Below are 53,843 nucleotides of genomic sequence, written 5' to 3'. Positions count from 1 at the left end.
CTTGGCCCAGATCGCGCCGGGCCTACCGGCGCGGGCATGGTCGATCTCGGCGTCGATCAGCCCGACCAGCTGGTTGCGCAGGTTGCGCGGGCTGATGCTGAGCACCTCGAGCGACTGGGGTTCGACATAGCCGGTGACGTAGTTGAAGATCTGCGCGGCATCGCGCCCCACCCGCGGATCGGCAGTGAAGAAGCTCAGATCGGTGTAGATGCGCGCGGTGATCGGGTGGTAGTTGCCCGTGCCGAAGTGGCAATAGGTGCGATAGGCGTTGCCCTCGCGCCGCACGACCATCGAGACCTTGGCATGGGTCTTCCAGTCGATGAAGCCATAGACCACCTGCACGCCGGCGCGCTCGAGCGCAGTCGCCCAATACAGGTTCTGCTCCTCGTCGAACCGCGCCTTCAGCTCGACCACCGCGGTGACCGATTTGCCCGCTTCGGCGGCAGCGATCAGCGCGTTGATCACCTGGGGCTGCTTGCCGGCGCGGTAGAGCGTCTGCTTGATCGCGACGACGTCGGGATCGCTCGCCGCCTGACCGAGGAAGGAGAGCACGACGTCGAACGTCTCGTACGGGTGATGGACGACGATGTCCTTGGCGCGGATCGCCGCGAAGCAATCGCCGCCATATTCGCGGATACGCTCGGGGAAGCGCGGCGAATAGGGCGTGAATTTGAGGTCGGGCCGGTCCTCGTCGACCAGCATCGACAGGTCGCCGATGCCGATGAAGCCGCCGGTCTCGGTGAGCAGCGCCTCGGAGCCGCCCAGTTCCTCCTTGAGTACCGCTTCGAGATCAGAGGCGATGCCTTCTTCCATTTCGAGACGGATCACGCGGCCGCGTCGGCGCCGCTTGATCGCCGAGCGGAAGGTCATCACGAGATCTTCGGCCTCTTCCTCGATCTCGATGTCGCTGTCGCGCAGCACCCGGAACGCCGCCGATCCGAGCACATCGTAGCCGGCGAAGAGCAGATGCGAGAAGCGCTTGAGCAGCACCTCGACCGCGACATAGCGCGCCGGCTCGCCGGGCAGCCGCACGAAGCGCGGCATCGTCGTCGGCAGCAGCACCAGCTCGCGGATCGGCTCGCTGTCCGATCGCCGGACGAGGTCGAAGATCACGCTCGAGCCCTGATTGGGGATGAACGGGAAAGGATGCGCGGGATCGAGCGCCTGCGGCGTCAGGATCGGGAAGATCTGCTCGCGGAAATGATTCTCCAGCCATTGCTCGGTCTCGTCCTCGATCTCGCCGGGTTCGAGAACATGGATGCCGACTTCGGCGAGCTGGGTGCGGATGTCGTGCCACACGCTCTGCTGGCTGTCGGCAAGGATCTCCGCCTCGGCCGAGATCGCCGCGAGCTGCTGCCCCGGCGTGCGCCCGTCGGCCGAGCGCGCCTCGACGCGCTGGAGCTGCTGCCCCATCAGCCCGGCGACGCGGACCATGAAGAACTCGTCGAAATTCGATCCCGAGATCGACAGGAAGCGCAGCCGCTCGAGCAAGGGATGCGCGGGGTTGCACGCCTCCTCCATCACGCGACGATTGAAGGCGAGCCAGCTCAGCTCGCGATTGAAGTAACGCTTGTCCGGTCCAGCCGGTTGATCGGTCATCGAAACGCCCTCTGCGGCCCGCTTTCTTGCTGCCTTGGTCATCGCCCTAGGGTTCGTCCGTTTCGGTTATGAGACCATTGGCCGCGAGCACCGCGCGCATGCCCGGGATCGACAGCCGCGTGTCCGCTGCCTCCATCTCCAGCACATCGGCAACGCGCAGGATAGCGACATGGCTGCGCTCGATCCGCTTCGCCAGCCATGCGATCACCTCGGGCCGCGCGTGGAGCAGATGCTTCTCGAACGCATGCTCGATCAGCTGCGGCATCAATTGATCGTCGGGCGCGCCGATCTCGAGCAGCGGCGAGGCGGCGAGGCGCGAGCGCAGATCGGGCAACTTCACGTCCCACACAGGCGGCGCGGCCTCGGCGACGATCAGCAGCGGCCGGCGCTCCTGCTGCGCGCGGTTCCAGGCGTGGAAAATGTCGGTCTCCTTCGCCCGATCGGCATCGTCGAGGATCCGTCCGCCGCTCTTCGCCGCGAAGATGCGCGCGAGCAGGCTGCGCCCCGATTTGCGCGGACCGACGAGCAGCGCCGACATCACCGGCCATGTCGCCCAATGCTCGAGCTGATGGACCGCGCGCGCATTGGATTCGCCGACAAGGAACTCCGTCTCGCGCGCCTCGGGCAGGCCGAGCGGCAGGCGCAGCTGGCTCATTTGGCCGCCGGAGTGCTCGTCGCCTGAGGCGTCGGCGTGGCCGCGGGCGGCTTCGCTCCGCCACCTCCGCCGCGGCGGATGAGCAGCACGCCCGGGCCTTCCTGCACTTGCCAGCCGCGCCCCTCGAGCGCGGCGCGCAGGCTTCCCTGCGGCCCGTCATAGGCGACTCGCATCACCGAAATGCCGCCGAGCGCGAGGCTGGTGGTCGCCGCCGAGCGCACCCCCGGCACGCCGCGCAGCGCCGCTTCGGAAGCGGTGACCGAGCCCGCATTGGGCGTGTCGACCTGCACGGTGAGCAGGGTCGTCGCGGCGCTGGTCGCATCGGGAGTCGGCGTCGGGGTCGCGGCGGCGAGCGCGGCGGCTTCGGCGGCGAGCTCCTCGGCGGTTTTGACCCGCGGCGGCCGCGTCGCGAGCAGCGCGTCGGTGCGCAGCAGCCCCGAGGCGAGCGCTTTCTGACAGGCCTGGTCGAGCCGCTGGATACCGGCATCGAGCAGCGCGTCGATCGAATCGCCATTGTCGACGCGCAGCGCGAAGCTGGTGATCGGGCGTCGATCGGGCCCGTGATTCGCGGCGAACACCCCGATCACCGGCCCGCCCGGATATTCGCGGCGCAGCTGGACCTCGGCGACGATCACATCGGCCGCGCCATATTGCTCGAGGATCGTGCGCCACCAGTTGCGTCCGCGACGGAGCGTCTGGCCGGCATTGATCAGCATCGCGTCCGGCCCGGTGCCGCGCAGCCGGACATAGTCGATCGTGCTGCCGCCGGCGCGGAAGCGCGTCCATGCGCGCGACCATGCGGTCTCGCGCTCGAACACGCGGCCGACCCCGCCCGAATATTCGAGCGGCACCAGCAGCATCGGCTGCGAGCGGCTCACCGCGGTCGATACGCCGAGTATGGCGCCCGCCCGGCCGCGATCGAACAGCACGCCGAGCCGCGCGATGTAGCGCGTCGGCCCGATCTGCTCGCGCTCGACGACGATGCCGGTGACCAGCGCGTCGAGCGCCGAATCGCCGAGCGTAGATTTCTTGCCGGTCAGCCGTTCCGAGAGCATTTCCCAGCCCCTGCGCTGGGCGAGCCGCCAGCCGCCCTGGCGCGCGGCGTCGGCGTCCTTGGCCTTGACGTCGACCTGCACCCCCGCGACCTCGAAGCTGCCCGAGGCGTCGACCGGCACCGCCCTCGCGCCGCCGGCCTCGCCCTGCGCCACCACCACGCTCGCGCCTGCCCCCGCAAGGGCGAGCGCGCCGACCAGACCGATGGTGAGCGAAATGCGGGACAGCTGCATGCGGGGGCCCTTTTGGCGAAGCGGGCGCGGAAATCCAAGCGGAAGTACACCCGCCGGATACTTTCATGCGGTGACGAAAGGGAAAGTCGGCGCTAAGCGGCTCCGCATGAGCGACCCCGAAGCCTATACCTACGCCCAGGCGGGCGTCTCGATCGCGGCCGGAAACGCGCTGGTGCGCGCGATCGGCCCGCTGGCCAAATCCACCCGGCGCCCGGGCGCCGACGCCGCATTGGGCGGGTTCGGCGGCGTGTTCGATCTCAAGGCGGCGGGGTTCAGCGATCCGCTGCTCGTCGCGGCGAACGACGGCGTCGGGACCAAGCTCAAGCTCGCGATCGATCACAATGCGCATGACGGGGTCGGGGTCGATCTCGTCGCGATGTGCGCCAACGATCTGATCGTCCAGGGCGCCGAGCCGCTCTTCTTCCTCGATTACTATGCCAGCGGAAAGCTGGTCCCCGAGACCGCCGAGCGCGTCATCGCCTCGATCGCCGAGGGCTGCCGCCAGGCCGGCTGCGCGCTGATCGGCGGCGAGACCGCCGAAATGCCCGGCATGTATGCCGAGGGCGATTACGACCTTGCCGGCTTCTGCGTCGGCGCAGTCGAGCGTGACCAGTTGCTCGACGGCAGCGCGATCCGCCCGAGCGACGTGCTGCTCGGCCTCGCCTCCACGGGCGTCCACTCGAACGGCTTCTCACTGGTCCGTCGACTCGCCGCCGACAAGGGCTGGAAGCTCGATCGCCCCGCGGTGTTCGACCAGGACGTCCTGATGATCGACGCACTGATGGCGCCGACGCGCATCTATGTGAAGAGCCTGCTGCCCCAGCTACGCAAGGGCACGATCCACGGCCTCGCCCACATCACCGGCGGCGGGCTGCTCGAAAATGTCCCGCGCGTGCTGCCCGAGAACTGCCACGCCCGCATCGATGCGAGCGCCTGGCCGCTGCCGCGGCTGATGGCGTTCCTCCAGGCGCAGGGCAATATCGAGCCCAAGGAGATGGCGCGTACCTTCAATTGCGGCATCGGCATGGTTGCCGCGGTTGCTGCGGAAGATGCGGATGCGGTCGCGGCCGAGCTGACCGAGGCCGGCGAGACCGTGTTCCGCATCGGTGAAGTCGTCGAAGGCTCGCGCGGCTGCACCGTGTTAGGTCCGGCAGAGACGTGGAGCGCGCGCGCCGACTGGACCGCGACGCACAATGACTGAGCGCTACCGTGCTCCTGCGAAAGCAGGAGCCCAGGAGTCGCAAGGGACGCCGCTCGCAATCCCGGGCTCCTGCTTTCGCAGGAGCATCGGGGAGTGACGCGCAAGAAGCTGGGCATTTTGATTTCCGGCCGCGGCTCGAACATGGCTGCGCTCGCCGAGGCCGCGCAGGCGCCCGACTGCTCGTACCAGGTCGCGCTCGTCGCCAGCGATAAGCCCGAGGCGGCGGGCCTTGTCTGGGCGCGCGAACGCGGCATCGCCACCTTCGCGCAGAGCCCCAAGGGCATGCCCAAGCCCGATTATGAGGCGAAGATCGATGCGGCGTTGCGCGCGGCCGGCGTCGAGGCGATCGCCCTCGCCGGCTATATGCGCCTGCTCTCGGACGATTTCGTGCACGCCTGGCGCGGACGGATCGTCAACATCCATCCCTCGCTGCTGCCCAAATACAAGGGCCTCGACACGCATCGCCGCGCGCTGGTCGCCGGGGATATGGTCGCCGGCTGCTCGGTCCATATCGTCACCGAGGAGCTCGACGCCGGCGAAGTGCTTGGCCAGGCCGAAGTGCGGATCGCCGCGCGCGATACCCCGGAGACGCTCGCCGAGCGCGTGCTGGCCGAGGAACATCGCCTCTATCCCCGGGTTGTCGCAGCGTGGCTGGCGCGCTGAATCCCGATCCCGATACCGCTCTCGCGCAGGTCCGTGCGATCGCGCTGGAGCTGCCGGAGGTCGAGGAGCGGCCGAGCCACGGCCAGCCGACCTTCTTCGTCGCCGGCAAGCAGTTCGCCCAGTTCCGCCACGATCATCATGGCGATGGCCGCACCATCGTCGCGGTAAAAACCGCCGATGACGAAGAAGGCCCCAATCTGATCGACATCGCCCCCGAAACCTATTCCAAAGTCGCCTATTTCGGCGTCGGCTGGGTGGGCATCGCGCTGGGCGCCGCCGAGACCGACTGGGATTTCGTCGGCGATCGAATCGCGCGCAGCTGGGAGCTCGCCGCGCCGCGCCGGCTGATCGAGGCGGGCGGACGCTGACCTCGGCGGATATTTCGCGTCGTTCCAGAGTTTTGGCTCCCAACGCAGGGATTTGAAGCAGCGCGAGGGAGATGCGACATGAGTAGCGAAGCTACGCCGCAAGAGGCCGAAAGCGCGCCGGGTGTCGCCACCGCCGAATCGGGGGTCGTGCTGCTCGACGGCCCCGACGGGGTGGCCGTGGCGATGACGCCGGAGGCCGCCGATGCCACCGGCCGCAGTCTGATCGCCGCTGCGGAGGAGGCCTCCGCCCAGCGCGGCGCGCCCTATCCGGTCTAGCCTCTTGCCCATCCCCCGCCCGCCCCGCGATAAGGGGCGCAGATGATCAAGGTCGCCAGCTATAATATGCGCAAGTCGATCGGCACTGATCGGCGGCGCAGACCCGAACGCACGCTGCAGGTGCTCTGCGAGATCGATGCCGATGTGATCGCGCTGCAGGAGGCCGATCGCCGCTTCGGTCCGCGCGAGGCGGTGCTCTCCAGCCATCTCCTCGCCGAGCATGGCGACTGGAAGGCGATCCCGTTCGGCATGCGCGCGCGCTCGATGGGGTGGCACGGCAACGCCCTGCTCGTGCGCAAGGATGCGCAGATCCTCGATTGCGAGGCGATCCACTTGCCCGCGCTCGAGCCGCGCGGCGCGGTGATGGCCGATGTCCGGGTGCGCGGACAGGTGCTGCGGATCGTCGGCATGCATCTCGACCTGTCCGGCCTGTGGCGCCGCCGCCAGGCGCATGCGATCATCGCGCACATCGAATCCTGCGCGCAGCGCCATCCGACGGTGCTGATGGGCGATCTCAACGAATGGACGCCGCAGAGCGGCTGCCTGCGCGATTTCGCCCAGCATTTCGACTTCGCGCCCACCGGCAAGAGCTTCCACGCCCGGCGCCCGATGGCGCGGCTCGACCGGATCATGGCCAGCCGCGATCTCGAGATCCACCAGGCAGGCGTGCACGAGAGCCTGAGCGCGCGCACCGCTTCGGACCATCTGCCGATCTGGGCCACGATCCGGCCCGCCGCATGAGCGAGGCCCGCGACAAGGAGCTGCGGCTCGCGCTCGTCTGCTATGGCGGCATCAGCCTCGCCGTCTACATGCACGGCATCACCAAGGAAGTATGGCGGCTCGCCCGCGCCAGCTGCGCCGCGCGCGAGGGTGAGGACGGCAATGGCGTCTATCGCCAGCTGCTCGACGAGATCCGCCAGGCCTCGAACATCAATTTGCGGGTGCTCGTCGATATCCTTTCGGGCGCCAGCGCCGGCGGGATCAACGCGGTGTTCCTCGCCCAGGCGATCGCCACCGGCCAGTCGCTCGATCCGCTGACCGATCTGTGGATCGAGCAGGCCGATGTCGAGGCGCTGCTCGAGCCCCGCCAGGCCCCGGCGCACCGCTTCGCCAAGATCTGGGCGACGCCGATCGCGTGGATCGTCGCCAATCGCAGCAAGACGATCGACGAGACCGTCGATCCCGTCGCGCGCGAGGAGGTCCGCCTCAAGCTCGAGCATTTCGTGCGCTCGCGCTGGTTCGAGCCTCCCTTTGGCGGCAAGCGGCTGCTCGGCATGCTGCTCGATGCCTTCGATGCGATGGCGAAGGGCCCGCGCTATCGCCGGCTGCTGCCCGAGGGCCAGCCGCTCGATCTGTTCGTCACCGTCACCGATTTCCGCGGGCACCCCGAAGAGCTGCGGCTCAATTCGCCGCAGCACGTGATCGAGACCGAGCATCGCCTCGTCTTCCACTTCAACGACCACGGCGGCGAAGGCGCGGCCTTCGCGCATCCTGCCGGGCTCGCCTTCGCCGCGCGCGCGACCTCGAGCTTTCCAGGCGCATTTCCGCCGGCCACGGTCGAGGAGCTCGACAGCTTCCTCGCCGAGCGCGGCACTGCCTGGCCGGGGCGCGACGAGTTCCTCGAATCGGTGCTGCCGCAGCAATGGTCGGACAACCGCGCCGAGAACGCGGTGCTGATCGACGGTTCGGTGCTCGCCAACGCGCCGTTCCGGCCCGCGATCGACGCGCTGCGCGAACGCCCCGCCCGCCGCCAGGTCGATCGCCGCTTCGTCTTCGTCGATCCCGCGCCGGGGATGCGCTTCGAGTTTTACGGCACCCCGCAGGAAAAGCCGGGCTTCTTCCAGACGATCATCGGCGCGCTCTCCGAGCTGCCGCGCGAACAGCCGATCCGCGACAATCTAGAGGCGATCTCGGCGCGCTCGGACCGGATCGAGCGGATGCTCGGGATCGTCGCCGAGATCCGCGCCGAGGTCGAGACGCAGGTCGAGGCGCTGTTCGGCTACACCCTCTGGCTCGACTATCCGACGCCCAAAAGGCTCTCGAGCTGGCGCCGCCGCGCGCAGGTCGCCGCGGCCGCCAAGGCGGGTTACGGCCACACTGCCTATGGCCTGCTCAAGGTCGACGGCGCGATCGATCGGATCGCCCGCCTGCTCTATACGATCGGCGACCGCCACGCCCCCGAGCGGCTGCGCGAGATCCGCGAGGCGGTGGCGCACGCGGTCCAGTCGCGTGGCGGCGACCGGTTCGGCGCGACGCTGTCGAACGGCGCGAGCCCGCAGACGCTCGACTTCCTGCGCACGCACGATCTCGGCTTTCGCATCCGCCGGCTGCGGCTGCTCGCGCGGCGTCTGACCGAGATCGACCTGCCGAGCTCGCATGCCGAGCTGCTGCCGATGCGCGAGGCGATCTACGAATCGCTCGCCGCCTATCTCGAGCTCAAGCGCACCGACACCTTCGCCGATCTGCGCGGCGCGGTGCGCGACATGACCGACGATGCCGGTCCGATCCTCGATCTGCTCGCCGAGCGGATGCAGCTCCGCGCGCTCGATCAGGCGACCGACGCGCGGCTCTCCGACGGGTTCAGCGCGCTGTCGAAGGAACTGCGCCGGCCGATGCTGCTAGCGCATCTCGGCTTCCCCTTCTTCGACATCGCCACCCTGCCTTTGCTCCAGGGCGAGGGGATGGACGAGTTCGATCCGATCCGCGTCGACCGGATCTCGCCCGACGACGCCACCGCGATCCGCAAGGGCGGCGCCGAGGCGACGCTCAAGGGGATCCAGTTCAACAGCTTCGGCGCCTTTTTCAGCCGCGCCTATCGCGAGAACGACTATCTCTGGGGCCGCCTCCACGGCGCCGACCGGCTGATCGATATCGTCCTCTCGGCCTTGCCTTTCGACGATCGCCTCCCTGAAGATCGCGTCGCCGCGATCAAGCGCCATGCCTTCCATGCGATCCTCGACGAGGAGGAGAACCGTCTCCACGCGATCCCGGGCCTGTTCGCCGATCTGCGCGAGGAGATCGGCTGATCTCCGCCCCCTTGCGGGAGAAGGAAGCGGCCCGCTCGATGAAATCAAGTGGGAAGGATGAGCGGGGCGTCTGATGAGACACGCTCCCCCTCTCCCTTCCGCCCACTGCGTCGGCTCCCTCCCGGGAGAGGGAGAGTTGGCAACCTCGCCCTCTCGCCCTAGAGTTCCCCCGGGTCGCCATAAGGAAAGGGAAGGCATGCGGTTTCTGAAGGTGCTGTTCTGGCTGTTGCTGGGCGGCCTCGTCGCTGCCTTTGTGATCTATAATGGCGGCGAGCGCGTCGAGATCCGCCTGTGGAGCGGGCTCGTCGCCGATTTCAGCCTGCCGCTGCTGCTGATCCTCGTCTTCCTGCTCGGGCTGCTGCCCTCGCTCGTCGCGTTCCAGGCGCTGCGCTGGCGTTCGCGCCAACGCCTCGCCGGGCTCGAGCGCGCGCTCGCCGATCTGCGCGCGGTGACTCCCGCGCCGGAGGTCCCGCCGGCGGCGATCGCCATCTCGCCCGCCCCGCCGCTGATCGCGGACCCGAGCGCATGAGCTCGCCAATCTATGTCGCGCTCGACACTCCCGATCTCGATCGCGCCCGCGCCATCGCGCAGCGCGTCCACAACCATGTCGGCGGGATCAAGCTCGGGCTCGAATTCTTCATGGCCAATGGCCGTCACGGCGTGCGCGAGATGGCCGAGATCGGGCTGCCGATCTTCCTCGACCTCAAATTCCACGACATTCCCAACACCGTCGCCAAGGCGATCCAGGCGTTGCGCCCGCTCGAGCCGTCGATCCTGACCGTCCACGCCGCCGGCGGCCGCGCGATGCTCGAGGACGCCAAGGCCGCCGCGCCGACCGGCACCAAGGTCGTCGCGGTGACGATGCTCACCAGTCTCGACGCCAGCGATCTCACTTCGATCGGCCTTTCCCCCGATCCGCACGAGCAGGTCGTCCGTCTCGCCGAACTGGCGAAGAGCGCCGGCGTCGACGGCATCGTCTGCTCGGGCGCGGAAGTCGCCGCGGCGAAGGCGGCATGGCATGACGGTTTCTTCGTCGTCCCCGGGGTGCGCCCGGCCAACGGCACCACCGGCGATCAGAAGCGCGTCGTCACCCCGCGCGCCGCGCTCGACGCCGGCGCCTCGATCCTCGTTATCGGCCGCCCGATCACCCAGGCAACCGACCCCGATCAGGCCGCGCGCGAGATCGAGGCGACGATCTAGCCGTGCCGCTCGCCGCGCTGCTCGCCCCGCTGCTGCTGATCGCGCAGGCTCAGGCAGCGGAGCCGCAGACCAGCGGTGTCGTCATCTTCGACGCCGCGAAGACCAAGATGATGCTCGAGCAATGCGCGCGGAGCACCCCGGTTGCCGGAGAGGCGGGCTGGAAACCGCAGGCCGGAGACATCGCGCGCCTCGAAGCAGCGCTGCCCGCCGCGCTGGCCAGGATCCGTGCGGCGCACCCCGGCGCGCTCGACGGCGCACCTGCGCGATGGATCCGGCAATATGTCGGCATCGTCCGCGGTGGCCGACGCTACGTCTATGGCAATTTCGCTCCGGGCGGCGAGATGTTCGGCAAGGATCGCTGGCGCGACGAGCCTCTTATCGTCTGTGATGGCGGCGTCGGCTTTTTCGGTGCCGAGTTCGACGTCGAGATCGGCAACTTCACCCATCTGGACTTCAACGGCTCCGCCTGAACGGCACCGCGGGGATGCGCCCTCTTGCCAAAGCCGCGCGCGAGTCCGACAGGGCGCGCATGTCCGACGGCCTCACGATCCGCGTCGCCACACTCGACGACCTGCCCGCGATCCACCCGGTGATCGAACGCGCCTATCGCGGCGAGACCGCCCGCGCCGGCTGGACGCACGAGGCCGATCTCATCCAGGGCAACCGCACCGACATCGCCACGCTCGCGGCGATCGTCGACGATCCGACGCAACGGCTGCTGGTGGCGTTCCTCGCCGACGCCACGATCGGCTGCGTGCAGGTCAGCGACAAGGGCGACGGCCTCGCCTATCTCGGGTTGCTCTGCATCGATCCGACGCTGCAGGCGGGCGGCTATGGCAAACAGCTCGTCGACGCCGCCGAGACTTGCGCGCGCGAGGGCTTCGGCGCCCGCCGCATGGAAATGACCGTGATCGACGTCCGCCGCAAGCTGATCGCCTTCTACGAGCGCCGCGGCTACACGGTCTCGGGCGAGAAGCGCGATTTCCCGATCCCGCTCGATCCGCCTTTTTTCATGGACGTGCTGGTCAAGGACCTGTGATGCCGGTCACCGCCAAGATCTGCGGCCTGTCGACGCCGGAGACACTCGACGCGGCGATCGCGGGCGGGGCGAGCCATGTCGGCTTCGTGTTCTTCCCGCCTAGCCCGCGCAATGTCGGCTTCGATCAGGCGCGAGCGCTGATCGACCGGGTCCCGCCGCATGTCGGCACCGTCGGGGTGTTCGTCGATCCCGACGAGGCGCTGCTCGGCGCCGCGCTCGCCACCGGTATTCAGGCAGCCCAGCTCCACAAGACCGCGCCCGATCGCGCCGCCGCGATTCGCGCGCGTGTGCCGGTCTGGGCGGCGGTGGCGGTGAAGACCCGCGCCGATCTCGATCAGGCGGCGGGCTATCGCGGCGCCGCCGATCGCATCCTCTACGACGCGAAGACGCCCGACAGCGCCGCGCTGCCCGGCGGCATGGGGCTGCGCTTCGACTGGAAGCTGCTCGAGAGCCTCCCCCAGCCGCTGCCTTGGGCGCTGTCGGGCGGGCTCGATGCCGGCAATGTCCGCGAAGCCGTCGGTACGACCCAGGCGAAGCTGGTCGACATCTCCTCGGGAGTCGAGCGCGCGCCCGGCGTCAAGGATGTTGCCAAGATCGCCGCGTTCCTCCAAGCGGTGGCGCAATGTTGAGGCTGTCCGCCCCCGTTCGCATCGGTTCTCGATGGCGTTGATCGCTCGCCCAAAGCCAGCGACCGCCTTCGAACCTGCGAGAGACCTATGACCGACACCGTCACCCTGCCCAATTCCCTGCGCAATCAGCCCGACGAGCGCGGGCATTTCGGCCAGTTCGGCGGCCGCTTCGTCGCCGAGACGCTGATGCCGCTGATCCTGGACCTCGAGCGCGAATATCGCGCCGCCAAGGCCGATCCCGCCTTCCAGGCCGAGTTCGACGACCTGATGGAGCATTATGTCGGCCGCCCGAGCCCGCTTTATTATGCCGAGCGGCTCACCGAGGCGCTGCGCGAGTCCGCACCCGAGGGGCACGGCGCGAAGATCTATTTCAAGCGCGAGGAGCTCAACCACACCGGCGCGCACAAGATCAACAATTGCATCGGCCAGATCCTGCTCGCGATCCGCATGGGCAAGACGCGGATCATCGCCGAGACCGGCGCGGGCCAGCACGGCGTCGCCACCGCCACCGTCGCGGCGCGCTTCGGCCTGCCCTGCACGATCTTCATGGGCGCCAAGGACGTCGAGCGGCAAAAGCCCAATGTCTTCCGGATGAAGCTGCTCGGCGCCGAGGTCCATCCGGTGACCAGCGGCGCGCAGACGCTCAAGGACGCGATGAACGAGGCGCTGCGCGACTGGGTCGCCAACGTCCACGACACTTTCTACATCATCGGCACCGCCGCCGGCCCGCACCCCTATCCCGAGCTGGTTCGCGACTTCCAGTCGGTGATCGGAACCGAGACCAAAGCGCAGATCCTCAGGGCCGAGGGGCGCCTTCCCGATCTGCTGATCGCCGCGGTCGGCGGCGGATCGAACGCGATCGGGCTGTTCCACCCGTTTCTCGACGACAGGCAAGTCGCGATGATCGGCGTCGAGGCGGCGGGCAAGGGCATCGAGACCGGCGAGCATGCCGCGAGCCTCACCGGCGGCGCGCCCGGCATCCTCCACGGCAACCGCACCTATCTGCTCCAGGACGAGGACGGCCAGATCACCGAGGCGCATTCGATCTCGGCGGGGCTCGACTATCCCGGCATCGGCCCCGAGCATAGCTGGCTGCACGAGAGCGGTCGGGTCGATTACGTCCCGATCACCGACGCCGAGGCGCTCGACGCGTTCCAGCTCTGCTGCAAGCTCGAAGGCATCATCCCCGCGCTCGAAAGCTCGCACGCACTCGCAGCAGTACCCGCCAAGGCGCGGGAAATGCGGCAAGATCAGATCATCGTCGTCAATGTCTCGGGCCGCGGCGACAAGGACATCTTCACGGTGGCCGACGCGCTGGGATTCGAACTGTGAGCAACCGCCGCAATCGCACCGGCGATCGCCCCCGCAAGGGGCCGGGCAAGGCGCCGGACGATCGCCTGCGGTGGGCGCGGCCGTTGGGTTTCCTCCTCCTGGCCTTCGTGATTTTCTTCTGCGTTCGCTTGGCCTTCATCGCGCAATTTCCGACGGTGATGGATTGGATCTGGAGCGCAGGCATGGCGATCGCAGCCACGATGGCCGAAGAATGGGGCGCCCGTCGCCGCCGGAGGACCGCATGACCCGCCTCTCCGCCGCCTTCGCCGCCGCGCGGGGCCAGGGCCGCGCCGCGCTGGTGACCTTCGTCACTGCCGGCGATCCGTCGCGCGAAGCCACCGTCGAGATCCTCACCGCGCTGGTCGAGGGCGGCGCCGATGTGATCGAGCTCGGCATGCCGTTCACCGATCCGATGGCCGACGGCCCCGCGATCCAGGCCGCCAATCTGCGCAGCCTCGGCGCGGGCACGCGTACCGCCGATGTGCTGGCGATCGCCTGCGAGTTTCGCAATCGCCATCCCGAAGTGCCGCTGGTCCTGATGGGCTATGCCAACACGATGACGCGGCCCGACCCCGCTACCTTCGCGGCATTGGCCGAAAATGCCGGGGTCGACGGAGTCATCTGCGTCGATATCCCGCCCGAGGAGGCGGATACGCTCGCCCCCTTCGGCGATTATGGCCTCGACGTGATCCGCCTCGCCACTCCGACCACCGATGCCGCGCGGCTGCCCGCGGTGCTCTCCGGCGCGTCGGGCTTCGTCTATTATGTCTCGGTCGCCGGGATCACCGGGCTCCAGCAGGCCGCGCAGGCCTCGATCGAGGACGCGGTGGGCAAGCTCAAGGCCGCCACTGCCCTGCCGATCGCGGTCGGCTTCGGCGTCCGCACCCCCGAACAGGCCGCGGCGATCGGCCGCGTCGCCGATGGCGTGGTGGTCGGCTCGGCGATCGTCGATCTGGTCGGCCAGCACGGCATGGATGCGCCCGCGCCCGTCCGCGCCTATATCCAATCCCTCTCCGCAGCGCTCGCCGCTGCCCGCAAGGAAGTCGCATGAGCTGGATCAGTCGCGTCCGCAACGCCCTCGCCTATGTCACGACCAAGACGAGCGAGACTCCCGACAATCTCTGGCACAAGTGCAAGGGCTGCGGGACGATGGTGTTCACCAAGGAGCTCGAGGACAATCTCCACGTCTGCCCGCATTGCGAGCATCACGAGCGGATCGGGCCGGCGCTGCGCTTCCAATATCTGTTCGATCCGGGCAGCTACACCGTGCTGGCGAGCCCGAAGGTCGCCGAGGACCCGCTCAAGTTCCGCGACCAGAAGCCCTATCCCGCCCGCCTCAAGGCCGCGCGCGCGGCGACCGGCGAGCCCGATGCCTTCCTCAACGCCTCGGGCACGATCCTCGGCCGCAAGGCGGTGATCGGCGTGCAGGACTTCGCCTTCATGGGCGGATCGATGGGCCAGGCAGTGGGCGAGGCGTTCATCGCCGGGGTAGAGGCGGCGATCGCCGCGAACGCGCCGTACATCGTCTTCACCGCCTCGGGCGGCGCGCGCATGCAGGAAGGCATTCTCAGCCTGATGCAGATGCCGCGCACCACCGTGGCGATCGAGATGCTCCACGATGCCGGCCTGCCCTATATCGTCGTGCTGACCGACCCGACCTCGGGCGGCGTGATGGCGGCCTATGCGATGCTCGGCGACGTCCAGATCGCCGAGCCGCGCGCTACGCTCGCCTTCACCGGCCGCCGCGTGATCGAGAACACGATCCGCGAGAAGCTGCCCGACGATTTCCAGACCTCGGAATATTATCGCGAGCACGGCCTCGTCGACAGGGTCGAGCATCGCAAGGATCTGCGCGAGGTGCTCGGCCGGCTGATCGGCCTGCTTTGCCCGGTGAAGGAAGCGGCGTGATCTAGATAGGCCCCTCCCTTTCGAGGGAGGGGTTGGGGGTGGGTGCGCGCGTCTGCGCGCGCAGGAGACTCACTTCCCGCCAGGCAAGCAGCATCGGACGGGGCATCGAGCCCCGCCCGATGCAACCCACCCATTGCCCCTCCCTTGAAAGGGAGGGGTTGGATCGTTTGATGCCCGATTTCGCCACCTCGACCGACCCGCACGTCCAGCGCCAGCTCGACCGGCTGACCGCGCTCTCGCCCGGCGCCGACATTCTCGGGCTCGAGCGGATCACCCGGCTGCTCGCCCGGGTCGGCAACCCGCATCTCCGCCTTCCCCCGGTGCTCCATGTCGCCGGGACCAACGGCAAGGGCTCGACCTGCGCCTTTCTCCGCGCCGCGCTCGAGGCGGCGGGGCTGCGCGCACACGTCTATGCGAGCCCGCATCTCGTCCGCTTCAACGAGCGTATCCGCCTCGCCGGCACGCTGATCACCGACGCACAGCTCGCCCCGCTGCTCGAGGAAGTGCTCGACGTCGGCGGTGACATTGGCGCGAGCTTCTTCGAAGTCACCACCGCCGCGGCATTTCTCGCCTTCGCGCGCACTCCCGCCGATGCCTGCATTCTCGAGGTCGGGCTGGGCGGACGGCTCGACGCGACCAATGTCGTGCCCGATCCTGCCGCCACCGCGATCGCCCAGCTCGGCATCGATCATCAGGCGTTCCTCGGCGACACGCTGGCCGAGATCGCCGCCGAGAAGGCCGGGATCGCCAAACCCGGCGTGCCGCTGGTGACGATGGCCTATCCGCCCGACATCGCCGAAGTGGTCGATCGCTATGCGGAGATCGTCGCGGCGCCGGTTCTCGCCGAGGGGCAGGCCTGGTCGTTCGCCGTGGAGGGCGAGGTGCTGCGCTATCGCGACGCCGCAGGCGAGGTGCGCACGCCCCTCCCCGCGCTCTCCGGCCCACACCAGCCCGCCAATCTCGCGCTGGCGATCGCGGTGCTGCGCCATCAGCAGGTGCTCGCCATCCCCGACGACGCGCTCGCGACCGCCGCGCGCACCGCATATTGGCCGGCGCGGATGCAGCGCCTCTCGCCAGGACCGCTGACAAGTCTTCTTCCCGACGGCGCCGAGCTCTGGCTCGATGGCGGCCACAATGCCAATGCCGCCGCGGCGGTGAGCATCGCAGCCGCGCGGGTCGCGGCCGGGAGACCGATCGACCTCGTGCTCGGCATGCTCGCCAACAAGGACGCCGCAGCGATGATCGAGCGCTTCGCTCCGATCGCGCGCTCGCTCACCGCCGTGCCGGTGCCGGGTCACCCGCATCACCCGCCGGCCGAGCTCGCCGCGTTGGCACGTCACGCCGGCCTGGATAGCGCCACCGCGCCCGATCTTGCCGCCGCGCTCGCCGCCGTCCCGCGCGAGGGCGCGCCGGTCGTGCTGATCCTCGGCTCGCTCTATCTCGCCGGCACGGCGCTCGAGGCAAACGACGAACTGCCCGACTGATGCGCTTTATTGCGATTGACTTGCAATAGCGGACTGGCAACAATCCTGCATCGTCCACGCGGGAGTCGTTCATGTCCGCTACCAAGACCCTTGCCGCCGCCCTGCCCGTGCTTCAGCCCGAGGATGCCGGCGCCCGGCTGCTGCTCTTCGGCATCCGGCAGATGGGCGCGCACGGGCTCCACGACGCCTGCACCGCGCACGCCTTCGTCACGGCGTTCGGCCGGGGCTTCCAGCGCCCGTTGGTGTTGCTGCGTGCGCTGATGGCGGAGATGTCGGCGGCGTCGGCCGGGCCAATCCAGATCGCCCCCTGGTGCTGCCCGCGCATGACGGGCCCCGAGGCGACGCTGCTCGAAGTCATCGGCCGGATCCGCAGCCATCCCGAGCGCGCGCGGATGCTGCTCGCCGACCTGCTGGGGGTGCGCGATGCGGCAAGCGTCGCCTGCACCGCGCATGCCCTGGCCAATGCCTTCGCCGATCTGGCGCTGCCGCTCGACGAAGGCCTGGCCGGTTGAAGGTTTAGCGGAGCCCGCCGAGGAACGGCTGACCGGCGTCGCTCTTGCCCGGGGTCAATCCGATCCAGAGCAGGAAAGCGATCGCGACGAGCATCGAGATCGTCCCGACCAGCACCGTCAGGCCGCCGACCATCAGCGCGAGCCCGATGAGCATCGGGTTGAACATGCTGACCATGGTCACGATGCCGAGCACCGCCGAAATGGCGGCGAGGCCGACCGGGATCAGCGCGAGACCGACGGGGCGCTCCATGTCGCGCAGCCGCTGCATCGCGAGGCAGGTCCACGGATAGAGCAGCGCCAGCGAGGCGATCGTGCCCAGATAGGGGATCAGCCCCAGCACGATGCTGGCCACGATCAGAACCGCCGCGCCGATCCAGAAGGTGCGACGCGAGATCGCGCCATGAAACGAAGTGAGGATCGGGACGAGGTCTTCCATAGCGGCTATCCTGGTTTTCGGGGTGTCACGGGCCACGTCGCAAAGAGGCCGCGCGGTGTCCGACAGGGAGTGACCAACCGCGCGGCGCGGCTCAATCGGCGCGCGCCCAAGGCGGGAAATCCTGCGACGAAGGCGGACTTTCGCTCTACCGGCGGGGCCGCGGAGATAGTGCCGCCTTGCTCCTCGCCGCGCATTCCGATCAGCTATTTGGCGCAGGGCAGATAGGTGCCGAGAACCCCCGCGTCCGCGGTTCCGGGTGCGCGCGCCTGCGTCTCCGTCTGCGCGATCTCGTCGACGATTACGATGCTGTTGCCATAGTCGCGGTCGATAAACACATGGAGCAGACGGACGTCGTTGGAAGCCGGGCGCTTGATCCACAGGTGAAACTTCGTCGTCGATATCCGTTCGACGCTGATCAACGATTGCAGGACGCCGTCACCCCAATCGATGCCCTTGTCGCTGATCTGCAGATAACGCCAGCCCGGCCGGTCGCATTTGGGCTTGTGGGCGCCGCCGGTGACCTGCTCAGCGATGGAATCGCTGTATTTGCCGACGAGCTCGGCGGGGATTGTCTGGGCCGGCGCAAAGCCAATCGTAGCCAGCAAAAAGGTGATCAGAGCCTGTCCCCCTGTCAGAGCCTCCCCGGCAGGCGCACTGCGGTCACCCGCCAGGTCAGCCCCTGCAGTTCGAAGACCAGTTCGGGCCCGGTCCCGTTCGCCGAGGCGAGCGTGAAGCGATCGAGCGCGTCGCGCCGCACCCGCATCTCCTCGGGGTTCACCCCGCCGAGGCTCGGCCGCGCCGCGCGCGCCACCGCGGCGCTGGCAAACAGCGCGCGCATCCCTTCGGGAGTCACGGCCGCGTCGAGCGCGGGATCGGCGAGCTGCTCGGCGATCGCCGCGCCCAGCTGCTCGAGCGCCGAGCCCTCGCGCCGGTCGAGCCGCGCGCGCAGCTGCGTCTTGAGATCGGCGCGCACCGCCGGAAAGTCGATCCGCTCGGAGATCGCGGTCAGGTCGCGCGCGTCGGCGGCACGCTTCAGGTGCAGCAGCGTCAGATAGGGCGAGCCCCATAGCCAGCCGCCACCCGCCATCGCGAGCAGGACGACCAGCGCGATCAACCACCGTCTCATTGTGCCGCTCCCTTGCTGCGCAGTCCGGCAAGCGTATCGGTCGCCCAGCGATACATGCCCGCATCGGCGGCGCGCTGGTGCCGGTTCAGCCGCTTCATCCGTCCCTCGACTTCCTCGAGCACGCCGAACGCCTTGCGCTCCCAGCCCTGCTCGAGCAGCAGCGCGGCGTAGCGGCAGCGCGCTTCCTCGCCGGGCATGCGGGTGACGAGGTCGGCATAGAGGTCGAGCGCCTCTGCCTTGCGGCCGAGATGGTCGAGCGCCCGCGCGCGGAGCAGCGCCTGGCGGTCCTGCTCACTCTGCCCCAGCGGCGTGGGGATCGCGTCGAGCAGCGCCAGCGCCTCGGCCGCCTCGCCGGTCTCGAACAGCGATCGGGCGAGCTTGCCCTGTGTCCGCACATCGGGCTCGCCCGGCGTCATCTGGATGCTCTCGCGATAGAGCGGCACTGCCTCGCCGTGCCGCTCGAGCGCGGCCAGCGCATCGGCGATGCGCAGCCGGTTCGCGGCGGTGTCGGCGAGCCCCAGCGCATCGCGCGCGGCGCGCAGTTCGCGCTCGGGGTCGAGCGCGTCGATCGCCTTGGCGCGCGCGGTGCGGACATGCCGGTTGGTGCCCATGCCCGGCAGGATCTCGACGAACAGATAGGCGAGCGCGCTCACCACCGGCAGGAAGATCAGCGCGGTCAGCCACAGCGGATTGCGCCCGGTACGCATGAGATGGATGATGCAGATCACCTGCAGCCCGATGACGACGAGATAGGGCATCAGGCCTTGGCCTCCGCTCCCGCCGTGGGTTCGGCGCCCGCGCGCGCCTTGCGCACGCTTTCGACCACAAAGCCTTTTCGCCACAGGATCCAGAGCAGCAACATGCCCGGCAGCGCGACCACCGTGGTCATCACCCAGAAGCCGGCCCAGCCGAGCTGCTCGGCGAAGAAACCCGCCGGCGTCGACAGCCAGGTGCGCCCCACCCCCGCCAGCGACGAGAGCAACGCGAACTGAGTGGCGGTATAGGCGAGGCTCGACAGCCCGGAGAGATAGGTAACGAAGATCGTCAGTCCGAGCCCGCTGGTCACCTGCTCGGTCGCCACCGCGATGGTCAGCCACAGGGTAGAGTGACCCTGGCTGGCGAGGATCGCGAAGGTCAGGTTGCTGATCATCATCAGAACGCCGGAGACGAACAGCGCGCGGCCCATGCCGAGCCATGCGAGCAAGGGCGCCGAGAGCGCAGTGCCGACGATCAAGCCCCAGAAGCCGATCACCTTGTTGATCGCGATGAACTCGGTGTCGCTGAAGCCCAGCTCGACGATCATCGGATTGAGCATCGACTGGCCCATCGCGTCGCCGAGCTTGTAGACCAGCACGAACAGCAGGATCAGCACTGCGCCGCGCCGCATCAGGAATTCGCTGAACGGACCGATCAGCGTCGATTGGAGCCATTGCCCGATCGACTGGCGCCCCTCGGCGCTCAGCACGCGGTCGTGCAGTCCGGGGCCCGCCCACAGCGCGGCGAGCAGCCCGGGAAGGATGCACAGCCCGGTCAGCCCATAGGCCTTGGCCCAGCCCAGCCCCAGCCCCTCGGGTGAGGCCATCGCGATCGTGCCCACCCCCGCGGCAAAGGCGCCGAGCCGATAGCCGAACTGGTTGTTCGCGGTGCCGTGAGCGAGCTCGTCCTCGGGCAGGATCTCGATGCGATAGGCGTCGATAATGATGTCCTGCGTCGCGCCGAGGAACGCAGTGGCGATCGCCCAGAAGGCGAAGACCCCGAGATGCAGCTCGGGCTGGCTCGCGCCGAGCATCCACACCGAGGCGAACAGCAGCGCCTGGACGAAGAACAGCCACGCGCGACGCTGCCCGAACAGCCCGGTCAGCACCGGCAGCTTGAGTCGGTCGACCAGCGGCGCCCAGAGGAATTTGAGCGTGTAGGGCGTGGTCAACCCGATCGCGAAGCCGATCGTCTTCTTGTCGATGCCCACCTTGGCGAGCCAGAAGGTCATCGTGCCGAGCAGCAGCGCGAGCGGGAAACCGCTCGAAATTCCGAGCAGCAAGGCCGCGAGCGGACGCGGGCGAAAATAGGGAGCCATCGTCGCGACGAACCCGGCGCGCGTGCCCTCTTCCAGTGTCGCCCCGTCCGCCATCCCTTGCTCCCTCTCGCCTTCCGCGCGACACTAGCCGAAAAGTTGCGGAGAGGAAGGATGAACGCGCCGACCGAAGGCCAGCTCGCGCTCGCCGCCCAACTCGCTCGCGGCGGGCAGCGTGGCGAAGGCGCGATCACGCATGTCGAGGCTGCGGCTTATACCAGTGCCGCGCGCCATGCCGCCGAGCAGGCCGGCATCTTCGCGCGCCAGCCGCTGGTCATCGCCCCCTCGGCGCTGCTTCCCGAGGCCAACATGGCGGTACCGCATGACGGCTTCGGCAAGCCGCTGCTGCTCGCGCGCGACAAGACCGGGCAGGCGCATGTCTTCCTCAATGTCTGCCGCCATCGCGGCACGCGGCTGGTCGAGGGTTGCGACGCAGTGAAGGCCCCGCGCCTCGTCTGCCCCTATCACGCGTGGAGCTATGCGCTCGACGGCAGCCTTGTCGGCCTGCCCCGCGCCGACACTTTTCCCGGGCTCGACAAGGCCGCGCACGGCCTCAGGCGCCTGCCCACGCACGAGGCCGGCGGGCTGATCTGGTTCGCCTTTGACGCGGCCGCCGACTTCGCCGAAGCCGACACGCTGGCGCGAGACTTCGAAGCCTTCGCGCTCGCCGGCCAGCACCTCTTCCGCCGCCGCACGCATGATGTCCGCGCCAACTGGAAGCTGATCATGGACGCGTTCCTCGAGGGCTATCACATCCAGCGCCTCCACGCCGGCACCATCGCGCCCTTCTTCAAGGACGGCGTCTCGACCGCCGACAGCATCGGCCCGCACCAGCGCTCGGCGGTCGGCCGCGAGGCGGCGCTCGCCGCGCTGTCGTCGAGCGACTGGGCGACGCTGCGCGGCGCGATCACCTATACCTATCAGATGTTCCCCGGCGCGGTGCTCGTCGTCAGCCCCGATTACATCAACCTGATGGTGCTGATGCCGCAGGCCGCCGATCGCGTGCTGGTCGAAGATTTCATGCTGATCCCCGAGCCGCCCGCCACCGAAAAGGCGCGCGCGCACTGGGAGAAGAGCTGGGAATTGCTCGACGGCGGGGTGTTCGCCGCCGAGGATTTTCGCGCCTGCGAGCTCGGCCAGCAGGGGCTCGCCTCGGGCGCGCTCGATCGGCTCACGCTCGGCACGCTTGAGCGCGGCATCCGCCAGTTCCACGACGCCGTCGAGGCGCGGCTGGCCGCCGTCCCGCCTCCGCAAGACCCCTGAGGCGCGGCCGGAGGGCGCCGCGCGGTCCTATAATGGGTGCACAGCCTTGCAGGATTCGTGACGATGACCGCCCTCGCCGCCGGCCGCGCCTTCGCGCCGCACACCAGCCGCTCCCCTGCCGATCTCTCGGCGCGCGTCGCGGTGTCGCTGTCGATGCTGTCATGGCTCGGCGTCGTCATCGCGCTGTTCTGGCATTGAGCCGTCACCCCAAGCCAGGCGCTGGACCCATGCTGCACACACCGATCCCCGACCGCATCGACTCGACCGACGGCGAAAAGCGCCTGCCGCCGACGCTCGGCATCCTGCTCGCGATGGGCATATCGCTGGCGATGTGGGGCGCGATCTACGCCGCCTGCGTCGTCCGCTTCTGAGGCCCGGCCTCAGCTCTCGACGAACAGGCTGAAGCTTGCGGGCAGCCGCCGCGGCGGTTTCCTGCCTTCGATCACTGCCTCGATCGCTGCGATCGCCGCGAGCAGATCGCGCTGCGGATAGGGCTTGGACAGGCATCCCGCCGCGAGCTTGCGCGCCTCGCCCGGGCAATTGCCGGTCACGAAGACCACGCGCATGCCGCGCGCATGCGCCGCGCGCGCCACCTCGACGCCGCTGCCGTCGACCAGCTCGACATCGACGAGCACCAGATCGATCGCCGCATCGTCCTCGATCGCGGCGAGCGCTTCCGCCACCGAATCCAGCGTCGCGACGATCTCGAACCCTTCATGGGTGAGGAAATGTTCGGTGTCGAACGCGACCAGCGGCTCGTCCTCGACCAGCAGGACCCGCTCGATCAGCCGCTTCTTCTTCACGAACAACATCGTACCGCTTCCATAGGCGGCGAGGCCCCGTGCCCCCGCAAGCCGCGCATAACGCATCAAAACCTTCGGGCGCCGCAATAATTTTTGCCGTGCCCCGCATAATCGCTATATCGCCGCGGTGTCCCCGTCCAAGCCCCCCGAAACGCAGCGCATCGCGAAGCTGCTCGCCCGTGCAGGAATCGCGTCGCGCCGCGAGATCGAACGCATGATCGCCGAAGGGCGCATCGCGCTCGACGGCGCCGTGCTCGATACCCCCGCGACCTTGCTCACCTCGCTCCACGGCGTCACCGTCGACGGCAAGCCCGTCGCCGAGCCCGCGCCCGCGCGGTTGTTCCGCTATCACAAGGCCGCCGGCCTGCTCACTGCCGAGCGCGACTTCACCGGTCGCCCGACCATCTACGACCGCCTGCCCCAGGGCCTGCCCCGGGTAATGCCGGTCGGCCGGCTCGATCTCAACACCGAGGGGCTTCTGCTCCTCACCACCGATGGCGAGCTCAAGCGCGAGCTCGAGCTGCCGTCGACCGGCGTCGAGCGCAGCTATCGCGCGCGCGCCTATGGTCAGATCAGCCAGCCCCAGCTCGAGGAGCTGATGCTCGGCGTCGAGATCGAGGGCGTCCGCTATGGCCCGATCAACGCCAATATCGAGCGGCGCACCGGCGCCAATGTCTGGATCGAGATGACCCTCACCGAGGGCAAGAATCGCGAAGTGCGCCGCGTGCTCGAATATCTCGGCCTCGAGGTGAACCGGCTGATCCGCACGCGCTACGGTCCGTTCTGGCTCGGCGACCTGCCCGCCGGCGATGTCGACGAGATCCGCCCGAGCGACCTCGCCACCTTCCGCACCGTGCTGTCGAAGCCCGGCGGCGGCAAGGCGGCGTCGAACCTGCAATTCGCGGTGCGCGAGCGTGTCGAGGCGCCCGCGCCCAAGCCGCAGCCGGTGATCGAGCCCGATCGCCGCCTGCGCCGCGCCCCCGCCAAGGCCGCGCCGGCCGCTCCGCAGGGACCGCGCTTCACCCCGCGGGCGACTCCGCCGGCGCGCGGTGATCGTCCGGTGCGCGAGGAAGATCGCGCCGGCACAGGCCGTTCGGGCGCGCGCCAGGCCGCCCGGCCCGAACGTCCCGATCGGCGCGAGGCCCGGCCCGCCGGTGGCGAAACGCGGTTCAAGCCCGGTGCCAGGGCGCCCGTCCGTGGCGAACGCCTCCCGCATGGCGAAGCGCGTTCCAAACCCGTTGCCGGCGCGAGCGGACGTCCCGAACGCCCCGCGCGCGGCGAAGGTCGCGCCACCGGCGAAGCGCGCGCAAGGCCGGGTGCCAAGGCGCCTGCGCGCGGCGAACGCCCGGCGCGCGACGATGCCCGCGAACCCCGTTTCACGCCGCGCGGCACCCCGTCCGCGCGCACCGATCGTCCCGCGCGCGAAGAAGCCCGCCCCGTCGGCAAGCCGGCGCGCGCCGCACGCGCCAAGGCGCACCGCGATCAGCAGGAGCCGCGCGCCGGCGATTTCGTCGATCGTCCCCGCGGCCCGCGCCCGACCAAGGGTCCGGCAGGTGGCCGCGGCAAGCCGGCCAGGCCCGCCCGCCCGCCACGGACGCGCAAATAATGCGGATCATCGCCGGCGAATGGCGCGGTCGCCCGCTGGTTGCGCCCAAGGGCGACACCACCCGCCCCACCGCCGATCGCACCCGCGAGGCGCTGTTCTCGATGCTCGCCAGCCGAATCGGCAGCTTCGAGGGGCTGGCGGTCGCCGATCTGTTCGCCGGTTCGGGCGCGCTCGGGCTCGAGGCGCTGTCGCGCGGCGCCGCCTCGTGCCTGTTCGTCGAGCAGGACAAGGCCGCGCTCGATGCGCTCAAGGCTAACATCGCCAGGCTGGGGGCCAAGGGCGCCGAAGTCCGCGCCACCTCGGCGCTCGCGCTCGGGCCTGCGGTCAAGCCGGTCGATCTGATCCTGATGGATCCGCCCTATGATACCGGCGCCGGCGTCGTCGCGCTCGACAAGCTCGGCCGCCTCGGCTGGGCCGGCCCCGCGACTTGGATCAGCATCGAGACCGCCAAGGCCGAGGAAATCGTCCTCGCCGGCTTCGACATCGACGCCAGCCGCGTCCACGGCAAAGCCCGCCTCACGCTGCTGCGCAAGGCCTGATCGTACGCCGCCGCCAACGCGCCGGCCTACGCCGGAGCACGCTGCAATTCTTCAAGTTCACCGGTGCTCCAGCGAAGGCCGGAGCGTTGGGTGACGCAGGACTGCGCATGCGGTTCAGTCGCCGCTCCGGATGCCCCGCTTGCCCTTCGTCCGGCTGGTCAGATGAAATCGCCCGCACCGATCGCAGCGATAAGGCAGCAAGGCCAAGCCGAAGTCCCGCGCCGCCTGCGCCGCCGCCGCGTCCGAAGCGTAGCGCGCCTTGCGCCGGCAGACGCTCAGCCGGGTGCGCATCTCAGCCCGGCAGCGCGTTCTTCCGCGCGACCAGCGCCAGCCCGATCAGGCTCAGCACCGCCGCGGCGGCGAGGTAATAGCCGACCAGCACCAGCCCGCCGCGCTGCACCAGCGTCGCGGCGATCAGCGGCGTCAGCCCGCCGCCGATGATCCCGCCGATGTTGAAGGTCACCGACACGCCGGTATAGCGCACCCGCGCCGGGAACAGGCTCGGCAGCCAGCCGCCGAGCGGGCCGTAGACGAAGCCCATCACGAACAGCCCACCCGCCAGCCAGACGAACAGCATCGCCAGCGCGTCTGCCCTGACGAACCACCCGATCGTCAGCCCCGTCGCCACCGTCGCGATGCAGCCGATCGCGAGGATCCGCGTGGCATTGCTGCGATCGGCGAGGCTCGAGGCGATCCAGATCCCCGCCGCCATGAACAGGATGGCGACCAGCTCGGCGCCGAGAAACAGCTCGCGGTCATAGCCGAGCCCCTTGGTCGCATAGCCGATGATGAACACCGTCGAGATGTAGAACAGCGCGAAGCAGGCGACGGTGCCCACCGTTCCCGCCAGCGTCGGCAGCCAATGCTCGCGGAACAGCTCGCCCACCGGGATGCGCGGCGGCGGCGCGCTTTCCTGCGCGGCGACGAAGGCGGGGGTCTCGGTCAGCTTGACCCGCACCCATAGCCCGAGGCTCACCAGACAGGCGCTGGCGAGGAAGGGGATGCGCCAGCCCCAGTCGCGGAACTGGTCGTCGCTCAGAAACGCGCCGAGCAGCAGGAAGAAGCCGTTGGCGAAGATGAACCCGACCGGCGCGCCCAGCGGCGGGAAGGCGCCGTAGCGATTGGCCCAGCCCGGCGGCGCGTTCTCGACCGCGAGCAGGCTCGCCCCGCCCCATTCGCCGCCCAGCCCCAGCCCTTGCCCGAAGCGCAGCAGCGAGAGCAGCAACGGCGCGACCCATCCGATCATCGCATAGGTGGGCAGGAAGGCGATCAGCACGGTCGAGATGCCCATCAGCATCAGCGAGGCGACGAGCGTCGACTTGCGCCCCATCCGGTCGCCGAAATGGCCGAACACCAGCCCGCCCAGCGGCCGCGCGAAAAAGGCGATGCTGAAGCTGGCATAGGAGGCGAGCTGGGCGAGCGCCGGATCGCTGGCGGGAAAGAACAGCGCCGGGAACACCAAAGCCGCCGCGGTCGCGTAGATGTAGAAATCGTAGAACTCGACCGAGGTGCCGACGAGGCTCGCGAACAGGATCCGACGATGCGATACGAGCGGTGTGACGGCCATGTCCTCTCCTTCCCGCCCACCTAGATCGAAAACCCCACGCGCCGCAATTCGAAACCCCGCGTTCATCGGGCGGACAGTTTCGGCCCTGTATCGAACCCCCATCACCGCAGCACCGAAAGGGAGTCGGCCATGCGTGAATCGGCAGGACGCAGATTGATCTTCGCCATCCTGTTCGCGCTGGTCGCGGGGGTGCTGGTGCATTTCTACAATCCGGTGGATCATTTCCGCGCCGATCTGCGCGCGGACACCAATGGCGTGAAGCTCAGCCTTGAGATCGCCGCGCACGCGGTCGAGAAGGTCTGCGCGCGGATCTAGGGCACATCGACGGCTCCGCGGAGCGGGCCGATCAGCGCTCGCCCTCGCCTCGTCGAAAGCCCGGCGGTGCTGATCGTCAAGGCTGGCGCCGCGGCTCGAGCCGCGCGGTGAGCGAGCCGACGCCGGCCACGGCCTCGCCAAATGCGCCTCGCCCCGGCTTCCAGCGCGTCTCGCGGAGCGCCGCGCCACACAGCGCCCGGTCGAGTCCGTCGGCGCCCGTCAGCGGCGCGATCCGGCAGCTCGCCGCCTGACCCTCGGGGTTCACCGTCACCGTCAGTTTGTAGACCGTCGATGGGCCGGGCGCCAAACGCGCTTCCCGGCCTTTGACGGTTGCCGCGAGGGCCGCATTGAGGCCGGCACGCGATCGCTCGATCAAGCGTGGCGGATCCTCGACGGCTTCGCGCAGCGCAGGCGCTCGCTTCAACATCGCCTCGACGGCTGCGCGCCATTGCATCGCACGCGCGATCTGGATCGGCGCGGTCGGGTCCGAGACGCGCCCTGCGCCGGCCGGGCTGGCCCCCGCGCCGAGCAGCGCCTCGATCGCCGCGCCGCGCCGATAGGCGACCGCCCAGCCGAGTGGAGTCATGCCGAGGATGTCCGCTTTGTCGAGCTCGGCGCGCTTCGAAGCGATCAGACGGTCGAGACTGGCCGCCGTGCCGCGACGCGCGGCCTCCCCGGGATCGATTGGCCGATCGGTCGGCACGAGGTCCCTGAAGCCGTAGCGGTGCGGCGGCAACCGCTCGGCGCGGAGTTCCCGCGAGTCGCTTGATCCAGCGCGGCAAAGGTCGTGATAGGGATAGCGCCGATCGGCGAGCAGCGCTGCATTGTAGCGCTTGCCGAAGCGGTCGAAATTTTCCGCGGTGGCCCGTTCCTTCGCCATCTCCTCCGCCGAGCCCATCACGTCGCTTGCCCCGAAAACCGGCCCGACCAGCCGCCTGTCCTGCGAGACCACGCTGGGCCGGCAGATCACGCCATAGGCGGCGGGGAATAGCCCGGGGACGAGCATCGAATAGCCGACGAAGCGGAAGTCCCCCGTCGAAGCCGCGCGCGTGGCTTCGGCGATCGGATCGCCTCGCCCCGACGCGGCGACCGTGGCGAGCCGGCGCGCCGCGGCTTCCCGCGTCTCGGCTTCCCGTTCCGCCGACGGGCCCGACGGATTCTCCGCGCGCTGCCCGGGCACCGAAGCCGGAATCTTTGCCGGGCTGCATCCGCACGGCGCCATCAGCGCCAGCATTGCGGCCAATATCTGGTGACGGCGCACCGCGTCCGACATGCTGTCCTCACTCCCCGATCGCGGAAGCGTGGCAGAAGATCGTGAATCGGACGTTGCCGCCGCGTGCGCGGCGCCGCCGCAGCCTCAGCCCTGCCCCGAGGCCTTCACCACGGTGAGCATTAACCAGTAGAGCCCGCCCGACAGCGCCATCGCCGCCGGCAGGGTCAGCAGCCACGCCGCGGCGAGCTGGGCGATCGTCCGCCCCTGCAGCCCTTGGCCGTTGGCGACCGAGGCGCCGGCGACGCCCGAGGAGAGGATGTGCGTGGTCGATACCGGCAGCCCGAACCGGTCGGCCGTCAGGATCGTCCCCGCCGCGACCAGCTCGGCGGTGGCGCCCATGCCATAGGTCATGTGCTGCTTGCCGATCCGCTCGCCGACGGTGATCACGATCCGCTTCCAGCCGATCATCGTGCCGAGCCCGAGCGCGATCGCGACGACGATCTTCACCCAGAGCGGGATGAAGCGCGTGCCGGCCTCGAGGCTGGCCTGGAACGCCTTGATCGCCTTGAGCTCGTCGGGCGTGAAGCTGTCGGGCTTCTTGGTCGCCAGCTTTGTCGTGTCGAGCACCAGATACATGTCGTTGCGCACGTTCGACGTCGCCTCGGCGGGCACCTTGCTCAGCGAGCCATAGCTGGCCACGCGCTGGGTGAGATCGGCCGACAGGCTGTCGAGCGCGGCGAAGACCTCGGGGCCCTCGACCTTGCGGGTCTGCAGCGCAACGGTCAGCGTCGCGCGCGCCTGGTCGGGCGCCATCACGATCCCGCCGCTGCGTGCGTCGAACGCCGCGGTGGCGGTGTTGGCGGTCTGGACGAAAGCGGGGGTCGCGCTCGTCGGCAGCGTGCGGTTGAGCGCATAGGCGGTCGGCGCGCAGCCGATCAGGATCAGCATGATCAGCCCCATGCCCTTCTGGCCGTCGTTCGAGCCGTGGCTGAACGACACCGCGGTGCACGTGAAGATCAGCAGCGCGCGCACCCCGCGCGGCGGCGCCTTGTCGCCCTCGGGCGCCTTGTAGAGGTCGGGCCGACGGATCACCGCGCGCATCACCAGCAGCAGCAGCAGCGCCGCGAAGAAGCCGATCAGCGGCGCCATCCACAGCCCGGTCAGCACCTTCTGCGCCTGGCTCCAGTCGACCCCGGCGGTGCCGCCGCGCGATCCGGCCTGGATCAGCTGGTTCGCGAAGCCGACCCCGAGCACCGAGCCGATCAGCGTATGCGACGACGAATTGGGCAGCCCGACATACCAGGTCGCGAGGTTCCACAGCACCGCGGCGAGCAGCAGCGCGAAGATCATCGCGAAGCCGGAGGCCGAGCCGACATTGAGGATCAGATCGACCGGCAGCAGCGTGATGATCGAATAGGCGACCGCGCCGCTCGACACCATCACCCCGAGGAAGTTGAAGAAGCCCGACCAGACCACGGCGAAATGGGCGGGCATCGAATTGGTGTAGATCACCGTCGCGACGGCGTTGGCGGTGTCGTGGAAGCCGTTGACGAACTCGAACCCCAGCGCGATCAGCAGCGCCAGCGCGAGAAAGGCGAACACGCCGAGCTCGAGCTGCTCGCCCACGCCGCGCGTGTCGGCGAGCACGCTCCACCCCGCATAGGCCATCCCGCCCACCAGCAGGCCCGCGAAGAGCAGCCTGGCGAAGGGATGGGTCTTGTAGTCGAATCGCGAAGGCCGCGGCGTTTCCACCGTGGGGGCCTGGTCCAGTGCGAGCGTGGCCATGATGGAAGCGGAGGTGATCCAGCTTCGTGACAGAGTGATGACACCGCTCTCAACATGCTGTGGGTATCACGTCTCGAAACAGGTCGTCCGCGTCACCTTGACGATCTTGCCGCTGGCGTCCTTCTCCTCGTGCCGCCCCGGCTCGCACGGCTTTTGCCGCGTCTCGACCTGGTTGGTCCGCCACGCGTAAAAGGCGGCGAAGACGGCGATCGCCAGCACGAGGCCGAGCCTGAGTTTGCGGTTGCGCCACATGCCACCGCCCTAGCCTCGCCGCCGCCGCGAAGCAACTTGCTCCGAAGCGCTGCGTTCCCTACCTGTTCGCCGATGACTCTCCCTGCGCCCGCCCCTGACGACGCCCCCTATCTCCAGGGCCTCAACGCGCCCCAGCGCGAGGCGGTGCTCACCACCGAAGGCCCCGTGCTCGTCCTCGCCGGCGCCGGCACCGGCAAGACCGCCGCGCTCACCGCGCGCCTCGCTCACTTGCTGTGGACGCGCAAGGCTTACCCCTCGGAGCTGCTCGCGGTGACCTTCACCAACAAGGCCGCGCGCGAGATGCGCGAGCGCGTCGGCCGGCTCGTCGGCGAGGCGGTCGAAGGCATGCCGTGGCTCGGCACCTTCCACGCGATCGGCGCGAAGATGCTCCGTCGTCATGCCGAGCTGGTCGGGCTCCAGTCCAACTTCACCATCCTCGACACCGACGATCAGCTCCGCCTGCTCAAGCAGCTCATCGTCTCGGCCAATCTCGACGAGAAGCGCTGGCCCGCGCGCCAGCTCGCCGGACTGATCGACCAGTGGAAGAACAAGGGCCTTACTCCCGCCGATATCGATGCCGGCGAGTCCGAAGCCTTTGCCAACGGCAAGGGCCAGGCGCTCTACGCCGCCTATCAGGATCGGCTGCGCGCGCTCAATGCCTGCGATTTCGGCGATCTGCTGCTCCACATGCTGGTGATCCTCAAGAAGCACCGCGACGTATTGGAGCACTATCAGAACCGCTTCCGCTACATTCTTGTCGACGAATATCAGGATACCAACAGCGTCCAGTATCTCTGGCTCCGCCTGCTCGCGCAGGAGCGCAAGAATATCTGCTGCGTCGGCGACGACGACCAGTCGATCTACAGCTGGCGCGGCGCACAGGTCGAGAACATCCTCAAATTCGAGAAGGATTTCCCGGGCGCGAAGGTGATCCGGCTCGAGCAGAATTATCGCAGCACGCCACATATCCTCGCCGCCGCCTCGGGCGTGATCGCCAATAATGGCGGCCGCCTCGGCAAGACCCTGTGGACCGAGAAAGACCAGGGCGAGAAGGTCAAGGTGCTCGGCATCTGGGACGGCCCCGAAGAGGCGCGCCGCGTCGGCGAGGAAATCGAGAGCCTCCAGCGCGGCGGCATGAGCCTCGACGCCATGGCGATCCTCGTCCGCGCGCAGCATCAGACCCGCGAGTTCGAAGACCGCTTCATTGCGATCGGCCTGCCCTATCGCATCATCGGCGGCTTCCGCTTCTACGAGCGTCAGGAGATCCGCGACGCGCTCGCCTATCTCCGCATCGTCGCGCAGCCCGCCGACGATCTCGCCTTCGAGCGCATCGTCAACGTCCCCAAGCGCGGCCTCGGCGACAAGGCGCTCGCCAAGGTCCACCAGTTCGCCCGCGCCGAGGGGCTGCCGCTCGCCGTTGCCAGCGCGCGCATTCTCGATACCGACGAGCTCACCCCGCAGGCGCGGCGCAGCCTCGGCAACCTGATCGGCGACATCGCCCGCTGGCGCAGCATGGGCGACGGCCTGTCGCATCCCGAGCTGGCGCGGATCATCCTCGACGAGAGCGGCTATACCGCGATGTGGCAGGCCGATCGCACCGCCGAGGCCGCGGGCCGGCTCGAGAATCTTTCCGAGCTCGTCCGCGCGATGGAGGAATATGAGTCGCTCGGCGCGTTCCTCGAGCATGTCAGCCTCGTGATGGACAACGAGGCGAGCGCCGAGGAGCCCAAGGTGACGATCATGACGATCCACGCCGCCAAGGGGCTCGAGTTCGACACCGTCTATCTCGCCGGCTGGGAGGAAGGCATCTTCCCCTCGCAGCGCGCGCTCGACGAGGGCGGGCTGGCCTCATTGGAGGAAGAACGCCGCCTCGCCTATGTCGCGATCACCCGCGCCCGCCGCCAGGCGACGATCCTCCACGCCGCCAATCGCCGCATCTACGGCCAGTGGACGAGCAGCCTGCCGAGCCGCTTCATCGCCGAGCTGCCCGAGGCGCATGTCGACAGCGAGACGACGATGTCGGGCGGCGAGAGCCTGTGGCGCGCCAACTGGTCCGAGCGCGCCGATCCCTTCGCCGATGTCGGCCGCGGCACCGGCCGCGGCCCAGGCTGGCAACGCGCCGCGGGGGTGGACACGAGGAACCCCGGCGGCAGCTTCACCCAACGCACCTTCTCGCGCGAACCCGCCCGCGTGCTCGAGAGCCATGCCAGCGCGGTGAGCTTCGGCGCCAAGCCGCGCGCCGACCTGTCGCTGGGGATGCGCGTGTTCCACCAGAAGTTCGGCTACGGGACGATCGCGGAGATCGAGGGGAATAAGCTAGAGATCGACTTCGAGGTGGCGGGGAGGAAGCGGGTTATGGATAGTTTTGTGAGCGTGGGGTGACTTAGCTCGACTGCTTGCTACCAAGACTAGAATTGAAAGTCTCAATCAAAAACACTGCCATGGTGCCGGCGAGATTTACGGCAAGCGTCGCATGACGGGACTGCACGCGAACCGGTCTCTTGCCCCGACCGTGCGCATCACCGACTCGATTCCTGAGTGCCCCTAGTCCTTCGACAACACCCGAGCACCCTCCTAATATCTGTTTGAAAACACTTTCGGTGTGTTGGGACGGCGCCAAATTTATCTTTTTAGCAACGAGCGCGTATAACTTCGGAAGATCGGTTGCGCTGACATGAACCGCATCGGACTCAGCACCGTGCTCAAGAATGTGCAGGCAGACGGTTTCAAGTAGCGTCCTAGCTGCCGTGATGGCTCCCTCTGGATCGTCATGCACGCGCTTCAGGGCCTTACGCCACGCGGCTCCTACTCCGTGCTCATCGAAAGCTTCAAGCGCTTGGGAAATCCCCTCCGAAGCAGGTGCGGGCTCTTTCTCTAGATAGTCTATTAGCGGCGGAAATTCCGCCCTTAGAAAGTCTTGGCGCTCTCTATATGTAGAGAATTCATGCTTGATGAACTGCCAGAAGTCTCCGGTATCAGAACATGCCCTGATGAACTTTGGCATTAAGGTCGCGGTGGCAGGATCGCCCATAAATTCGGCTCGAAGGGTCCGATACACCGAAGCGTCCATCGATCCTCCCGTTGCTTCAGAAGTTAAGCCGTTTCTGAATGCTAGCACCCGTTCACCGCGAGCGCCCGGTAGATCTGCTATCGGGTCCGCGAGATCGCCTGAGCCGACTGAAAGGAAATCAAAAGACATAAGCGTTCCTTGCAAGCGCCACGGTATATAGTTGGATTGATTCCTGTGGTATAGTCACCAATCTAGTCAGGAGCCTCGCCGCGCCATGGAACGCATCAACCTAGCCGACGCCAAAGCACGCCTCAGCGAGATCGTCGATCGGGTCGAGGCCGGCGAGAGCATCGAGATCGTCCGGCGCGGGAAGCCTGCCGCGCGGTTGGTCCCGCCTTTGCCCGAGAAGAAGCCGGTCGACGTCGCCGCGCTCCGCGTCGCGGCGAACCGACTCCCCTACCAGCACGAAAGCGCTGCCGACCTGATCCGCAAGATGCGCGACAGCGGCTATTGATGTTCTACCTCGACACTTCGGCCGCGGTCGCGTCGATCACCCAGGAGCCGCACAGCGAGCGCATCTGGCGCTGGCTGGGCGATCATGCCGACGCATCGATCCTGTGCAGCGGCTGGGTCGCGACCGAGCTTTCCAGTGCATTGTCGATCAAGGTCCGGACCGGCGCGTTCACGCTCGAGCAGCGCGTCGCAGCATGGAATGACTGGCGGCGGTTCCGCGAGGCCAGCCTCGCCGACATTGCCGTCATGCCCGAGCATTTCGAGACTGCCGCGGCCTTTTGCGATCGGCCCGACCTTGGCCTGCGCGCCGGAGACGCGCTGCACCTCGCGATCGCGCAGAGCGGCGGCCTGTCGCTCGTGACACTCGATCGTGCGATGGGGGACGCCGCGCTGCAACTGGGGATCGCCATCGAACAGCTCTAGGCACGGGCACGCGTCCGGCACCCGCGCGTTCTATCCCCATGCTCACCATAACCGCCCTCTCCCCCCGCGCGATCGAGATCGTCGCCGAAGGCCATTTCACCGCCGCCGATGTCGCCACCGCCCTCAACCAGATGGCCGCGATCCTCGACGACATGCCACAGCTCGACATCCTCGCCGATGTCCGCGGCTCCGCTTCGGTTTCCCTCTCGGTGATCGCCGAGGAGCTCAAGCGCCTCCCCCTCGTCTTCCGCATGATCCGCCAGATCGAGCGCGTCGCTATCGTCGCCGACGCGCCATGGGTGCGGATCACCTCGAGGATCGAGGGCGCGCTGATCCCCGGCGTGCACTACGAAGTCTATCAACGCCCTGAGGCCGCGCATGCCCGCGCGTGGGTGCTGCGCCATACCGACCAGCCCCGCCCCGCCGGCTGAGCCCCCTCGTTCAGCCGCTGGCAAGCCCGGCGCGCCATGCTAACACCCGCCATGATCCGGGGGGAGTTCAACATGATCCGCGCCACTTCTGCCAGTTTCGCCGCCCTGCTCGCCGCCGCGGCAACGCCCGCCGCCGCGCAGACGCCGCCCAGCATCGAGGCGGTCCAGCAGACGCTCGACGCCGCGCTCGCCGAACCGCATGACGAGATCACCATCACCCAGGTCCGCGACGATTTGAAGAAGACCTCGCTGCTCGTCCGCACCCTCACCACCAGCAAGACGCTGCGCCGCTGCGTGACCGAGTTCGCGACGCCGGTCGAGAAGCTCAACGGCAACGCGAAGTCCGCGCGCAGCTGGCGCGTCGACTGGAGCGGCGTCGCCGAAATCCGCCGCGACGGTCCGTTCAAGCTCGAGCTGATCGCGAAGAAGCCCGATGGCGTCCGCTCGATCCTCGAATTCCCCGACAACGAATTCGCCGCCGATCTCGGCGAAGGATTCGACCTGTTGGTGAAGGACTGTTCGCGCTGATCCGCGCCGCCCCTGCCGTCCTTGCAATGCACGATCCGGTCTGCTTGGCTCGTCGCTCGACGCCGCCCCGCGGCTAGAGAGAGCGGAGCTCGACCATGCACGCCAACCTGTTCTGGATCGCCGCGCTGCTCGCCGTGGTGGTCTACTGCATCGCGCAGGCGGTACGCGACTTTCGCGCGAAGCGCTATGGCTGGGCGATCGCCGCGGCGGCCTCGGCGGTGGTGGTGCTGACGATCCCGTGGCCGACGCACGCGATCAAGATCGACTTGCCGCAGCGTTAGGGCGGAAATGGCGCATCGGCCGCAATTCGCCTGACCTTCCCCGCCGCAGCACCGGAAATTCGGCGCGATACCGCGATGTTCAGCCCCGCTTCACCCATTTTGCCGGAACGTTTCGGCACTGCTGACCGTATCAAGACATTCGAGGAGGAGAGCCCCATATGAAGACCATCACCAGCCTCGCGGCGCTCGCCGCGGCGCTCGTCGTCGCCGCGCCCGCATCGGCGCAGACGAGCACCCGCTACAGCGGCGGATCCTACCAGGACGAGGAGGCGCGCTTCGACGCCGCGCAGCGCCGCTTCGACAACGAATATGAGCAATATCAGGCCGCGGTCGATCGCTATCGCCGCTCGCGCACCACGCGCCCCGCGTACGACGACCGGCCCGATCCGCGCTATCAGGACAATCGCTACGACGACGATCCCAATTACGATCCGGCGCGCGACTATCGCGCGGGCAACTATCAGGAGCGCACGCTGGCGCAGGACGACCGCGTCTATCGCGGCAATGACGGGCGTTATTATTGCAAGCGCAGCGACGGCACGACCGGGCTGATCGTCGGTGCCGCGGCGGGCGGCCTGTTCGGCAACATCATCGCCGGGCGCCGCTCGAGCACGGTGGGCACGCTGCTCGGCGCGATCGCGGGCGGTGCCGCGGGCGCGTCGATCGATCGCAACCAGCAGCAGGTGCGCTGCCGCTGAGGCCTCGGGCCGGGATCAGGCCGCGGGGCGTTCCACCGCGAGCAGGGTCTCGGCCGCGAAGCGTTCGTCGGCGGGGTCGAAGGTCGCGCTCGGCACGAAGCTGCGCTCGGTGAGCGCGAAGGCGCCGAGCCCGGTCAGCTTGAACAGGCCGATCTTCTCCTCGCGCGGCGGCTGTCCGTCGCGCTCGATCGTGGTCGCGCCGATATAGACCTCGCCGTGCCGGGTGAAGGCGACATGCGGCGCGAGCAGCACATGGCCGCCATTATAGGTTGCCTCGATGCACAAGGTGCGGACGATCGCCTCGAAGAGGATCGGCATCCGCGTGGCAGGGGCGGTCTCGGTCATCGGATCAGGTTCGCTGCGGTACATCCGGTCCAATATATTACCAATGCCGCAGTGCAGCAAGACCAGTGCGGCTACGGATATCACGCCGCTTCCGTACCAACACCATTACGGCCTTCCCCGGAGCCGCGCGTTCATCCGGGATCAGCTAGATCGGGCTTACAGGGGTGTAAGTATCAAGAGTTCCCCGGATGCCCGTCGATCGTTTGCTTGCCAGTCATGTCCGCATCCTCGCCAATGTCGATGCAGTCGAACGCTTCGCCGCGGGCGAACCGCCGCCGCCCGAGGTGAGCTTCGCCGACAAGCGCTGGGCCTTCACCCGCGACCTGCTGCTCCATTTCGCCCAGATGGAATCGACGATCTACGGCCCGATGATGAGCGATCGCCGCGTCCACGCCCAGCAGGCCGCGGCGCTCGCCAGCGTCGAGACCGCCAGTCTGATGTCCGATTATCGCGAGCATGTCGCGCGCTGGCAGGGACCCCCGCCGGGCGCGCAATGGGAGACCTATCGTCGCGGCGTCGGGCAGCTGATGCAGCGCATCCGCACGAGGATCGAGGCCGAGGCGGTACGGATCGTCCCGCTGCTCCCGGTCCAGCCCGATGGCTCGCGCTTGGGCCCCACTCGCGAGAGCTACGCCGCCGAAGCCTGGGAGATTCGCGGCGTGCTCTTCGAGGGCATCAAGCTCCCGGTCTGATCCGCACGCGGCCCGCGCCTTCTAGTGCCAGAAGAGCAGGAGCAGGATGATGATGGGAAGCGGAATTCCCAGCAGCCACAACAGGATGCCCTTGCCCATTTGATCTCTCCGACAGGTTGATTTCGCTGGCGTGATAACCGCGGGCGGGCGCCGCGGTTCCGTGCGCTGCCGCCGAACTATTTCGCGGCAAAGCCATTCCGGCGTTGCGGCGCAGCGCGCGACGCGCCACAGAGCCGCCATGTCGGTCCATCCCTTCGCCGTCGCCAATTTCCGTGCCTATTGGATCGCCCGCTTCGCCGCGACGCTCGGCCAGATGGCGCTGGTGATCGTGATCGGCTGGCAGGTCTACGACATCGCCCGTCAGTCGATGGGGATCAAGGCGGCGTCTTTCCAGCTCGGGCTGATCGGGGTCGCCCAGTTTCTGCCGCTGCTCGTGCTCTCGCTGTTCGCCGGCTGGCTCGCCGATCGCGTCGATCGTCGCTGGATCGCCCGCGCGGCGCTCGCGCTCGAGGCGTTCTGCGCGCTCACCCTCGCCTGGCTGACCTGGACCGACACGATCACCCTCCCCGCCCTGTTCGGCGTCGCCGCTCTGCTCGGTGTCGCGCGCGCCTTTGCCGGCCCCGCGCTCGGCGCGCTCGCACCCAATCTGGTGCCCAAGGAGAGTCTGCCCACCGCGATCGCGCTGAGCTCGACCTCGTGGCAGATCGGCACGGTGATCGGCCCGGCGATGGGCGGCTATCTCTATGCCGCGGGCCCCTCGGTCCCCTATTTCGTCGCCGCGGGGCTGTTCGCGCTCGCGCTCGTCATGCTGCTGCTGATCACCCCGGTGCCGCGCACCGCGATCAAGTTCACCGGCAGCCCCTGGGCGCAGATGGTCGACGGGCTCCATTATGTCCGCCGCAACCGGCTCGTGCTCGGCGCGATCTCGCTCGATCTGTTCGCGGTGCTGCTCGGCGGCGCGACGGCGATGCTGCCAGTCTATGCGCGCGACATCCTCCAGGTGGGCTCTGCCGGGCTCGGCCATCTCCGCGCCGCCCCCGCGCTCGGCGCGGTGGCGATCGGCCTGTTCTTCTCGTGGCGTCCGCTGCGCACCGAGGTCGGCAAGAAGATGCTGCTCGCGGTGGCGATCTTCGGGTTCGCCACGATCGTTTTCGGCGCCTCGGCACCGTTGCTCGTCGGCTGGCTCGGGCCCTCGGCGATCGGGCATGATTTCGCGCCCGCCGTGCTGCTCTCGCTCGTCGCGCTCTTCGTGCTCGGCGCCGCCGACATGGTCTCGGTCTATGTCCGCCAGTCGCTGATCCAGCTCTACACCCCCGATCAGATGCGCGGCCGCGTCAGCGCGGTGTCGACGCTGTTCATCTCGGGCTCGAACGAGCTGGGCGAAGCCGAGTCGGGCTTCCTCGCCGCGCTGATCGGGCCGATCGCCGCGGTGATCGGCGGCGGCATCGGCGCGGTCCTTGTCACGGCGCTATGGGCCAAGCTATTTCCCGAGCTCAGGCGGGCTCGCACCTTCGATCCTCCGGCCAATCTCGAAGTGCCTCCCAAGGAGATGACGACATGAAGGCGAACACGATCCTCGAGACGATCGGCAACACGCCGCACATCCGCGTGCAGAAGCTGTTCCCCGGCGCCGAGGTGTGGATCAAGTCCGAGCGCTCCAATCCGGGCGGCTCGATCAAGGACCGCATCGCGCTGGCGATGGTCGAGGCGGCGGAGAAATCGGGCGATCTCGAGCCCGGCGGCACGATCGTCGAGCCGACCAGCGGCAATACCGGCGTCGGGCTCGCGATGGTCGCCGCGGTCAAGGGCTACAAGCTGATCCTCGTCATGCCCGAGAGCATGAGCATCGAGCGCCGCCGGCTGATGCTGGCCTATGGCGCCACCTTCGATCTCACCCCGCGCGAGAAGGGCATGAAGGGCTCGATCGAGCGCGCGATGGAGATCGTCGAGTCGACCGACGGCGCATGGATGCCGCAGCAGTTCGAAAACCCTGCGAACGTCGAGGTGCATGTCCGCACCACCGCGCAGGAAATCCTGAACGACTTCGCCGATGGCCCGCTTGATGTGATCATCACCGGCGTCGGCACCGGTGGGCACATCACCGGCGTCGCCGAGACGCTCAAGAAGAGCTGGCCGAACCTCAAGGTCTTCGCGGTCGAGCCCGAGCTCTCGCCGGTGATCTCGGGCGGCACCCCGGGGCCGCATCCGATCCAGGGCATCGGCGCGGGGTTCATCCCGAAGAATTTCCATGGCGACGCGATCGACGGCGTGATCAAGGTCGATGCCGGGGTCGCCAAGGACATGGCGCGCCGAGCCGCGCGCGAGGAAGGCATGCTGGTCGGCATCTCGTCGGGCGCGACGCTCGCCGCGATCCTCCAGAAGCTCCCCGATCTTCCCGATGGCAGCCGGGTGCTCGGCTTCAACTACGATACCGGCGAGCGCTATCTGAGCGTCCCCGAGTTCCTGCCCGAGAGCTGATCTCACGTCTCCCTCTCTCCGCTTGCGGGGAGAGGGAGGGAGTCGGGTCGAACCAACAACTGAACCGACCTTCGCGGCGTTTCGGCGGCGCAATGGTTCCAAAACGGCGCTTGTTGCGTTATGGGCGGCGACCCCGCTTCTGGAGCAGCTTTTGTCCGTACGCCCCTGCCTTGTCGTCCTGACCCCGCGCGCGCACGCGCTCCGGGGCTGAGCGGCCGCGCACGATGCTGATGCAGTCCCATGACGCTGCGCTCGCGCCCGCGCCGCTGCCGCGCGCCCCGATGGCGGTGTGGCTGCGGATCCTGCTGGCGCTGCTCGCGCTCGCCGCGATCGCCGTGCCGCTGGTGATCGTGCTCAAGGCGCCGCGCGTCGTGGTGCACAACCGCACCCCGGTGGTGATCTCGAAGCGCGTCGTACCCAAACAGGAGCTGCCCCCGGTCGAGCCGGTCAAGCTGCAGGCCGTCGCGCCCGACGACGCGCGCGAGATCAACGCCGCGATCCCCTTCTCGCGCCTGCCCAATCCGGCCGCGCGCGCCTTCCGTCTCTCCGGCGCCGCCGACAGTCAGGCCCGCGCGATCGATTGCCTCGCCGCGGCGGGCTATTACGAGGCCGGCGACGACGCCAAAGGCCAGCGCGCGGTTGATCAGGTGATCATCAACCGGATGCGCCACCCCGCCTTCCCCAAGACGATCTGCGGCGTCGTCTTCCAGGGATCGGAGCGCAGCACCGGCTGCCAGTTCACCTTCACCTGCGACGGCGCGATGCTGCGCTATTCGCCGGGCGCCGCCGCGTGGCAGCGCGCGCGCGACGTCGCGCGGCTGGCGCTCACCGGCTCGGTCTACCGCCCGGTCGGCCACGCCACCCATTATCACACCAATTGGGTGGTGCCCTATTGGAGCGCGAGCCTCGAGAAGATCACCGCGGTCGACACGCATCTGTTCTTCCGCTGGGCGGGCTGGTGGGGCACGCCGCCGGCGTTCACCCGCGGCTATGCCGGGGTCGAGCCCAACATCCCGCAAATGGCGCGGCTGTCGAACGTCCATATCGGCAGCGAGACCAACCCGCTCGAGGCGGCGCTGCAGGGCGACGGCTCGATCATCGATCCCGCGACGATCCCCGACAGCGCCGTGCCCAACGCAGTCGGCGCCGGGCTCGACGCCAATCATTTCCTCGTCGTGCTCGACAGGAAGATGAACCCCGACGCCTTCGCCGCGCTGGCGATCAAGACCTGCGGCGAGCGACTCTACTGCAAGTTCATGGCGTGGACCGATCCGAAGCAGAAGCCGGCGAAGCTTCCCGCCACGCCCGCCCAAACCGCGGCGCTGTCGTTCAGCTATCTGCGCGATCAGGCGCAGGGCTACGCCAAGGCGCTGTGGAACTGCCAGCAGTTCAAGCGTCCGAGCCCGATCCAGTGCATGCGCGTCCAGCCGCCGGTCGCGTCGTTGAACGCACCGGCACCGGCCCCGACGCCGGGGACGCTTCCCGCCGCCGCGCCACTGACCGTTCCGGGCCCGGCCGGCCTCACCGGGGTGCGCCGCAAGAGCGATTCGCCGGCGCCGACCACGCTCAAGCCGCCGGTCAGCTTCACCCTGACGCCGCCAAAGCCGACGCCGACGCCCACCAACTAGGCAAGCGCGCGGGCGAGCAGCGCCGGCGCCAGCTCGGCGGCGATCGGCGCGGCGACATCGGCGATGTCGGGGCGGTGGAAACCCCGTGCGCCTGCGGTATCGATCGCCACCGTGGCGAGCCCCAGCCGGCGCTGGAGCCAGCTCCGCCGGACCGACACCGTCTGGATCGCATCATAGGGCACGATCCACTCGCGCTGCGACAATACGCCGCGCGTCACCTGCACGCTGGTATCGCGCAGCCCATAGCGGTGCCGGCGCCGCTGGAGCAGCGCCACCCCGACCGGGATCGGCACCAGCGCCAGCCCCAGCCACAGCCAGGGCAGGAAAGCCCCGCCGATCGCGAAGGCCAGCACCACCGGCAGCCCGTGCCGCAGCGCCGCGCGCACGATGTGCCCACGCGATACCGGTATCAGCGCATCGGCCTCGAAACGCGGCAGCCCGGCCGCGTCGATCACCCGCTCGATTTCCGCTTCGCGCGCGAACGGCGCCATTTCCTGCCGGCCCGAACGGTCGTCGCTGCCGCCGAGGGTCTGGAAATCGAGGCTCCGCCAGCCGAGCCGCCCGCTGATCGCGCCGCGGCGGATCAGCGCCAGCTGCACCCGCGCCCGCACGATCACCACCTCGCTGCGCGTCAGCAGCCCGCGAACCCGCCTGAAGCGCCCCTCGCGCGCATCGAGGCGAAAGCCATATTCGCGGGCCAGCGTGCGCAGCAGCCCGGCGGCGACGCCCAGCACCAGCGCGACCGCGAGCACCGAGAGTCCCGCGGTCACGGTCAGATGGCTGCGTACCTCGCGCCCGGCGATCCCGATCAGCGCCTGCCAATCGAACTTGAGCACGTCGTCGACGGTCTGGAGCAAGGCGAAGATCGCCGCGAGCCACACCAGCGAGAAGTTGAACAGCCCGTAGAGCAGCACCCGCGCGAGCGGCATCGCGAACAAGGCTCGGCCGGCATCCGCCGCGCTTTCGGGCGCCGCGCCGGCCTCGCCCGCCGCCACGGCCGGACCGCGGCGCAGCGCCAGCCGCAGCCGGCGCGCCTCGGCGAGCGTCACGCTGTCGAGCGTCGCTTCGTCCTTGTCGCCGCCGCCGGTCTCGATCCGCACCAGCGCCAGCCCCAGCAGCCGCGCGAGCGGCTTCTGCTCGATCGAGACGTCCTGCACGCGCTCGAGCGGGATCGAGCGCCGGCTGCGATGGAGCACGCCGCTCTCGATCAGGAACGCATCGGCGGTGAGGCGATAGCGCAGCTGCCACCAGCTCAGCCAGGCGAAGAAGGTCAGCGCCGCGACACCGGCGAGCGTCAGCAGCAGCACCAGGCCGATGCCCAGCTCGCCCCCGAAGGCGAGCATCGCCGGCAGCGCGAACAATGTCGACGGCGCCGATTTGACGAGGCCGATCACGACGGTGCCGGGATGGACCCGGCGCGGCGCTTCGTCGTTCACGCCGCGCTGCCGATCCGCGCGCGGATCGCGTCGCGGATTTCCTCGGCGGTCGCGCGGGTGATGCCGGGCAAGGCCACCACGGTCTGGTCGGTGCCGGCGGTGTGCAGCATCAGCCGCGCCACGCCGAACCCGCGCTCGAGCGGCCCCTGCGCCACGTCGATATGCTGGACGCGCACGACGGGGACGATCGTGTGGACCTGAGTCCACCAGCCATGCGCGACGTGGAGCTCGCTGCCGGTAAAGGCATAGCCCCAATGCCGCCAGCGCCGCGGCGGCGCGACGATCGCCAGCCAGATGCCGAGCAGCAGCGCCACGCCGGCGAGGACGCCGTGCACCGGCAAGCGATCGGCGAGCGCGATCTCGACGACGGCGGCGGGGACGAGCAGGCCGAGCGCCATCACCGCGCCGCGGGCGCGCAGAACGTTCAGCTGACCGGGTTCGAGAGGCTGCAAGGGCACGATGGACAGGCGCATCGCCCGATCATGCTATGCCCTTGCCCGCGCCTCAAGCGGCTTCATGCCGTCGCGCGTTGGGCCTCATTCGAGATAGGGGGTTTGCGGCCAATGCTTGCCGGCGCCCTGCCGAACAATCTGATAGATCACATTGTTCGGGTGCCGCTCACCGCAAAAGCCGGAGAGATTATAGGTCTGCCCCACTTCGCGGAATTCGGTGAGGTACCCCGGACCGTCCATGCAGATCACCGGCTCGCCACCGGGCTGCCGCATCCTTGCCGGGTCGAACAACAACGCGCGAACGCGCTGCGCGATGCGGTGATAGCTGCAATCGCCTTCGATGCAGAACGCGAAAGGCGCGCTTCGCGAGGCGACGAGCCGGCACCCGGTAGCCCGATCGTCGTAGCAGGTCCTCTTACGAACCCCGATCGTCGCCATCGCATCGCCCTGCCGATCCGGCACGATGGTGACGATGATCGCCTCTCCTCCCCGCAGCGCCGGAGTGGCAGAGAAACGCATCGCCTCGCCATTGACCGAAGCCAGCGAGGGCTCGGGGTCGCGGTTCCATTCGCTTGCCCTGGCCAACCACGAATCGCCTGCGGTCCGCTCGCGATCCTCGGTCGGATTGAAGTCCTGCGGCAGCGCCAGCAGCAGAGCGATCAGAACCATTGCCGACATGAAGCGCCTCCTCCTACGCTTCGATGGTGGAGGCGCTTCATGTCCGGTTTATGGCTAGGCCGCGCGGAACATCTCCGGGTCGAGCGCCATCACCGTGTCGCTGCCGCTCTCGATCTTGCGGCGGAGCGCACCGGCATCGGGGAGGAAGCGCTCGGCATAGAAGCGCGCAGTGACCAGCTTGGCCTCGTAGAACTTCGCGTTCCCGCCACCCGCGGCGAGCGCCTCGTTTGCCGCCCTGGCCATGCGCAGCCACATCAGCCCGAGCGCGACGGTGCCGGTGAGCTGCATATACGGATAGGCCCCCGCGCCGACATGGTTGGGGTTCTGGAAGCCGTTCTGCGCCAGCCACATCGTCGCGCCCTGGAGATGGCCCAGCGCCTTCTCGAGCGCCTCGGCGAAGCCCTTGAGCTTCTCGTCGCCCTTGGCGGCACCGGCTTCCTCGGCGACCAGCTTGAAGAACGCCTGGACCGCCCGGCCGCCGTTCATCGCGAGCTTGCGGCCGACCAGATCCATCGCCTGCACGCCGTTGGTGCCTTCGTAGATCATCGAGATGCGGGCATCGCGGACATATTGCTCCATGCCCCATTCGGCGATGTAGCCGTGGCCGCCATAGACCTGCTGGCTGTCGGTCGCGACCTTGTAGCCGATATCGGTGCCGACGCCCTTGATCACCGGGGTGAGCAGCCCGACCAGATCGGCGGCGAGCTGGCGCTCCTCCTCGCTCGCGGCGGCATGCTCGAGATCGACCTGCAGCGCACCCCACAGGCAGAGCGCGCGCAGGCCCTCGGTCTGCGCCTTGGCCTCCATCAGCATCCGGCGCACGTCGGGGTGCACGAAGAGCGTGTCGGCCTTCTCGCCCGGCTCGGCCGGGCCGGTGAGCGCGCGGCCCTGGCGGCGGTCTTCGGCATATTGCACCGCGTTCTGATAGGCGGTCTCGCCGACGCCGAGGCCCTGCAGCCCGACGCCGAGGCGCGCGGCGTTCATCATGATGAACATCGCGGCGAGGCCCTTCATCTCCTCGCCGACCAGCCAGCCGGTGGCGCCGTCATAATTCATCACGCAGGTCGAGTTGGCGTGGATGCCCATCTTGTGCTCGATCGAGCCGCACGACACCGCGTTGCGCTCGCCCAGCGCGCCGTCGTCGCCCACGAAGAACTTGGGCACCACGAACAGCGAGATGCCCTTGGTGCTCTCGGGCGCGCCGGGGGTCTTGGCGAGGACGAGGTGGATGATGTTGCTGGTCAGGTCGTGCTCGCCCGACGAGATGAAGATCTTGGTGCCGGTGATCAGGAACGAGCCATCGGCCTGCGGCTCGGCGCGCGTCTTGATCAATCCCAGATCGGTGCCGCACTGCGGCTCGGTGAGGTTCATCGTGCCGCCCCACTCGCCCGAGATCATCTTCGGGACATATTTGGCCTTCTGCGCGTCCGAGCCCTTGACCAGCAGCGCGGCGATCGCGCCGTGGGTCAGGCCGGGATACATCGCGAACGCCATGTTGGCCGAGATCATATATTCCTGGAACGCAGTCGAGACGACGTGCGGCATCTCCTGCCCGCCGAACTCGGCCGGCGCGCTCAGCGTGCCCCAGCCGCTCTCGACGAACGCCTTATACGCTTCCTTGAAGCCCTCGGGCGTGGTCACGCTGCCGTCGTCGTGGCGCGTGCAGCCCTGCTGATCGCCCGAATGGTTGAGCGGGAACAGCACCTCGGCGACGAACTGGCCGCCCTGCTCGAGCACCGCCTCGACCACATCGGGGGTGGCGTTCTGGAAGCCGGGCAGATTGGCGTAGCGCTCGAGCCCGATCACCGAATCCAGAATGAAGCGCGTGTCGCGCACCGGCGGCGTATATTGCGGCATTTCAGGTTCCTCAGTGAGCGTCGCTGCTCTCGAGCAGCTCGACGAATTGCTGGAGCTCGACGATGTGCGCGTCGATGTCGCGCTTCTGGTTCTCGAGCAGCTGGATGCGGTCGCGGCAGCGCTCGAGCGTCACTTGCTTCTGCACGCGGCGCCCTTCGCCGACATCGTAGAGATCGATCATCTCCTTGATCTCGGCGAGGCTGAAGCCGACGCGCTTGCCGCGCAGGATCCAGGCGAGGCGCGCGCGATCGGCATGCGAATAGATGCGCTGGGTGCCGCGGCGCTCGGGGGCGATCAGCCCCTCGTCCTCGTAGAAGCGCAGCGCGCGCGGGGTCACCGCGAACTCGGCGCACAGATCGGAAATGGAGAAGGCGTCCTGCTCGGAACGCGGCTCGATAGGCGCCAGGGCCTCGAGAGGAAAGGCAACAGCGGACATGCCCGCTCTATAGCTTTACCTTTACGTGAACGTCAAGCAGTTCGCGACGAGAGCCGCGCGATCAATCCGGCCATCTCGAACACTGTCGCGCCGGCGTCGAGCGACAGCCCGATCGCCGCCCCGCCGAGCTCGCGCGCCGCGCCATAGGCATCGAGCGCGATGCGCAGCGGCTCGCCCGATCGCGTCTTCGCGCGGGCGGCGATGAAGCCCGGCGCGCGCTCCAGAAACGCCTCGTAGCGCGGCTGCGCGGCCTTGGCGCCGAGCAGCTTCGCCAGCCGCGCGCGCACCGCATTGGAGGGGTCGCCGGTCTCGGCGAGCAGCGCCATGTCGCTTTCGAGCGCGGCGATGTCGAGCCCGGCAAAGCCCAGCGCGCGCCCCGGCGAGCCCTCGCCCGCGCGGACCAGCGACTCGATCTCGCTGGCATTCGCCTGCGGCAGCGCATCGCGGAGGACGGTCGCGACCTGCGCATCGGCCAGCGGATCGAAGCGCAGCAGCCGGCAGCGCGAGCGGATCGTCGGCAGCAGCTGGCCCGGCGCGTGGCTGACCAGCAGGAAGATCGTCCCCGCCGGCGGCTCCTCGAGATTCTTGAGCAGTGCATTGGCGCCGCCGCGCTCGAGATCGTCGATCGAATCGATCAGCACCACGCGGCGCTGGCTGAGCGAAGGCTTGGTCGCGAACAGCGGCTGGAGGCTGCGCACCTGCGCGATCGTGATAGAGCGGGCCAGCGCCTCGTCGGGCTTGGCGGCGTCCTTGGGCAGCCGCACCAGCTCGCGATAATCGGGATGCGCCCCCGCCGCGATCAGATGCGCGGTCTGGGTCGTCTCGGGCACCTCCCAGCCGGGGCTGAGCCTGTGCGGCTCGGCGGCCTCGGCGAGCATCCGCGCCGCCGCCATCCGCGCGAAGCTGGCCTTGCCCACGCCCTCCGGCCCGGCGATCAGCCAGGCATGGTGGAGCACGCCGCTGGCCATCGCGGCGGCGAGCGCGTCACGGGCGGATTCGTTGCCGAGGAGCATGGTCACCTTAGACACCAACCGTCATCCCGGCGAAAGCCGGGATCTCAGGCCGCGAGCGTCTCCTTCAAATCGTCACCCCCGCGAAAGCGCGGCCCCATCGCCCGGATGATCCTCAAACGCACCGGTGCGATCGCGGCGGCGCAGGAGATGGGTCCCCGCTTTCGCGGGGATGACGGGGAAAGATATCGCCGCGACGACGCCGGCGATCACCCGAACAGCGAGGTCAGCCCCAGCCACACGCGGCGGAAGAAGCCCGCCTCGCCGACATCGGCCTCGGCGACCAGCGGCAGCGTCTGGGTCGGCATGCCCGGCGTCTCGACGATCAGGTCGGCGACGTGCTGCCCGGCCTTGATCGGCGCCTTGACCGGGCCGAGATAGACCAGCTTGCCGGTCATCCTGGGCGAGGTGCCGGCAGGAACCGTCGCATTGAGGTCGCGCGGCGCGACCACGCCGACGCTGCCCGCGCCGCCGCCCTGCACCTCGACCTCGCCGATGCGCTTGCCCTTCGAGGCGATCGGCAGCGGCTTCCACGAGCGGAAGCCCCATTCCATGAAGCGCACCGATTCCTCGGCGCGGCCGCCATAGCTGTCGAGCCCGGCGATCACCATCACCAGCCGGCGGCCATTCTGCTGCGCCGATCCGGTGAAGCCATAGCCTGCCTCCTCGGTGTGCCCGGTCTTGAGCCCGTCGGCGCCCTGGACGCGGCCGAGCAGCGGATCGCGATTGCCCTGGGTGATGTCGGCGCCGGCGCCGAGCGTCTTGCCCCAGGTGAAGTTGGTGCGGCTGTAGAACTGCTTGTAGAGCTCGGGATGGTGCTCGATCGTCGCCTTGGCGAGGTGCGCGAGGTCGCGCGCGGTGACGAAGGTGCGGCCTTCGTCGGGCCAGCCGTTCGAAGTGCCGAACTGGCTGTTGCTCAGCCCCAGCTCCTTCGCGCGCTGGTTCATCAGATTGACGAACGATTCCTCGGTGCCGGCGATCTTCTCGGCGAGGACGACGCAGGCGTCGTTGCCCGAAAGCGTGACGATGCCGTTGAGCAGATCCTCGACGCGCGGATTCTCGCCGACCGCGAGGAACATCGTCGAGCCCTGCGAATGCCATTTCTTCCACGTCTCGGGGCGGACCGGGGCGGTGTCGCTGAGCTTGAGCTCGCCCTTCTTGATCAGGTCGAACGCGACATAGACCGTCATCATCTTCGCCATCGATGCCGGCGGAATGCGGCGATCGGCGTCCTTGGCGTAGAGCACCGCGCCCGAGGAGAGATCCTCGAGATAGGCGATCGGCGCCGGCGTATCGAAGGGCGGGCTCTGCTGCGCGGTGGTTGGCCAGGCGACGGCGAGCGCCAGGATCGAGGCGGCGGTCAGCTTCTTCATTATGTCCGGGTCCCCGGGTTACTCAGTTGACGGCGAGTACGCGCGCGTCCCCATAACCCGCGCGTGCGGCCCCGCCCCGCGCTGCTTCGGCCTGCGCCCGTGTGGCGAACGGCCCGAGCTGCACGCGATAGAGCCCTCCACCCTGCTTTACGGACCCGCCGAGCCTCCGCGCAAGCGCTTGCGCGTTGCCGGCGTTAGAAAGTGCGGCGATCTGCACGTAGAAGCCCGTGGCCGCGACGGGCCGTGCCGCGCGCGGCGGCGCTGCGGCCGGGCGCGCCGCCGGCATAGGCCGCGCAGGCGCGGTCCGTACTTCGCTGGCGAGCGACGTCGTCGCGGGCGGGCCGAGATGCTTGCGCAATGCATTGAGCAGCACCGGCGGCGTATCGGGGCGCGCCGGCGCAGGCTTGCCCGAGCGGAGCGCGAGCAGGTCGCCCGGCGCCGCCGCCACGCGCCGGACGCGCACCGGCATTTGCCCGCTCTCGGCATGGCCGAGCTCGCGCGCGGCGCCCACCGACAGGGTGATCGGCTTGGCCGCGCCGGGATCGGTCGCGGTGACGAGCGCCACGATCGTCCGGCCATTCTCGAGCGAGGTCACTTCGACGAGGGTGTCGACCGGCAAGCCGGCATGCACCGCGGTGACGCCCGCGCCGATCTCGGCGACGGTGGCATAGCCGACCTCGTCGTAGCGCTGCTCACCCGGCGCGCGCTGCGATGAACCGCGCGGCCCTTCGATGCCTGCGGTCGGATCGGCATCCTGCGCATAATCGAGCCGCGGCGCAGCGGGCCGGGGCTGGGCCGGCGCCGATCCGGGAACCGGATAGCTGGCGCCCGGCGCGCTCTGACCGTCCGGCGCGGGGGTGGCAAAGGCTCCGGCCCCGCCGAAACCGGCGAGGAGGAGAAGGGCAGCGACGGCGCTAGCGTTCGACTTCATCGGCGAGCAGGCCTACCGACAATGCGTAAAAATTCGAGCAATTATAGTCGAGGATCACGCGATAATTGCCGGTGAGCAAATAGGCGGTCCGCCCCGGGCCGTCGGGCTCGAGCAAGGTCGCCTGGACATTGTCGGCCGGCCAGCCGCGCCCCTGCGGCGTCAGCCCCAGCGCGCGCCATTCGGCGATCGTCTTCCAGCGGCTGTGGCGCTCGAACACCCGCGGGCAGCGCGGCGAGGTGGTGCGTCCGGCGACCGCGGCGCGGTTGAACCCCTCGGGCACGCGCACCGCGACTCCCCAGGGCTGGCCCGGCCGCCAGCCGGCATTGACGAAATAATTGGCGATCGAGGCGAGCGTGTCGGCCTCGCTGCTCCAGATGTCGGCGAGCCCGTCGCCGTCGCCGTCGACCGCGAGCCGCAGATAGACGCTCGGCAGGAATTGCGGCCCGCCGAACGCGCCGGCCCAGCTGCCGACCAGCTTCTCGCGCGGCACGCCGCGATCGATCATCTTGAGCGTCGCGATGAACTCGCTCGCGAACAGGTCGCGCCGGCGCCCTTCATAGGCGAGGCTGGCGAGCGCGCGCGGCAGGTCGAACCCGCCCATCACCTTGCCGTACGCGGTCTCGTGCCCCCAGATCGCCACCATGATCGATTCGGGCACGCCGGTCTCGCGCTCGATCCGCGCCAGCCGCGGCCGCACGCGCTGCCATGCCGCGCGCCCCTGCCCGATCCGCGCGGCGTCGACATGCTTCACGCGATAGGGTTCGAAGTTCGAGATCGGCGCATTGGGCCGCTGCTCGGGCTGCTGGCGGTCGAGCTCGACGACGCGGGCATTGTAGGTCAGCGTCGGGATGACGAGGTCGACCGTGCGCCGCGTCACGCCCTGCGCCAGCGCCTGGCGGCCGAGCGTCTGGAGATAGGCCTGGAAGCCGGCCTCGTCCTGCGCGACGGCGGGCGCCGCCGCCGGACCCGCCGCCACCACCGCCACGGCCAGAACCGCCGCTTTCCCGAGCATCGCACGCAAACCGAACATGCGCATGGTGTGCCACAGCCGGACGCGGGCATGAAGCCCCCCGCGACGGGGTTCGGTCAAGATTTTGTGGCATCCTGCCGCGCGCCGCGATAGCGGGGGCTGAGCGGAGAGGTGGCCGAGTGGTTTAAGGCAGCGGTCTTGAAAACCGCCGTGGGTGCAAGCCCACCGTGGGTTCGAATCCCACCCTCTCCGCCACCATCGCCCCGCCCGCACTTCAGCAGCCGCTCTCCGCCTGCTTCGCCGCCGCATTCGCCGCCGCGGTCTCGCTGAGCGACGCCGCCGTGCCGATCGCGGCGTTGGCCAGCGCGCCGCCCTTGCCCATCCCGCCGATGCCGATGTTGGCCAGCCCCGACGAGCGCGCGGCCTTGAGCAGCCCGCCGAGCCCGAGGCCCTTTTTCTTCTTCTTTTTCGGCACCGCGCACGGATCGACCGCCGCGGCTTCCGCCGGCTGGGTCACTTGCTGCTCGGCTGGATCGGGCACGTCCTGCGCCAGCGACGGGGGCGCGGCCATGCAGGCCAGCGACAGTCCCAGCAGCAGCGCGCTGCGGGATGCATTTCTCGACATGTTCTTTCTCCAGCTTCCGGACACGAGCGTCCGCCGGAGGTGTAGAAGGGCCCGATCGACGCCGACGACCGGTGCGCGACCAGCGCGGGCGGTGCCGCGACGACGGCGATCAACGCAGCCGCGGGCGCGACCAACGCGAAACGCAATGACACGGCCCGGATCGAAACCCGGACCGTGTCACCGGCGACCCCTCGGGGCTCAAGGGGTAAACATCAGAAGCGGAAGCTCAGGCCTCCCATCACGCTGTTGCGCTCGGTGCCGGTGAATTCGCCGCTATAGCCGGCTTGCAGCCGCACGCCTTCGCTCAGGTCGATGCCGAGGCCAAGCGCGACGCGCAGCGCGGTGCCCTCGCGCTCGATCCCGTCGACGGTGATCTTGCTGCCGGCGCCGGTGAACTGGCCGGTGACCGGCACCCGCGCGTCGCCCATCAGCTGGCGGACGCCTACCTGGGCATAGGGCGTGAGCTTCGCGCCGGCGAGATCGAAGCTGCCCGTCGCGGCGACCGCCGCCTCGCCGAACCAACTGTTGCGATGCCCCTTGTCGACCGACAGGCTGAAGTCGCCGAGGCCCTGCTCGGCCGCGGCCGCGCGGCTGGTGCGGACATAGGTCACGCCCAGCTTGGGCGCGAGCGTCCACGCCCCGAGACGGACCTGATAGTCGACGCCGAGATCGGCGATCCAGCTGGTCAGGTCGTACTTCGCCTTGCCGGTGTGATTGTTCACCAGCAGACGGCGACTGGTCTCGGCCTTGCCGCCGTTGAGGCCGACGAGGCCGTGCAGCCCGAGACCGCCGAGGCGGGTATCGCCGAACACGCCCGCGGCCAGCGCGTCGAGCTCGGTCTTCGCGCCCAGCCACTCGATCCGCTGCTGGCTGTCGAGCCCGCCGACGAACGCGCCGATCTGCGTGCCCCCGCCGATCCCATAGCCGAGCCCGGCGAAGAAGCCGCGATTGTTGACGCGCGACGCCGAAGCGCCGCTCAGCCCGTTGGTCGCCTTGACGTCGGCGCGCCCGGCGAGGAACTGGCCGAAGGTGTAGAGCCCCTCGCCCTCGCCCCGCGTCGCGGTCGCGCCATGGACGCCGTCGACGAGCAGCAGGCTGTTCTCCTCGCCGAGCTGGATCGCCGAGCCATAGGGCTCGGGAGTCAGCTGCGCGAAAGCCTGTTGCTGGATCGCGCCCTGCGCGTCGACCAGCACCGGCAGCGCCGCGGTGAAGGCCTGCACGCCATAGCCGCCGCGCAGCACTTCATTGGCGTAATCGATGCTCGCGCCGATGTTGGTCGGATAGTCGCCGTTCAGGAACTCGCTCTGGATCTGCAGCCGGTTGCCGTTCTGGACGACGAAGCCGAAGATGTCGTTCGACTTGTTGATCGTCGTGAAGCGGCCGTTGATCCCGCCCTGCGCGACGACGAGGTCGAGCCGGTTGCCCGGAGTGCCGTGGAGCACGCCGGTGATGTCCATCGTCGCGCCGTTGGCGATGCTCAGCGTGCCCGAGATGTTGAGCAGGTCGCTCGCGGTCGGCGAGACCTCGAGCAGCAGGTTCGAGCCCGGCTGGAAGTTGACGTTGCCGTTGACCGTCATCGTCCCCGGCGAGGCGCCAGGCGACAGCGTGCCCGAGACGATGATGTCGCCATTGACCCGTCCCGCCGAGCCGAAGGTCGCGCCGCGCGAGACCTGGATCGGGCTGGTCGCAGTGATCACGCTGCCCGCCTGGCCGATCAGCCGCCCGCCGGCGATGTTGATCGCCGCGTAGCTGCCGGTGCCGGTGAACGAGACCACCCCGCCCTCGACGTTGAGCGCCTCGAAGCTCGCATAGCTGCCCGCGTCGAACACCGTCGGCGCCGCATAGGTGCCGCTGGTGTTGAACACGAGCGTGTCGGTGCCGTCGCCGCCGGAGCGGGTGCCGGTGATCGTGCCGGCGCCCGCGATCGTCAGATAGTCGTCGCCGGCGCCGAGATCGACATCGCCCTCGATGCGGCCGCCGACGATCAGGCTCTCGCGGTTGGCGCCACCGGCGACGGTGGCGGTGAGCGTATTGCCGGTCACGACGTTGAACACCCCGCCATCGAGGCCGACGCCGTTCGCGAAGCTGGCGTTGCGGTCGATGCGCAGCTCGCCATTGCCGCTGCCCGAGGATTCGAGCCGCTCGAACCCGGAATAGTCGATGGTGCTGAGCAGGCGGGTGGTGCCCGCTCCCTGGACCAGCGCAAGCGTGTCGTTGCCGGCGCCGCCGTCGACCCGCCCGACGACCGACGCGCCCGAGCCGAGGGTGAAGCGGTTGTCGGCACCGTCGAAGATCACGCCATGATTGGTGCCGAGCGTGGTCCCCGCGCCGAGCTCGAGATTGCCGCCGTTCACCGCGACATTCTCGAAGCTGTAATTGCCCGCGGTGAGCGCCAGCGTGCCGGCGCCTTCGGAGATCAGATCCTCGAACGAGAGGATTTGCGAGGCGACGACCGTGCGGGTCTGCGCATCGCCCGATTGCACGCGGAGCAGGTCGTGCCCGGCGCCGCCGTCGACCGTGCCGGCGAAGGTCGCGCCCGCGCCGACGATCAGCTCGTTGTCGCTGTTGCCGGCGAAGTTGATCCGCTGGTTGGCGCCGAAATCGCCGGTCAGCGTCAGCGGCGATGCGCCGGTGATGTTGGCGGTCTCGAAGCCGAACATGCCGTTGATGCTCGAAGCGCCGTCGAGGGTCAGGTTGAGCGTGTCGTTGCCCGCGCCGCCGTCGAGCGCGCCGTCGAGCAGCCCCGAGAGATGCATCGTCAGGCTGTCGTCGCCGCCGCCCAGCGAGACCCCGCCGGTGAGCGCGCCATCGATCGTCACCGATTGGGCGCTGTCGTCGCCGATCACATTGGCGACCGAGCCGTTGGTGCCCGACAGAACCAGGTTGGCCCCCTC

The 53,843-nt window shown here is 68.9% G+C and carries 60 protein-coding genes and 1 tRNA gene (1 of these 61 running past the window's edge); 35 read left to right on the top strand and 26 right to left on the bottom strand.

Going from position 1 to position 53,843, the window contains the following annotated elements; genetic code table 11:
- The 3 genes in view from E5A74_RS00300 to E5A74_RS00290 are tightly spaced (at most 46 nt apart) and all read right to left on the bottom strand, a layout consistent with a single transcriptional unit that may run on beyond the window.
- On the bottom strand, positions 1-1,599 hold the 5' portion of the coding sequence (locus E5A74_RS00300) for an RNA degradosome polyphosphate kinase (protein ID WP_240699581.1). Its footprint begins 543 nt before the window's first position; the window shows 1,599 of its 2,142 coding nt (coding positions 1-1,599); its start codon is at positions 1,597-1,599; the stop codon falls past the left edge of the window.
- Between the two features lie 46 nt (positions 1,600-1,645).
- Positions 1,646-2,254 carry a P-loop NTPase family protein gene (locus E5A74_RS00295; RefSeq protein WP_135981682.1) on the bottom strand — a complete coding sequence of 203 codons (609 nt, stop codon included), beginning with the start codon at positions 2,252-2,254 and terminating at the stop codon, positions 1,646-1,648.
- The gene (locus tag E5A74_RS00290) at positions 2,251-3,540 is read right to left on the bottom strand and encodes a heavy-metal-associated domain-containing protein (RefSeq protein WP_135981680.1); all 1,290 of its coding nucleotides are present in this window, start codon (positions 3,538-3,540) and stop codon (positions 2,251-2,253) included. Before E5A74_RS00290 ends, E5A74_RS00295 begins: the two co-directional genes overlap by 4 nt.
- A 106-nt stretch (positions 3,541-3,646) precedes the next feature.
- On the opposite strand from E5A74_RS00290, the gene purM reads away from it, so the two are divergent.
- From purM to E5A74_RS00205, 17 genes are all read left to right on the top strand, one after another.
- The gene (gene purM, locus E5A74_RS00285; protein ID WP_135981678.1) at positions 3,647-4,741 is read left to right on the top strand and encodes a phosphoribosylformylglycinamidine cyclo-ligase; all 1,095 of its coding nucleotides are present in this window, start codon (positions 3,647-3,649) and stop codon (positions 4,739-4,741) included.
- Positions 4,742-4,882: 141 nt separating this feature from the next.
- The gene (purN, locus tag E5A74_RS00280; RefSeq protein ID WP_135983150.1) at positions 4,883-5,404 is read left to right on the top strand and encodes a phosphoribosylglycinamide formyltransferase; all 522 of its coding nucleotides are present in this window, start codon (positions 4,883-4,885) and stop codon (positions 5,402-5,404) included.
- Complete coding sequence (locus E5A74_RS00275; protein WP_240699580.1) at positions 5,389-5,772, top strand: MmcQ/YjbR family DNA-binding protein; 384 nt, start codon at positions 5,389-5,391, stop codon at positions 5,770-5,772. The genes purN and E5A74_RS00275 overlap by 16 nt, the downstream gene beginning before the upstream one ends.
- Positions 5,773-5,850: 78 nt before the next feature.
- Positions 5,851-6,048 carry a hypothetical protein gene (locus E5A74_RS00270; RefSeq protein WP_135981676.1) on the top strand — a complete coding sequence of 66 codons (198 nt, stop codon included), beginning with the start codon at positions 5,851-5,853 and terminating at the stop codon, positions 6,046-6,048.
- 42 nt (positions 6,049-6,090) lie between these two features.
- Positions 6,091-6,789: an endonuclease/exonuclease/phosphatase family protein gene (locus E5A74_RS00265; protein ID WP_135981674.1), complete on the top strand. Its 699-nt coding sequence runs from the start codon at positions 6,091-6,093 to the stop codon at positions 6,787-6,789.
- A complete protein-coding gene (locus tag E5A74_RS00260; RefSeq protein ID WP_135981672.1) occupies positions 6,786-9,074 on the top strand; it encodes a patatin-like protein in 2,289 nt (762 codons plus the stop codon). Before E5A74_RS00265 ends, E5A74_RS00260 begins: the two co-directional genes overlap by 4 nt.
- Positions 9,075-9,270: 196 nt before the next feature.
- Positions 9,271-9,603 carry a LapA family protein gene (locus E5A74_RS00255; RefSeq protein WP_135981670.1) on the top strand — a complete coding sequence of 111 codons (333 nt, stop codon included), beginning with the start codon at positions 9,271-9,273 and terminating at the stop codon, positions 9,601-9,603.
- The gene (pyrF, locus tag E5A74_RS00250; RefSeq protein WP_135981669.1) at positions 9,600-10,274 is read left to right on the top strand and encodes an orotidine-5'-phosphate decarboxylase; all 675 of its coding nucleotides are present in this window, start codon (positions 9,600-9,602) and stop codon (positions 10,272-10,274) included. Before E5A74_RS00255 ends, pyrF begins: the two co-directional genes overlap by 4 nt.
- 2 nt (positions 10,275-10,276) lie before the next feature.
- The gene (locus E5A74_RS00245; RefSeq protein ID WP_135981667.1) at positions 10,277-10,744 is read left to right on the top strand and encodes a hypothetical protein; all 468 of its coding nucleotides are present in this window, start codon (positions 10,277-10,279) and stop codon (positions 10,742-10,744) included.
- 59 nt (positions 10,745-10,803) lie between these two features.
- Positions 10,804-11,313: a GNAT family N-acetyltransferase gene (locus tag E5A74_RS00240; protein WP_135981665.1), complete on the top strand. Its 510-nt coding sequence runs from the start codon at positions 10,804-10,806 to the stop codon at positions 11,311-11,313.
- Entirely contained in the window at positions 11,313-11,942 is a 630-nt protein-coding gene (locus tag E5A74_RS00235) for a phosphoribosylanthranilate isomerase (protein WP_135981663.1), read from the top strand. Before E5A74_RS00240 ends, E5A74_RS00235 begins: the two co-directional genes overlap by 1 nt.
- 87 nt (positions 11,943-12,029) lie before the next feature.
- Positions 12,030-13,274 (top strand): tryptophan synthase subunit beta, encoded by a 1,245-nt coding sequence (gene trpB / locus E5A74_RS00230; RefSeq protein ID WP_135981661.1) that lies wholly within the window; start codon positions 12,030-12,032, stop codon positions 13,272-13,274.
- The gene (locus E5A74_RS00225) at positions 13,271-13,519 is read left to right on the top strand and encodes a hypothetical protein (RefSeq protein WP_135981659.1); all 249 of its coding nucleotides are present in this window, start codon (positions 13,271-13,273) and stop codon (positions 13,517-13,519) included. Before trpB ends, E5A74_RS00225 begins: the two co-directional genes overlap by 4 nt.
- The gene (gene trpA / locus E5A74_RS00220; protein WP_135981657.1) at positions 13,516-14,325 is read left to right on the top strand and encodes a tryptophan synthase subunit alpha; all 810 of its coding nucleotides are present in this window, start codon (positions 13,516-13,518) and stop codon (positions 14,323-14,325) included. Before E5A74_RS00225 ends, trpA begins: the two co-directional genes overlap by 4 nt.
- A complete protein-coding gene (gene accD, locus E5A74_RS00215) occupies positions 14,322-15,182 on the top strand; it encodes an acetyl-CoA carboxylase, carboxyltransferase subunit beta (protein WP_135981655.1) in 861 nt (286 codons plus the stop codon). The genes trpA and accD overlap by 4 nt, the downstream gene beginning before the upstream one ends.
- Before the next feature lie 170 nt (positions 15,183-15,352).
- Positions 15,353-16,666: a bifunctional folylpolyglutamate synthase/dihydrofolate synthase gene (locus E5A74_RS00210; protein ID WP_135981653.1), complete on the top strand. Its 1,314-nt coding sequence runs from the start codon at positions 15,353-15,355 to the stop codon at positions 16,664-16,666.
- A gap of 71 nt (positions 16,667-16,737) precedes the next feature.
- Positions 16,738-17,178, top strand: a complete 441-nt coding sequence (locus E5A74_RS00205; protein WP_135981652.1) for a DUF6628 family protein — start codon at positions 16,738-16,740, stop codon at positions 17,176-17,178.
- A gap of 4 nt (positions 17,179-17,182) precedes the next feature.
- Here the strand turns inward: E5A74_RS00205 and E5A74_RS00200 are convergent, their stop codons facing one another.
- From E5A74_RS00200 to E5A74_RS00180, 5 genes are all read right to left on the bottom strand, one after another.
- Positions 17,183-17,614 carry a DUF805 domain-containing protein gene (locus E5A74_RS00200; protein WP_135981650.1) on the bottom strand — a complete coding sequence of 144 codons (432 nt, stop codon included), beginning with the start codon at positions 17,612-17,614 and terminating at the stop codon, positions 17,183-17,185.
- 203 nt (positions 17,615-17,817) lie between these two features.
- On the bottom strand, positions 17,818-18,219 hold the full coding sequence (locus E5A74_RS00195; RefSeq protein ID WP_135981648.1) for a hypothetical protein: 402 nt from the start codon (positions 18,217-18,219) through the stop codon (positions 17,818-17,820).
- A gap of 26 nt (positions 18,220-18,245) precedes the next feature.
- Positions 18,246-18,740, bottom strand: a complete 495-nt coding sequence (locus E5A74_RS00190) for a DUF2939 domain-containing protein (protein WP_135981646.1) — start codon at positions 18,738-18,740, stop codon at positions 18,246-18,248.
- Complete coding sequence (locus E5A74_RS00185; protein WP_135981644.1) at positions 18,737-19,498, bottom strand: tetratricopeptide repeat protein; 762 nt, start codon at positions 19,496-19,498, stop codon at positions 18,737-18,739. Before E5A74_RS00185 ends, E5A74_RS00190 begins: the two co-directional genes overlap by 4 nt.
- The gene (locus tag E5A74_RS00180) at positions 19,498-20,868 is read right to left on the bottom strand and encodes an AmpG family muropeptide MFS transporter (RefSeq protein ID WP_135981642.1); all 1,371 of its coding nucleotides are present in this window, start codon (positions 20,866-20,868) and stop codon (positions 19,498-19,500) included. Before E5A74_RS00180 ends, E5A74_RS00185 begins: the two co-directional genes overlap by 1 nt.
- Before the next feature lie 57 nt (positions 20,869-20,925).
- On the opposite strand from E5A74_RS00180, the gene E5A74_RS00175 reads away from it, so the two are divergent.
- The 3 genes from E5A74_RS00175 (at position 20,926) to E5A74_RS20700 (ending at position 22,445) form a co-directional block, all read left to right on the top strand.
- Complete coding sequence (locus E5A74_RS00175; RefSeq protein ID WP_135981640.1) at positions 20,926-22,074, top strand: aromatic ring-hydroxylating oxygenase subunit alpha; 1,149 nt, start codon at positions 20,926-20,928, stop codon at positions 22,072-22,074.
- 63 nt (positions 22,075-22,137) lie between these two features.
- Positions 22,138-22,272 (top strand): hypothetical protein, encoded by a 135-nt coding sequence (locus E5A74_RS21330; RefSeq protein ID WP_276469509.1) that lies wholly within the window; start codon positions 22,138-22,140, stop codon positions 22,270-22,272.
- Positions 22,273-22,301: 29 nt separating this feature from the next.
- A complete protein-coding gene (locus tag E5A74_RS20700) occupies positions 22,302-22,445 on the top strand; it encodes a hypothetical protein (protein ID WP_166745541.1) in 144 nt (47 codons plus the stop codon).
- Positions 22,446-22,454: 9 nt separating this feature from the next.
- On the opposite strand, the gene E5A74_RS00170 is transcribed toward E5A74_RS20700, so the two are convergent.
- A complete protein-coding gene (locus tag E5A74_RS00170; RefSeq protein ID WP_135981638.1) occupies positions 22,455-22,886 on the bottom strand; it encodes a response regulator in 432 nt (143 codons plus the stop codon).
- Between the two features lie 118 nt (positions 22,887-23,004).
- Here E5A74_RS00170 and E5A74_RS21160 point away from each other — a divergent pair, with 118 nt between their 5' ends.
- Positions 23,005-24,483 (top strand): pseudouridine synthase, encoded by a 1,479-nt coding sequence (locus tag E5A74_RS21160; protein WP_240699579.1) that lies wholly within the window; start codon positions 23,005-23,007, stop codon positions 24,481-24,483.
- A complete protein-coding gene (rsmD, locus tag E5A74_RS00160; RefSeq protein WP_135981636.1) occupies positions 24,483-25,022 on the top strand; it encodes a 16S rRNA (guanine(966)-N(2))-methyltransferase RsmD in 540 nt (179 codons plus the stop codon). The genes E5A74_RS21160 and rsmD overlap by 1 nt, the downstream gene beginning before the upstream one ends.
- Before the next feature lie 292 nt (positions 25,023-25,314).
- Here the strand turns inward: rsmD and E5A74_RS00155 are convergent, their stop codons facing one another.
- Complete coding sequence (locus E5A74_RS00155; RefSeq protein ID WP_206365730.1) at positions 25,315-26,589, bottom strand: MFS transporter; 1,275 nt, start codon at positions 26,587-26,589, stop codon at positions 25,315-25,317.
- Positions 26,590-26,718: 129 nt separating this feature from the next.
- Between E5A74_RS00155 and E5A74_RS00150 the strand changes: the two genes are divergently transcribed.
- Positions 26,719-26,904 (top strand): hypothetical protein, encoded by a 186-nt coding sequence (locus E5A74_RS00150; RefSeq protein ID WP_135981632.1) that lies wholly within the window; start codon positions 26,719-26,721, stop codon positions 26,902-26,904.
- Between the two features lie 76 nt (positions 26,905-26,980).
- Here the strand turns inward: E5A74_RS00150 and E5A74_RS00145 are convergent, their stop codons facing one another.
- From E5A74_RS00145 to E5A74_RS00135, 3 genes are all read right to left on the bottom strand, one after another.
- A complete protein-coding gene (locus E5A74_RS00145) occupies positions 26,981-28,177 on the bottom strand; it encodes a hypothetical protein (RefSeq protein WP_135981630.1) in 1,197 nt (398 codons plus the stop codon).
- 84 nt (positions 28,178-28,261) lie between these two features.
- On the bottom strand, positions 28,262-29,902 hold the full coding sequence (locus E5A74_RS00140; RefSeq protein ID WP_135981628.1) for an inorganic phosphate transporter: 1,641 nt from the start codon (positions 29,900-29,902) through the stop codon (positions 28,262-28,264).
- 66 nt (positions 29,903-29,968) lie between these two features.
- Entirely contained in the window at positions 29,969-30,154 is a 186-nt protein-coding gene (locus E5A74_RS00135) for a hypothetical protein (RefSeq protein ID WP_135981626.1), read from the bottom strand.
- A gap of 72 nt (positions 30,155-30,226) precedes the next feature.
- On the opposite strand from E5A74_RS00135, the gene E5A74_RS00130 reads away from it, so the two are divergent.
- Positions 30,227-32,536: an ATP-dependent helicase gene (locus E5A74_RS00130; RefSeq protein ID WP_135981624.1), complete on the top strand. Its 2,310-nt coding sequence runs from the start codon at positions 30,227-30,229 to the stop codon at positions 32,534-32,536.
- Position 32,537: 1 nt separating this feature from the next.
- Here E5A74_RS00130 and E5A74_RS00125 read toward each other — a convergent pair whose 3' ends face one another.
- Entirely contained in the window at positions 32,538-33,353 is an 816-nt protein-coding gene (locus E5A74_RS00125) for an abortive infection family protein (protein WP_135981622.1), read from the bottom strand.
- Between the two features lie 85 nt (positions 33,354-33,438).
- Here E5A74_RS00125 and E5A74_RS00120 point away from each other — a divergent pair, with 85 nt between their 5' ends.
- The 6 genes from E5A74_RS00120 to E5A74_RS00095 all read left to right on the top strand — a co-directional run bounded on the left by E5A74_RS00120 (position 33,439) and on the right by E5A74_RS00095 (position 36,038).
- Positions 33,439-33,678, top strand: a complete 240-nt coding sequence (locus E5A74_RS00120; protein WP_135981620.1) for a type II toxin-antitoxin system Phd/YefM family antitoxin — start codon at positions 33,439-33,441, stop codon at positions 33,676-33,678.
- Positions 33,678-34,100 carry a type II toxin-antitoxin system VapC family toxin gene (locus E5A74_RS00115; RefSeq protein ID WP_135981618.1) on the top strand — a complete coding sequence of 141 codons (423 nt, stop codon included), beginning with the start codon at positions 33,678-33,680 and terminating at the stop codon, positions 34,098-34,100. Before E5A74_RS00120 ends, E5A74_RS00115 begins: the two co-directional genes overlap by 1 nt.
- A 38-nt stretch (positions 34,101-34,138) precedes the next feature.
- A complete protein-coding gene (locus E5A74_RS00110) occupies positions 34,139-34,531 on the top strand; it encodes a SpoIIAA family protein (RefSeq protein WP_135981616.1) in 393 nt (130 codons plus the stop codon).
- 51 nt (positions 34,532-34,582) lie between these two features.
- Complete coding sequence (locus E5A74_RS00105; RefSeq protein ID WP_166745540.1) at positions 34,583-35,059, top strand: hypothetical protein; 477 nt, start codon at positions 34,583-34,585, stop codon at positions 35,057-35,059.
- A 95-nt stretch (positions 35,060-35,154) separates the two neighbouring features.
- Positions 35,155-35,340 (top strand): hypothetical protein, encoded by a 186-nt coding sequence (locus E5A74_RS00100; RefSeq protein ID WP_135981612.1) that lies wholly within the window; start codon positions 35,155-35,157, stop codon positions 35,338-35,340.
- 158 nt (positions 35,341-35,498) lie between these two features.
- Complete coding sequence (locus E5A74_RS00095; protein ID WP_135981610.1) at positions 35,499-36,038, top strand: glycine zipper 2TM domain-containing protein; 540 nt, start codon at positions 35,499-35,501, stop codon at positions 36,036-36,038.
- A gap of 15 nt (positions 36,039-36,053) precedes the next feature.
- Here E5A74_RS00095 and E5A74_RS00090 read toward each other — a convergent pair whose 3' ends face one another.
- Positions 36,054-36,383: a hypothetical protein gene (locus tag E5A74_RS00090; protein WP_135983149.1), complete on the bottom strand. Its 330-nt coding sequence runs from the start codon at positions 36,381-36,383 to the stop codon at positions 36,054-36,056.
- A 188-nt stretch (positions 36,384-36,571) separates the two neighbouring features.
- Here E5A74_RS00090 and E5A74_RS00085 point away from each other — a divergent pair, with 188 nt between their 5' ends.
- From E5A74_RS00085 to E5A74_RS00065, 4 genes are all read left to right on the top strand, one after another.
- Complete coding sequence (locus tag E5A74_RS00085) at positions 36,572-37,075, top strand: hypothetical protein (protein WP_135981608.1); 504 nt, start codon at positions 36,572-36,574, stop codon at positions 37,073-37,075.
- A 238-nt stretch (positions 37,076-37,313) separates the two neighbouring features.
- Positions 37,314-38,636, top strand: a complete 1,323-nt coding sequence (locus E5A74_RS00075; protein WP_135981604.1) for an MFS transporter — start codon at positions 37,314-37,316, stop codon at positions 38,634-38,636.
- Positions 38,633-39,553 (top strand): cysteine synthase A, encoded by a 921-nt coding sequence (cysK, locus tag E5A74_RS00070; protein WP_135981602.1) that lies wholly within the window; start codon positions 38,633-38,635, stop codon positions 39,551-39,553. Before E5A74_RS00075 ends, cysK begins: the two co-directional genes overlap by 4 nt.
- 230 nt (positions 39,554-39,783) lie before the next feature.
- Positions 39,784-41,181 (top strand): cell wall hydrolase, encoded by a 1,398-nt coding sequence (locus E5A74_RS00065; RefSeq protein ID WP_135981600.1) that lies wholly within the window; start codon positions 39,784-39,786, stop codon positions 41,179-41,181.
- On the opposite strand, the gene E5A74_RS00060 is transcribed toward E5A74_RS00065, so the two are convergent.
- From E5A74_RS00060 to E5A74_RS00020, 9 genes are all read right to left on the bottom strand, one after another.
- The gene (locus tag E5A74_RS00060; protein ID WP_135981598.1) at positions 41,178-42,617 is read right to left on the bottom strand and encodes a PH domain-containing protein; all 1,440 of its coding nucleotides are present in this window, start codon (positions 42,615-42,617) and stop codon (positions 41,178-41,180) included. The genes E5A74_RS00065 and E5A74_RS00060 overlap by 4 nt on opposite strands.
- A complete protein-coding gene (locus E5A74_RS00055; protein WP_135981596.1) occupies positions 42,614-43,075 on the bottom strand; it encodes a PH domain-containing protein in 462 nt (153 codons plus the stop codon). The genes E5A74_RS00060 and E5A74_RS00055 overlap by 4 nt, the downstream gene beginning before the upstream one ends.
- Before the next feature lie 78 nt (positions 43,076-43,153).
- Positions 43,154-43,747, bottom strand: coding sequence for a hypothetical protein (locus E5A74_RS00050; protein ID WP_135981594.1), 594 nt, complete (start codon positions 43,745-43,747; stop codon positions 43,154-43,156).
- 54 nt (positions 43,748-43,801) lie between these two features.
- Entirely contained in the window at positions 43,802-45,604 is a 1,803-nt protein-coding gene (locus E5A74_RS00045; RefSeq protein WP_135981591.1) for an acyl-CoA dehydrogenase C-terminal domain-containing protein, read from the bottom strand.
- A 10-nt stretch (positions 45,605-45,614) separates the two neighbouring features.
- Positions 45,615-46,040, bottom strand: coding sequence for a MerR family transcriptional regulator (locus E5A74_RS00040; protein WP_135981589.1), 426 nt, complete (start codon positions 46,038-46,040; stop codon positions 45,615-45,617).
- 32 nt (positions 46,041-46,072) lie between these two features.
- Positions 46,073-47,059: an AAA family ATPase gene (locus E5A74_RS00035; RefSeq protein ID WP_135983148.1), complete on the bottom strand. Its 987-nt coding sequence runs from the start codon at positions 47,057-47,059 to the stop codon at positions 46,073-46,075.
- A 200-nt stretch (positions 47,060-47,259) separates the two neighbouring features.
- Complete coding sequence (locus E5A74_RS00030; protein ID WP_135981587.1) at positions 47,260-48,423, bottom strand: D-alanyl-D-alanine carboxypeptidase family protein; 1,164 nt, start codon at positions 48,421-48,423, stop codon at positions 47,260-47,262.
- Between the two features lie 22 nt (positions 48,424-48,445).
- Positions 48,446-49,354 (bottom strand): SPOR domain-containing protein, encoded by a 909-nt coding sequence (locus tag E5A74_RS00025; RefSeq protein ID WP_135981585.1) that lies wholly within the window; start codon positions 49,352-49,354, stop codon positions 48,446-48,448.
- Positions 49,338-50,366, bottom strand: a complete 1,029-nt coding sequence (locus E5A74_RS00020; RefSeq protein WP_420822478.1) for a lytic murein transglycosylase — start codon at positions 50,364-50,366, stop codon at positions 49,338-49,340. Before E5A74_RS00020 ends, E5A74_RS00025 begins: the two co-directional genes overlap by 17 nt.
- Positions 50,367-50,489: 123 nt before the next feature.
- Between E5A74_RS00020 and E5A74_RS00015 the strand changes: the two genes are divergently transcribed.
- Positions 50,490-50,579, top strand: a tRNA-Ser gene (locus E5A74_RS00015).
- Positions 50,580-50,598: 19 nt separating this feature from the next.
- Here E5A74_RS00015 and E5A74_RS00010 read toward each other — a convergent pair.
- Positions 50,599-50,949: a hypothetical protein gene (locus E5A74_RS00010; RefSeq protein WP_135981583.1), complete on the bottom strand. Its 351-nt coding sequence runs from the start codon at positions 50,947-50,949 to the stop codon at positions 50,599-50,601.
- Between the two features lie 212 nt (positions 50,950-51,161).
- A partial coding sequence (locus tag E5A74_RS00005) for an autotransporter outer membrane beta-barrel domain-containing protein (RefSeq protein WP_135981581.1) occupies positions 51,162-53,843 on the bottom strand: 2,682 nt, incomplete at its 5' end.

Source organism: Sphingomonas naasensis (genome assembly GCF_004792695.1).
In the GTDB taxonomy this organism is placed as follows: Bacteria; Pseudomonadota; Alphaproteobacteria; order Sphingomonadales; family Sphingomonadaceae; genus Sphingomonas; species Sphingomonas naasensis.
The sequence above is the reverse complement of the archived record's forward strand: the minus strand, read 5'-3'. Positions and strand labels throughout refer to the sequence as shown.

What these genes read in the sequence shown, in the direction of transcription:
- E5A74_RS21330 (WP_276469509.1), top strand. Translation starts at nt 22,138, where the DNA reads ATGACCGCCCTCGCCGCCGGCCGCGCCTTCGCGCCGCACACCAGCCGC.
- E5A74_RS00135 (WP_135981626.1), bottom strand. Translation starts at nt 30,154, where the DNA reads ATGTGGCGCAACCGCAAACTCAGGCTCGGCCTCGTGCTGGCGATCGCC.
- E5A74_RS00040 (WP_135981589.1), bottom strand. Translation starts at nt 46,040, where the DNA reads ATGTCCGCTGTTGCCTTTCCTCTCGAGGCCCTGGCGCCTATCGAGCCG.
- E5A74_RS00140 (WP_135981628.1), bottom strand. Translation starts at nt 29,902, where the DNA reads ATGGCCACGCTCGCACTGGACCAGGCCCCCACGGTGGAAACGCCGCGG.
- E5A74_RS00075 (WP_135981604.1), top strand. Translation starts at nt 37,314, where the DNA reads ATGTCGGTCCATCCCTTCGCCGTCGCCAATTTCCGTGCCTATTGGATC.
- E5A74_RS00170 (WP_135981638.1), bottom strand. Translation starts at nt 22,886, where the DNA reads ATGTTGTTCGTGAAGAAGAAGCGGCTGATCGAGCGGGTCCTGCTGGTC.
- E5A74_RS00100 (WP_135981612.1), top strand. Translation starts at nt 35,155, where the DNA reads ATGCACGCCAACCTGTTCTGGATCGCCGCGCTGCTCGCCGTGGTGGTC.
- E5A74_RS00130 (WP_135981624.1), top strand. Translation starts at nt 30,227, where the DNA reads ATGACTCTCCCTGCGCCCGCCCCTGACGACGCCCCCTATCTCCAGGGC.
- E5A74_RS00295 (WP_135981682.1), bottom strand. Translation starts at nt 2,254, where the DNA reads ATGAGCCAGCTGCGCCTGCCGCTCGGCCTGCCCGAGGCGCGCGAGACG.
- E5A74_RS00270 (WP_135981676.1), top strand. Translation starts at nt 5,851, where the DNA reads ATGAGTAGCGAAGCTACGCCGCAAGAGGCCGAAAGCGCGCCGGGTGTC.
- E5A74_RS00010 (WP_135981583.1), bottom strand. Translation starts at nt 50,949, where the DNA reads ATGTCGAGAAATGCATCCCGCAGCGCGCTGCTGCTGGGACTGTCGCTG.
- E5A74_RS00205 (WP_135981652.1), top strand. Translation starts at nt 16,738, where the DNA reads ATGTCCGCTACCAAGACCCTTGCCGCCGCCCTGCCCGTGCTTCAGCCC.
- cysK (WP_135981602.1), top strand. Translation starts at nt 38,633, where the DNA reads ATGAAGGCGAACACGATCCTCGAGACGATCGGCAACACGCCGCACATC.
- E5A74_RS00145 (WP_135981630.1), bottom strand. Translation starts at nt 28,177, where the DNA reads ATGTCGGACGCGGTGCGCCGTCACCAGATATTGGCCGCAATGCTGGCG.
- E5A74_RS00200 (WP_135981650.1), bottom strand. Translation starts at nt 17,614, where the DNA reads ATGGAAGACCTCGTCCCGATCCTCACTTCGTTTCATGGCGCGATCTCG.
- E5A74_RS00290 (WP_135981680.1), bottom strand. Translation starts at nt 3,540, where the DNA reads ATGCAGCTGTCCCGCATTTCGCTCACCATCGGTCTGGTCGGCGCGCTC.
- E5A74_RS00030 (WP_135981587.1), bottom strand. Translation starts at nt 48,423, where the DNA reads ATGAAGAAGCTGACCGCCGCCTCGATCCTGGCGCTCGCCGTCGCCTGG.
- E5A74_RS00210 (WP_135981653.1), top strand. Translation starts at nt 15,353, where the DNA reads ATGCCCGATTTCGCCACCTCGACCGACCCGCACGTCCAGCGCCAGCTC.
- E5A74_RS00255 (WP_135981670.1), top strand. Translation starts at nt 9,271, where the DNA reads ATGCGGTTTCTGAAGGTGCTGTTCTGGCTGTTGCTGGGCGGCCTCGTC.
- E5A74_RS00050 (WP_135981594.1), bottom strand. Translation starts at nt 43,747, where the DNA reads ATGTCGGCAATGGTTCTGATCGCTCTGCTGCTGGCGCTGCCGCAGGAC.
- E5A74_RS00155 (WP_206365730.1), bottom strand. Translation starts at nt 26,589, where the DNA reads ATGGCCGTCACACCGCTCGTATCGCATCGTCGGATCCTGTTCGCGAGC.
- E5A74_RS00090 (WP_135983149.1), bottom strand. Translation starts at nt 36,383, where the DNA reads ATGACCGAGACCGCCCCTGCCACGCGGATGCCGATCCTCTTCGAGGCG.
- purM (WP_135981678.1), top strand. Translation starts at nt 3,647, where the DNA reads ATGAGCGACCCCGAAGCCTATACCTACGCCCAGGCGGGCGTCTCGATC.
- E5A74_RS00045 (WP_135981591.1), bottom strand. Translation starts at nt 45,604, where the DNA reads ATGCCGCAATATACGCCGCCGGTGCGCGACACGCGCTTCATTCTGGAT.
- E5A74_RS00175 (WP_135981640.1), top strand. Translation starts at nt 20,926, where the DNA reads ATGAACGCGCCGACCGAAGGCCAGCTCGCGCTCGCCGCCCAACTCGCT.
- E5A74_RS00260 (WP_135981672.1), top strand. Translation starts at nt 6,786, where the DNA reads ATGAGCGAGGCCCGCGACAAGGAGCTGCGGCTCGCGCTCGTCTGCTAT.
- E5A74_RS00150 (WP_135981632.1), top strand. Translation starts at nt 26,719, where the DNA reads ATGCGTGAATCGGCAGGACGCAGATTGATCTTCGCCATCCTGTTCGCG.
- pyrF (WP_135981669.1), top strand. Translation starts at nt 9,600, where the DNA reads ATGAGCTCGCCAATCTATGTCGCGCTCGACACTCCCGATCTCGATCGC.
- E5A74_RS00115 (WP_135981618.1), top strand. Translation starts at nt 33,678, where the DNA reads ATGTTCTACCTCGACACTTCGGCCGCGGTCGCGTCGATCACCCAGGAG.
- E5A74_RS00180 (WP_135981642.1), bottom strand. Translation starts at nt 20,868, where the DNA reads ATGGCGGACGGGGCGACACTGGAAGAGGGCACGCGCGCCGGGTTCGTC.
- E5A74_RS00020 (WP_420822478.1), bottom strand. Translation starts at nt 50,366, where the DNA reads ATGCTCGGGAAAGCGGCGGTTCTGGCCGTGGCGGTGGTGGCGGCGGGT.
- E5A74_RS20700 (WP_166745541.1), top strand. Translation starts at nt 22,302, where the DNA reads ATGCTGCACACACCGATCCCCGACCGCATCGACTCGACCGACGGCGAA.
- E5A74_RS00025 (WP_135981585.1), bottom strand. Translation starts at nt 49,354, where the DNA reads ATGAAGTCGAACGCTAGCGCCGTCGCTGCCCTTCTCCTCCTCGCCGGT.
- E5A74_RS00185 (WP_135981644.1), bottom strand. Translation starts at nt 19,498, where the DNA reads ATGCCCTATCTCGTCGTCATCGGGCTGCAGGTGATCTGCATCATCCAT.
- rsmD (WP_135981636.1), top strand. Translation starts at nt 24,483, where the DNA reads ATGCGGATCATCGCCGGCGAATGGCGCGGTCGCCCGCTGGTTGCGCCC.
- E5A74_RS00240 (WP_135981665.1), top strand. Translation starts at nt 10,804, where the DNA reads ATGTCCGACGGCCTCACGATCCGCGTCGCCACACTCGACGACCTGCCC.
- accD (WP_135981655.1), top strand. Translation starts at nt 14,322, where the DNA reads ATGAGCTGGATCAGTCGCGTCCGCAACGCCCTCGCCTATGTCACGACC.
- E5A74_RS00085 (WP_135981608.1), top strand. Translation starts at nt 36,572, where the DNA reads ATGCCCGTCGATCGTTTGCTTGCCAGTCATGTCCGCATCCTCGCCAAT.
- trpB (WP_135981661.1), top strand. Translation starts at nt 12,030, where the DNA reads ATGACCGACACCGTCACCCTGCCCAATTCCCTGCGCAATCAGCCCGAC.
- E5A74_RS00065 (WP_135981600.1), top strand. Translation starts at nt 39,784, where the DNA reads ATGCAGTCCCATGACGCTGCGCTCGCGCCCGCGCCGCTGCCGCGCGCC.
- E5A74_RS00265 (WP_135981674.1), top strand. Translation starts at nt 6,091, where the DNA reads ATGATCAAGGTCGCCAGCTATAATATGCGCAAGTCGATCGGCACTGAT.
- E5A74_RS00125 (WP_135981622.1), bottom strand. Translation starts at nt 33,353, where the DNA reads ATGTCTTTTGATTTCCTTTCAGTCGGCTCAGGCGATCTCGCGGACCCG.
- E5A74_RS00120 (WP_135981620.1), top strand. Translation starts at nt 33,439, where the DNA reads ATGGAACGCATCAACCTAGCCGACGCCAAAGCACGCCTCAGCGAGATC.
- E5A74_RS00190 (WP_135981646.1), bottom strand. Translation starts at nt 18,740, where the DNA reads ATGAGACGGTGGTTGATCGCGCTGGTCGTCCTGCTCGCGATGGCGGGT.
- trpA (WP_135981657.1), top strand. Translation starts at nt 13,516, where the DNA reads ATGACCCGCCTCTCCGCCGCCTTCGCCGCCGCGCGGGGCCAGGGCCGC.
- E5A74_RS00095 (WP_135981610.1), top strand. Translation starts at nt 35,499, where the DNA reads ATGAAGACCATCACCAGCCTCGCGGCGCTCGCCGCGGCGCTCGTCGTC.
- E5A74_RS00105 (WP_166745540.1), top strand. Translation starts at nt 34,583, where the DNA reads ATGATCCGGGGGGAGTTCAACATGATCCGCGCCACTTCTGCCAGTTTC.
- E5A74_RS00235 (WP_135981663.1), top strand. Translation starts at nt 11,313, where the DNA reads ATGCCGGTCACCGCCAAGATCTGCGGCCTGTCGACGCCGGAGACACTC.
- E5A74_RS00110 (WP_135981616.1), top strand. Translation starts at nt 34,139, where the DNA reads ATGCTCACCATAACCGCCCTCTCCCCCCGCGCGATCGAGATCGTCGCC.
- purN (WP_135983150.1), top strand. Translation starts at nt 4,883, where the DNA reads ATGGCTGCGCTCGCCGAGGCCGCGCAGGCGCCCGACTGCTCGTACCAG.